The organism is Aquimarina rhabdastrellae (assembly GCA_947387485.1).
Taxonomy (GTDB): Bacteria; Bacteroidota; Bacteroidia; order Flavobacteriales; family Flavobacteriaceae; genus Aquimarina.
In genome coordinates, this window is sequence record CANDNT010000023.1 from 1 (window position 1) to 57,671 (window position 57,671).

57 protein-coding genes and 1 other RNA gene (1 of these 58 running past the window's edge) are annotated in these 57,671 nt (G+C 30.7%); 25 read left to right on the plus strand and 33 right to left on the minus strand.

The features are described from left to right. On the plus strand, positions 1-204 hold a 204-nt coding region (locus tag ACYEKI_RS19655; protein WP_459212919.1), incomplete at its 5' end, for a type IX secretion system membrane protein PorP/SprF. 109 nt (positions 205-313) lie between these two features. Next, a complete protein-coding gene (locus ACYEKI_RS19660) occupies positions 314-1,291 on the plus strand; it encodes an SAM-dependent methyltransferase (RefSeq protein ID WP_459212920.1) in 978 nt (325 codons plus the stop codon). A gap of 92 nt (positions 1,292-1,383) precedes the next feature. On the opposite strand, the gene ACYEKI_RS19665 is transcribed toward ACYEKI_RS19660, so the two are convergent. From ACYEKI_RS19665 to ACYEKI_RS19695, 7 genes are all read right to left on the minus strand, one after another. After that, positions 1,384-1,905, minus strand: a complete 522-nt coding sequence (locus tag ACYEKI_RS19665; protein WP_459212921.1) for a hypothetical protein — start codon at positions 1,903-1,905, stop codon at positions 1,384-1,386. Positions 1,906-1,909: 4 nt separating this feature from the next. Next, positions 1,910-3,073: a sigma-54-dependent transcriptional regulator gene (locus ACYEKI_RS19670; RefSeq protein WP_459212922.1), complete on the minus strand. Its 1,164-nt coding sequence runs from the start codon at positions 3,071-3,073 to the stop codon at positions 1,910-1,912. After that, the gene (locus ACYEKI_RS19675) at positions 3,073-3,906 is read right to left on the minus strand and encodes a DUF6268 family outer membrane beta-barrel protein (protein WP_459212923.1); all 834 of its coding nucleotides are present in this window, start codon (positions 3,904-3,906) and stop codon (positions 3,073-3,075) included. The genes ACYEKI_RS19670 and ACYEKI_RS19675 overlap by 1 nt, the downstream gene beginning before the upstream one ends. Positions 3,907-3,996: 90 nt before the next feature. Next, positions 3,997-4,878 (minus strand): mechanosensitive ion channel family protein, encoded by an 882-nt coding sequence (locus ACYEKI_RS19680; RefSeq protein ID WP_459212924.1) that lies wholly within the window; start codon positions 4,876-4,878, stop codon positions 3,997-3,999. A 9-nt stretch (positions 4,879-4,887) separates the two neighbouring features. Beyond that, a complete protein-coding gene (locus tag ACYEKI_RS19685) occupies positions 4,888-6,186 on the minus strand; it encodes an ABC transporter permease (RefSeq protein ID WP_459212925.1) in 1,299 nt (432 codons plus the stop codon). After that, complete coding sequence (locus ACYEKI_RS19690) at positions 6,179-7,108, minus strand: ABC transporter ATP-binding protein (protein WP_459212926.1); 930 nt, start codon at positions 7,106-7,108, stop codon at positions 6,179-6,181. The genes ACYEKI_RS19685 and ACYEKI_RS19690 overlap by 8 nt, the downstream gene beginning before the upstream one ends. An 82-nt stretch (positions 7,109-7,190) precedes the next feature. Then, a complete protein-coding gene (locus tag ACYEKI_RS19695; protein ID WP_459212927.1) occupies positions 7,191-7,577 on the minus strand; it encodes a pyrophosphohydrolase domain-containing protein in 387 nt (128 codons plus the stop codon). Positions 7,578-7,751: 174 nt separating this feature from the next. Between ACYEKI_RS19695 and ACYEKI_RS19700 the strand changes: the two genes are divergently transcribed. The 6 genes from ACYEKI_RS19700 (at position 7,752) to ACYEKI_RS19725 (ending at position 13,558) form a co-directional block, all read left to right on the plus strand. Beyond that, positions 7,752-7,940 (plus strand): hypothetical protein, encoded by a 189-nt coding sequence (locus tag ACYEKI_RS19700; protein ID WP_459212928.1) that lies wholly within the window; start codon positions 7,752-7,754, stop codon positions 7,938-7,940. Positions 7,941-8,055: 115 nt separating this feature from the next. Continuing rightward, positions 8,056-9,186, plus strand: a complete 1,131-nt coding sequence (locus ACYEKI_RS19705; RefSeq protein WP_459212929.1) for a hypothetical protein — start codon at positions 8,056-8,058, stop codon at positions 9,184-9,186. A gap of 17 nt (positions 9,187-9,203) precedes the next feature. Beyond that, positions 9,204-9,644: a hypothetical protein gene (locus ACYEKI_RS19710; protein ID WP_459212930.1), complete on the plus strand. Its 441-nt coding sequence runs from the start codon at positions 9,204-9,206 to the stop codon at positions 9,642-9,644. After that, positions 9,644-11,446 carry a tetratricopeptide repeat-containing sensor histidine kinase gene (locus ACYEKI_RS19715; protein WP_459212931.1) on the plus strand — a complete coding sequence of 601 codons (1,803 nt, stop codon included), beginning with the start codon at positions 9,644-9,646 and terminating at the stop codon, positions 11,444-11,446. Before ACYEKI_RS19710 ends, ACYEKI_RS19715 begins: the two co-directional genes overlap by 1 nt. Continuing rightward, on the plus strand, positions 11,443-12,069 hold the full coding sequence (locus tag ACYEKI_RS19720; protein WP_459212932.1) for a response regulator: 627 nt from the start codon (positions 11,443-11,445) through the stop codon (positions 12,067-12,069). The genes ACYEKI_RS19715 and ACYEKI_RS19720 overlap by 4 nt, the downstream gene beginning before the upstream one ends. Positions 12,070-12,160: 91 nt before the next feature. After that, a complete protein-coding gene (locus ACYEKI_RS19725; RefSeq protein WP_459212933.1) occupies positions 12,161-13,558 on the plus strand; it encodes a hypothetical protein in 1,398 nt (465 codons plus the stop codon). A 62-nt stretch (positions 13,559-13,620) separates the two neighbouring features. On the opposite strand, the gene ACYEKI_RS19730 is transcribed toward ACYEKI_RS19725, so the two are convergent. Beyond that, positions 13,621-15,675 (minus strand): dipeptidyl-peptidase 3 family protein, encoded by a 2,055-nt coding sequence (locus tag ACYEKI_RS19730; RefSeq protein ID WP_459212934.1) that lies wholly within the window; start codon positions 15,673-15,675, stop codon positions 13,621-13,623. Between the two features lie 91 nt (positions 15,676-15,766). Here ACYEKI_RS19730 and ACYEKI_RS19735 point away from each other — a divergent pair, with 91 nt between their 5' ends. Next, a complete protein-coding gene (locus ACYEKI_RS19735) occupies positions 15,767-16,798 on the plus strand; it encodes an SRPBCC family protein (protein ID WP_459212935.1) in 1,032 nt (343 codons plus the stop codon). A 49-nt stretch (positions 16,799-16,847) separates the two neighbouring features. Here the strand turns inward: ACYEKI_RS19735 and ACYEKI_RS19740 are convergent, their stop codons facing one another. After that, positions 16,848-17,456 carry a DUF1684 domain-containing protein gene (locus ACYEKI_RS19740; RefSeq protein WP_459212936.1) on the minus strand — a complete coding sequence of 203 codons (609 nt, stop codon included), beginning with the start codon at positions 17,454-17,456 and terminating at the stop codon, positions 16,848-16,850. Between the two features lie 129 nt (positions 17,457-17,585). On the opposite strand from ACYEKI_RS19740, the gene ACYEKI_RS19745 reads away from it, so the two are divergent. Both ACYEKI_RS19745 and ACYEKI_RS19750 read left to right on the plus strand, forming a co-directional pair. Continuing rightward, positions 17,586-18,794 carry an MDR family MFS transporter gene (locus ACYEKI_RS19745; protein WP_459212937.1) on the plus strand — a complete coding sequence of 403 codons (1,209 nt, stop codon included), beginning with the start codon at positions 17,586-17,588 and terminating at the stop codon, positions 18,792-18,794. 11 nt (positions 18,795-18,805) lie between these two features. Further along, entirely contained in the window at positions 18,806-19,573 is a 768-nt protein-coding gene (locus ACYEKI_RS19750) for a DJ-1/PfpI family protein (RefSeq protein WP_459212938.1), read from the plus strand. Positions 19,574-21,007: 1,434 nt separating this feature from the next. Here the strand turns inward: ACYEKI_RS19750 and ACYEKI_RS19755 are convergent. From ACYEKI_RS19755 to ACYEKI_RS19765, 3 genes are all read right to left on the minus strand, one after another. Further along, positions 21,008-21,826, minus strand: coding sequence for a mechanosensitive ion channel family protein (locus ACYEKI_RS19755; protein ID WP_459212939.1), 819 nt, complete (start codon positions 21,824-21,826; stop codon positions 21,008-21,010). A 50-nt stretch (positions 21,827-21,876) separates the two neighbouring features. Next, a complete protein-coding gene (locus ACYEKI_RS19760) occupies positions 21,877-22,431 on the minus strand; it encodes a sigma-70 family RNA polymerase sigma factor (protein ID WP_459212940.1) in 555 nt (184 codons plus the stop codon). Between the two features lie 341 nt (positions 22,432-22,772). Continuing rightward, positions 22,773-23,213, minus strand: a complete 441-nt coding sequence (locus tag ACYEKI_RS19765; protein ID WP_459212941.1) for an Lrp/AsnC family transcriptional regulator — start codon at positions 23,211-23,213, stop codon at positions 22,773-22,775. Between the two features lie 148 nt (positions 23,214-23,361). On the opposite strand from ACYEKI_RS19765, the gene ACYEKI_RS19770 reads away from it, so the two are divergent. Next, complete coding sequence (locus ACYEKI_RS19770) at positions 23,362-23,787, plus strand: hypothetical protein (protein WP_459212942.1); 426 nt, start codon at positions 23,362-23,364, stop codon at positions 23,785-23,787. A gap of 9 nt (positions 23,788-23,796) precedes the next feature. On the opposite strand, the gene ACYEKI_RS19775 is transcribed toward ACYEKI_RS19770, so the two are convergent. The 8 genes from ACYEKI_RS19775 to ACYEKI_RS19810 form a co-directional block, all read right to left on the minus strand. After that, positions 23,797-24,021 (minus strand): DUF3820 family protein, encoded by a 225-nt coding sequence (locus ACYEKI_RS19775; protein ID WP_459212943.1) that lies wholly within the window; start codon positions 24,019-24,021, stop codon positions 23,797-23,799. Between the two features lie 22 nt (positions 24,022-24,043). Continuing rightward, positions 24,044-24,601: a DUF922 domain-containing protein gene (locus tag ACYEKI_RS19780; RefSeq protein WP_459212944.1), complete on the minus strand. Its 558-nt coding sequence runs from the start codon at positions 24,599-24,601 to the stop codon at positions 24,044-24,046. 333 nt (positions 24,602-24,934) lie between these two features. Then, a complete protein-coding gene (locus ACYEKI_RS19785; protein WP_459212945.1) occupies positions 24,935-27,055 on the minus strand; it encodes a LysM peptidoglycan-binding domain-containing protein in 2,121 nt (706 codons plus the stop codon). Between the two features lie 51 nt (positions 27,056-27,106). After that, the gene (guaA, locus tag ACYEKI_RS19790; protein WP_459212946.1) at positions 27,107-28,636 is read right to left on the minus strand and encodes a glutamine-hydrolyzing GMP synthase; all 1,530 of its coding nucleotides are present in this window, start codon (positions 28,634-28,636) and stop codon (positions 27,107-27,109) included. A gap of 152 nt (positions 28,637-28,788) precedes the next feature. Continuing rightward, positions 28,789-30,354 (minus strand): ribonuclease Y, encoded by a 1,566-nt coding sequence (rny, locus tag ACYEKI_RS19795; RefSeq protein WP_459212947.1) that lies wholly within the window; start codon positions 30,352-30,354, stop codon positions 28,789-28,791. Positions 30,355-30,403: 49 nt separating this feature from the next. Continuing rightward, positions 30,404-30,512: non-coding RNA, 6S RNA (ssrS, locus tag ACYEKI_RS19800), on the minus strand. 54 nt (positions 30,513-30,566) lie between these two features. Then, positions 30,567-30,857, minus strand: coding sequence for a cell division protein ZapA (locus ACYEKI_RS19805; protein WP_459212948.1), 291 nt, complete (start codon positions 30,855-30,857; stop codon positions 30,567-30,569). 7 nt (positions 30,858-30,864) lie between these two features. Continuing rightward, on the minus strand, positions 30,865-31,155 hold the full coding sequence (locus tag ACYEKI_RS19810) for a hypothetical protein (RefSeq protein ID WP_459212949.1): 291 nt from the start codon (positions 31,153-31,155) through the stop codon (positions 30,865-30,867). 170 nt (positions 31,156-31,325) lie between these two features. Here ACYEKI_RS19810 and ACYEKI_RS19815 point away from each other — a divergent pair, with 170 nt between their 5' ends. The 3 genes from ACYEKI_RS19815 to ACYEKI_RS19825 all read left to right on the plus strand — a co-directional run bounded on the left by ACYEKI_RS19815 (position 31,326) and on the right by ACYEKI_RS19825 (position 36,757). After that, a complete protein-coding gene (locus ACYEKI_RS19815; protein WP_459212950.1) occupies positions 31,326-33,017 on the plus strand; it encodes a M23 family metallopeptidase in 1,692 nt (563 codons plus the stop codon). A gap of 12 nt (positions 33,018-33,029) precedes the next feature. Beyond that, a complete protein-coding gene (locus ACYEKI_RS19820) occupies positions 33,030-35,498 on the plus strand; it encodes a TonB-dependent receptor (protein WP_459212951.1) in 2,469 nt (822 codons plus the stop codon). A gap of 83 nt (positions 35,499-35,581) precedes the next feature. Then, positions 35,582-36,757 carry an ATP-grasp domain-containing protein gene (locus ACYEKI_RS19825; RefSeq protein WP_459212952.1) on the plus strand — a complete coding sequence of 392 codons (1,176 nt, stop codon included), beginning with the start codon at positions 35,582-35,584 and terminating at the stop codon, positions 36,755-36,757. On the opposite strand, the gene ACYEKI_RS19830 is transcribed toward ACYEKI_RS19825, so the two are convergent. Further along, complete coding sequence (locus tag ACYEKI_RS19830; RefSeq protein ID WP_459212953.1) at positions 36,750-37,898, minus strand: cysteine desulfurase family protein; 1,149 nt, start codon at positions 37,896-37,898, stop codon at positions 36,750-36,752. The two genes, ACYEKI_RS19825 and ACYEKI_RS19830, sit on opposite strands and share 8 nt — an antisense overlap. A gap of 166 nt (positions 37,899-38,064) precedes the next feature. On the opposite strand from ACYEKI_RS19830, the gene ACYEKI_RS19835 reads away from it, so the two are divergent. Together ACYEKI_RS19835 and ACYEKI_RS19840 are read left to right on the plus strand one after the other, a co-directional pair. Continuing rightward, entirely contained in the window at positions 38,065-38,985 is a 921-nt protein-coding gene (locus ACYEKI_RS19835; RefSeq protein WP_459212954.1) for a hypothetical protein, read from the plus strand. Between the two features lie 17 nt (positions 38,986-39,002). After that, positions 39,003-39,530 carry a hypothetical protein gene (locus tag ACYEKI_RS19840; protein ID WP_459212955.1) on the plus strand — a complete coding sequence of 176 codons (528 nt, stop codon included), beginning with the start codon at positions 39,003-39,005 and terminating at the stop codon, positions 39,528-39,530. A 10-nt stretch (positions 39,531-39,540) separates the two neighbouring features. Here the strand turns inward: ACYEKI_RS19840 and ACYEKI_RS19845 are convergent, their stop codons facing one another. Together ACYEKI_RS19845 and ACYEKI_RS19850 are read right to left on the minus strand one after the other, a co-directional pair. Further along, positions 39,541-40,095 carry a Smr/MutS family protein gene (locus ACYEKI_RS19845; protein WP_459212956.1) on the minus strand — a complete coding sequence of 185 codons (555 nt, stop codon included), beginning with the start codon at positions 40,093-40,095 and terminating at the stop codon, positions 39,541-39,543. Between the two features lies 1 nt (position 40,096). Further along, positions 40,097-40,291 (minus strand): hypothetical protein, encoded by a 195-nt coding sequence (locus ACYEKI_RS19850; RefSeq protein ID WP_459212957.1) that lies wholly within the window; start codon positions 40,289-40,291, stop codon positions 40,097-40,099. A 155-nt stretch (positions 40,292-40,446) separates the two neighbouring features. Here ACYEKI_RS19850 and ACYEKI_RS19855 point away from each other — a divergent pair, with 155 nt between their 5' ends. The 5 genes from ACYEKI_RS19855 to ACYEKI_RS19875 all read left to right on the plus strand — a co-directional run bounded on the left by ACYEKI_RS19855 (position 40,447) and on the right by ACYEKI_RS19875 (position 42,091). Further along, positions 40,447-40,707: a DUF2752 domain-containing protein gene (locus ACYEKI_RS19855; RefSeq protein ID WP_459212976.1), complete on the plus strand. Its 261-nt coding sequence runs from the start codon at positions 40,447-40,449 to the stop codon at positions 40,705-40,707. A gap of 83 nt (positions 40,708-40,790) precedes the next feature. Then, positions 40,791-41,144, plus strand: a complete 354-nt coding sequence (locus ACYEKI_RS19860) for a DUF2085 domain-containing protein (protein WP_459212958.1) — start codon at positions 40,791-40,793, stop codon at positions 41,142-41,144. Between the two features lie 14 nt (positions 41,145-41,158). Further along, a complete protein-coding gene (locus ACYEKI_RS19865; RefSeq protein WP_459212959.1) occupies positions 41,159-41,407 on the plus strand; it encodes a hypothetical protein in 249 nt (82 codons plus the stop codon). A gap of 72 nt (positions 41,408-41,479) precedes the next feature. After that, on the plus strand, positions 41,480-41,770 hold the full coding sequence (locus tag ACYEKI_RS19870; protein WP_459212960.1) for a DUF2752 domain-containing protein: 291 nt from the start codon (positions 41,480-41,482) through the stop codon (positions 41,768-41,770). 12 nt (positions 41,771-41,782) lie between these two features. Further along, positions 41,783-42,091 (plus strand): CCC motif membrane protein, encoded by a 309-nt coding sequence (locus ACYEKI_RS19875; protein ID WP_459212961.1) that lies wholly within the window; start codon positions 41,783-41,785, stop codon positions 42,089-42,091. Between the two features lie 43 nt (positions 42,092-42,134). Here ACYEKI_RS19875 and ACYEKI_RS19880 read toward each other — a convergent pair whose 3' ends face one another. Genes ACYEKI_RS19880 through ACYEKI_RS19890 form a run of 3 tightly spaced genes read right to left on the minus strand, consistent with a single transcriptional unit; the run spans position 42,135 to position 46,205 of the window. Then, complete coding sequence (locus tag ACYEKI_RS19880; protein ID WP_459212962.1) at positions 42,135-44,687, minus strand: TonB-dependent receptor plug domain-containing protein; 2,553 nt, start codon at positions 44,685-44,687, stop codon at positions 42,135-42,137. Positions 44,688-44,701: 14 nt separating this feature from the next. Then, on the minus strand, positions 44,702-45,619 hold the full coding sequence (locus ACYEKI_RS19885; RefSeq protein ID WP_459212963.1) for a FecR family protein: 918 nt from the start codon (positions 45,617-45,619) through the stop codon (positions 44,702-44,704). 58 nt (positions 45,620-45,677) lie between these two features. Then, positions 45,678-46,205 carry an RNA polymerase sigma factor gene (locus ACYEKI_RS19890; RefSeq protein ID WP_459212964.1) on the minus strand — a complete coding sequence of 176 codons (528 nt, stop codon included), beginning with the start codon at positions 46,203-46,205 and terminating at the stop codon, positions 45,678-45,680. 448 nt (positions 46,206-46,653) lie between these two features. On the opposite strand from ACYEKI_RS19890, the gene ACYEKI_RS19895 reads away from it, so the two are divergent. Further along, positions 46,654-48,123, plus strand: coding sequence for a hypothetical protein (locus tag ACYEKI_RS19895; RefSeq protein WP_459212965.1), 1,470 nt, complete (start codon positions 46,654-46,656; stop codon positions 48,121-48,123). Between the two features lie 140 nt (positions 48,124-48,263). On the opposite strand, the gene ACYEKI_RS19900 is transcribed toward ACYEKI_RS19895, so the two are convergent. The 7 genes from ACYEKI_RS19900 to tgt form a co-directional block, all read right to left on the minus strand. Further along, a complete protein-coding gene (locus ACYEKI_RS19900; protein WP_459212966.1) occupies positions 48,264-49,088 on the minus strand; it encodes a hypothetical protein in 825 nt (274 codons plus the stop codon). Positions 49,089-49,188: 100 nt separating this feature from the next. Beyond that, entirely contained in the window at positions 49,189-50,445 is a 1,257-nt protein-coding gene (locus ACYEKI_RS19905) for an asparagine synthetase B (protein ID WP_459212967.1), read from the minus strand. 28 nt (positions 50,446-50,473) lie between these two features. After that, the gene (gene dnaB / locus ACYEKI_RS19910) at positions 50,474-52,021 is read right to left on the minus strand and encodes a replicative DNA helicase (protein WP_459212968.1); all 1,548 of its coding nucleotides are present in this window, start codon (positions 52,019-52,021) and stop codon (positions 50,474-50,476) included. 167 nt (positions 52,022-52,188) lie between these two features. Beyond that, positions 52,189-53,142: an acetyl-CoA carboxylase carboxyltransferase subunit alpha gene (locus tag ACYEKI_RS19915; protein WP_459212969.1), complete on the minus strand. Its 954-nt coding sequence runs from the start codon at positions 53,140-53,142 to the stop codon at positions 52,189-52,191. A 60-nt stretch (positions 53,143-53,202) separates the two neighbouring features. Further along, on the minus strand, positions 53,203-54,126 hold the full coding sequence (locus ACYEKI_RS19920) for a DMT family transporter (RefSeq protein ID WP_459212970.1): 924 nt from the start codon (positions 54,124-54,126) through the stop codon (positions 53,203-53,205). After that, positions 54,113-55,183 (minus strand): LptF/LptG family permease, encoded by a 1,071-nt coding sequence (locus tag ACYEKI_RS19925; RefSeq protein WP_459212971.1) that lies wholly within the window; start codon positions 55,181-55,183, stop codon positions 54,113-54,115. Before ACYEKI_RS19925 ends, ACYEKI_RS19920 begins: the two co-directional genes overlap by 14 nt. Before the next feature lies 1 nt (position 55,184). Next, a complete protein-coding gene (gene tgt / locus ACYEKI_RS19930; RefSeq protein ID WP_459212972.1) occupies positions 55,185-56,315 on the minus strand; it encodes a tRNA guanosine(34) transglycosylase Tgt in 1,131 nt (376 codons plus the stop codon). Positions 56,316-56,553: 238 nt separating this feature from the next. On the opposite strand from tgt, the gene ACYEKI_RS19935 reads away from it, so the two are divergent. Next, complete coding sequence (locus ACYEKI_RS19935; RefSeq protein ID WP_459212973.1) at positions 56,554-57,399, plus strand: transketolase; 846 nt, start codon at positions 56,554-56,556, stop codon at positions 57,397-57,399. 20 nt (positions 57,400-57,419) lie between these two features. After that, a protein-coding gene (locus ACYEKI_RS19940) for a transketolase family protein (protein WP_459212974.1) crosses the window boundary here: on the plus strand, positions 57,420-57,671 show its start. It continues 702 nt past the right edge of the window; 252 of the gene's 954 nt are visible here — the first part of the coding sequence; its start codon is at positions 57,420-57,422; its stop codon lies beyond the right edge, outside the window.

Consider the following 57,671-nt stretch of genomic DNA (forward strand, 5'->3'; position numbering starts at 1 on the left):
GGTGCATCGACTATAGAGGGACAAAACTTACAATATATCACCCCATTTGTAGGAGTTAATTACAAGAAGTGGATGTTGGGATATACATATAGTTATCAAACAAATGATATTGTAATCGATAAGAGTTACCATCAATTAACATTAGGATATGATTTTGGGAAACGAAAAGAACGTTATGATTGTAATTGTCCTGCAGTAAATTAATAGGCGTTATTTTTTAAACATAAAAAAAGACCAGTATAATTCAAGTATTTATACTGGTCTTTTTATTTTGTATATTAGGTATTTTAGTGCATTATAATCAGCATAATCTATGTCTACAAAAACGACTTCTTTAGATATTCAATCATTATCTCAAAAATTAATTAATCCATCAACTTCGTTTAACGAAGCTAAAGATATTCTCAATACATTATACAATCATTTTGATACCTTAATAGCCTTATCGAGTTATCAAAATGATATTCGATATCTAGCAGCTGTACCAACTGCGAGTGGTATGGCGCTTTCGTTACAACATGCTGCTGCTTGTTTTTTAGACTATCAAAGAACAACTTTATTTTTACGCGGATTTGTTCAAGCTATAAAAGACAAACAACAAGAATATCCTAATCAACCTATTCATGTTTTTTATGCTGGATGCGGTCCTTTGGCTCCTTTTATCTCTTTAGTAGCTCCTTTATTTTCTAATAAGGATATACGTTTTACCGTTTTAGAGATCAATACACATTCTTTAGCTATTGCTAAAAAACTTCTCAATGTACTAGCACTTGATGATTATGTAGATACTTATTATGAAGCTGATGCTGTAACATTTAAAATCCCTAAACCAGAGAAATTCCATATCCTTTTTAGTGAAACACTAGATGCTTTACTTTATAGAGAATCTTATGTTCCTATTTTACAAAATATGCAACCTCAATTCTCATCTGGAATCACTGTAATCCCTGAAAACGTAACCATACATTTATCTTTACATACTCACGATCACCAAGAAGTTTATCAAGGTATAGTTATGGATACACAACAAAATATAACAACTATCACATCTAATACGACTTTACCTAAAACCTTACCACCTCATAACGTTACAATAGAAGATTCTTCTTTATACAAAGGAATGTTACTTGATACTATTGTTCATATTTATAATGATTATCATTTAACAAGAGGTATTTCTTCTTTAACTATTCCTTATGAAATGTTATTTGACTCTACATCAGTTTTTAAAACGCTACAGTTTACTTATCAACTTTCTCCTCAAGTAGAGTTAAAATGTTCTTTTAACTAATCTTTTTTAATCATTTCGGTCATTATAAAAACAAAAACACCTGATATTATTTTAAATCAGGTGCTTATATATTTTGTATAAAAGGTTATCTTCTAATATACTGCGTCAAAATCATAACTGAAGCCTATAGAAAACGTATCATATCTTCTTCCTAAACTTTTTAAATTAAGTTCTGCAAAAATATGCAATGGTATTGCTACTTGATGTAAAGCTCTAATTTTTACCTGAGCTCCGTGGTTAAAATTTCCTGTTTTAAAAGCCAAATTAGCTTCATCTTCTATAGCTTCAAATTCTTTAGAATTATTACCTACATATCCTATACCTCCAGTAATTGTTGTAGGATGCCAATTAAACAAAATTAAATTTACTCCTAATGCAAATTCATTAAAAGCTTCATCATCTTCTCCTCCAATTGCAAATTGCCTACTAAACTCTCCCATATAGGTTGTATAACAATTATATGCATACTCTATACGCCCTCCTACAGCTATTTCTTTTTCTGAACCAAATCCTTTGGTTGCTGTAATTCCAAAATTAAAAGCTCCTGGGTCATATTGAGCATAAGTTTGGCATGCTACAAAGCAGCAAATAGTGAATAAAATTTTCTTGATCATAGTATTATTTAGCTGCGAAAAGTTTCACATCGTCTTCGCTAACTTCTTTTCCTCCTAGAATGATTAAACGCTCTATTACGTTGCGCAATTCACGTATATTACCTGTCCAATCATACTCTTGAAGTTTAGCTATAGCTTGTGCAGAGAAATTCTTAATTGGAGCTCCTTGTTCTTGCGAGATTTTCTTTGCAAAATGAGCTACCAAATCAGGAATATCTTCTCTACGGTCATTTAATGCTGGAACCTTTACTAAGATTACTGCCAAACGATGATATAAATCTTCTCTAAATTTATTATCTGCAATTTCTTTCTTTAGATCTTTATTAGTCGCAGCAACTACTCTAACATTAACTTTAATGTCTTTATCACTACCTACTCGTTGAATCTTATTCTCTTGTAAGGCCCTTAATACTTTTGCTTGAGCCGATAAACTCATATCACCTATCTCATCTAAGAAAATGGTTCCGCCGTTTGCAGCTTCAAACTTTCCTGCACGATCTTTATTTGCCGATGTAAACGCTCCTTTTACGTGTCCAAATAACTCACTCTCTATCAATTCACCAGGTATTGCTGCACAATTTACTTCTATCATAGGGCCTTTGGCTCTATCACTTTTTTGATGAATCCAGTGTGCTACTAATTCTTTTCCTGTTCCGTTGGGTCCTGTAATCAAAACTCTGGCATCTGTAGGAGCTACTTTTTCGATCATATCTTTGATTCCAACAATAGCTTCAGATTTTCCAATCATTTCATAATTCTTGGATACTTTCTTTTTCAGGCGCTTGTTTTCTACCACTAATTCTTTACGATCTAACGCATTGCGCACCGTATTTAACAATCTATTTAAATCTGGTGGTTTTGATATATAATCAAATGCTCCTAGACGCATTGTATTAACTGCAGTATCTAGATCTCCATGACCAGAAATCATTACAATAGGTGTTTCTGGTTTTATTTTCTTTACAGCTTCTAGTACCTCAACACCATCCATTTTTGGCATCTTGATGTCGCATAGCACTAGATCATACTCTTCGTTTTTTATTTTTTCAATTCCTATTAATCCGTCTTCGGCTTCTTCTACTTGATAAGCCTCATTTTCTTCGGATAAAATTTTGGACAACACTCTACGTATTGCCGCTTCATCTTCTATGATTAGTATTTTGGCCATTATATCTTAAATTTAATTCCGCCTTGAGCGAAAAATGAATTTGAATTATTTATGGTATATACATCGTTACGATTTTCGTCTCTTAATCTCAAATCATTATTCAATGTATGTCCGGCATACAGGTATAACAATAAGTGTTCCGTTATTGCGTATTCATATCCCAATCCTCCTACAATTCTCAAACTTGAAATATTTGCAATTTGAGAACTTCCATCTGCTTCTCCAAGAAAGTTTCTATTTTTCTGCACATTAGTATAAAATCGATCTACCAAAGCGTAGGCTTGTATTGTATTTCTCTTATCAAAATGATATTTTAAATTCGTTTTGGGAGTTCCTATATTAAAAGACCATCGTTCATGAAATTTCTTATAATAATTGATAATCGGTAACGGAAAATTGAGTGTTCCTGGGTTTGAATATTGCATTCCCAATACTATACGCCATGGTTTGTCTATTTCTTTTTTACTTTTTACAAAAACAAAATCTCCACTATATCTAAAGTCATCACTTACAATACTTGTTTCAAAATTTGAAGAAATCCTCGCTCCTAATCTAATGGCAAATCTCCAATCATTTTTAAGCTTAAAACTATATCCCGCATTTACACCATACATTTGATAATGCTCAAGATTTGTTATGGCAAAAGGAACTTCTTCTTTTAATCCAATATTAATATTGCGATATTCAAGTCCTATGACTAAATAGGTTCCTTTTTTATCTAACTTAAATGGAATATTTGCCGCTATTTTTAATCGCTCAAAATGCGTAGCCTTTCCTCCTTCTGGCAAGTAAGTATATTCAATCTTAGCCAAGTCTTGTGCTTGCGTATGCAAGCAAAAAAACAATGTGACTATTACTAAACTCCATGTATTTTTACAATCCCAAAGAGTTTTCTTCTTTATCCTTATTTTATTTTTGATCGCTTATGAGTTTATAACTGTTACTTCTCTTTGTGGGAACGGAATCTTTATATCTCGCTCCTTAAATAAACGATCAATTTCGAATCGTATTTCACTTTTAGGTATGATAGCATTAAAACTATCATTAACTGTAAACACTAATTGAAATATTAATGCACTATCTGCAAAGTCATTAAAAAGTACTAATGGTTCAGGTTTTTTAAGCACATATTTGTTTTGTAATGCTGCCTGTAATAATAATTCTTTAACCAACTGAGTATCGCTTCCGTATGCTACTCCTATAGTAATAGATTCTCTAGTATTTTTTCCATTTTGAGTCCAATTATATAAACTCGATGTTAGGTATTTATGATTAGGAATAATCATCACCTTATTTTCTATAGTCACTGCACGAGTACTTCTTAATTTTATTTCTTCTACTCGTCCTACTTTTCCATCTAACTCGATAACATCTCCTACATACACTGTTTTATCCAATATGATAAAAATTCCGGATAATATGTCTTGAAAAAATGTTTGTAAGGCTAAACCAACACCTACTAATAAAGCTGCAGAAGTTGCAAAAATTGCAGTAATATCAAATCCTACAGTATCTAAAGCAATAAAGAATACAATGATATACACAAAGTACTTTAAAAAAGAAAAAATAGATTCAAAAGTAGCCTTATCACTATTTTCAAATTTACTCGAGATAATTCTTCTCAAAAATCTAAGTACTCTTGACGTTAAAAAGAAAACTACTATAAAAGCTATTAATAATCCTACAGTAAGAATTACAGGGTTTTTATCACTTCCAATATTTAGGATTTTATAATCCAATACATATTGGATATTCCCCCATATATCTTCTGTAATAACTTCTTTTACTTTTTCTTTTACTTGCATAAGATCAGTTTAATATTTTAACCACTTGAATAGCTCTTTGTAGGTAGGTTTTTTACCGTACATCAAAATACCGATGCGATAAATTTTTGCAGCAAACCAAATAATTCCAAAAATAGTTCCTAGCAAAATCAATATAGAAATAGCTATTTCCCACCAAGGAACTCCAAACGGAATACGCATTAACATAACTATAGGTGATGTAAGAGGTATCATTGAAAAGACAGTAGCTACTGTTCCGTGTGGATTTTCTATAACCGAAAAGAATCCTACATAAATCCCTAACATTAACGGAAGGATAATCGGTAACATAAATTGTTGAGAATCTGTCTCGCTATCAACTGCTGCTCCTATTGCTGCATAAATTGCGCTATATAAAAAATATCCGCCTATGAAATAAACCAAAAATGATATGATCAAACTCGTAAGCGGTAATGCCCAAATATCACTAAGGATCAATCGTATCTGATCCATATTGTCTGTCTCTATTTCTTGCATTGCTTCTTGAGATGCAGCAATTTGTTGTGGATCTATATCTATCATCGTCGTTAACACAGTCATCAATATCCCTCCTAAGATTACCCATATAATAAATTGGACTATTCCGGCTAAAGATGTACCTAATATTTTACCCATCATTAATTGCATAGGTTTAACAGAGGAAATGATAATTTCTATTATACGATTTGCTTTTTCTTCTATCACAGATCGCATAACCATATTACCGTAAATAATGATAAACATCATCAATAAATATCCTGCTACACCTCCAAAAAACATTTTTATATAATTGGATAATTTTGAAGTTTTCTTACCAGAAAAGTTTTCTATTTGCAGTGCAACTTTAGCTTTGGCAGCTTTGATCGTTGCTACATCTAACCCTTCTTTTTCATAATTCAACTTTGTTAGTCGTTTAGACACTATATCTTCTATAGCTTCTATTATTCCCAAATTAGGAGAATCCTCTGTATAAAACTCTATATTCTTTTCTAGTTGACTTATTGTTTTAGGAATAAACAGTAATCCTTCATATTTATTCTTTTTTACAGAATCTTTAGCTCTTTCTAATGTATACTGACTATAATTAATATATTCTAAAGTTTCACCGTCTTTAAATTCTGAAGCAAACAAATCGCTTTGATCTATAAAAGCAACTTTGTGTACTTCTTCGTTATTCATAGTCGTAAGCCAAACGATTAATGAGATCATCCCTACAAAAATCAACGGACTCAAGAACGTCATTATCACAAACGTTTTATTACGTACACGAGCTATAAACTCACGTTGCATCACTAGTTTTAAATTACTCATTTTCTGTAATGGATTTAATGAATATTTCGTTTACGCTAGGTATCACCTCTACAAATCTTTGTACTTGCGCTTTTTGAGTTAAGTATTGTAATAAATCATTAGAAGATTCTTGTGCTCCTAATGTTATATTAAGCTTTAATTGATCTTCTAAGCTTTTAAAATGTGCTGGACTTACTTTAAATCGTTGTGCTAGTTCTTCTCTTAGATTATTTTCTTGTGGAGCTAATAAGCCTACTTCGAATGTATTGGTTTTAAACTGCTTCTTAACCTCGGTTACTTTTCCTTCAAGTAATTTTTGAGATTTATTAATTAATGCGATATGATCACAAAGTTCTTCTACACTTTCCATTCTATGAGTCGAAAAAATAACAGTTGCTCCTTCGTCTCTTAATTGTAAAATTTCATCTTTTATAAGGTTTGCATTAATAGGATCAAATCCACTAAAAGGTTCATCAAATATTAGCAATTTAGGTCTATGCAATACAGTGACGATAAACTGTACTTTCTGCGCCATACCTTTGGATAGTTCTTGGATTTTCTTGTCCCACCAATTTCCTATTTCGAACTTATCAAACCAGTATTTTAATCGTTCTTTGGCCTCTTTTTTTGACAAACCTTTTAATTGAGCAAGATATAAAGCTTGCTCTCCTACTTTCATCGACTTATACAGTCCTCTTTCTTCTGGTAAATAGCCTATGTCTTTGATATGATGTTCTTGTAAAGAAGCTCCATCTAACGTTACACTACCTTGATCTGGATAGGTAATTTGATTAATAATTCTTATTAATGTTGTTTTACCTGCACCATTAGGTCCTAATAACCCAAAAATACTTCCTTTAGGAACATTAATTGATACATCATTTAATGCTGTAAAACTCCCAAAGCGTTTTACTACATTACTTACCTCAAGAAGATTATCCATACTTTTTTAGTCGTTTCTTTTGAATACCGAATAATACAAAATCTTAAAAACTTATACTAATCTTTTAAGATTTGATCAACTGCTATTTATCTATTATCGTTTTAATATTAGGTTTAAAGTAGTTAGGCCCTTTAAGTACTTTTCCATCTTCTCGATAAATTGGTTCTCCATCTTCTCCTAATTTACTCATATTACTACGATGTATCTCCTCAAAAACTTCTTCGATCTTATGTTGCATTCCATGTTCGATAATAGTTCCACATAAAATATATAGCATATCTCCTAGCGCATCTGCAATCTCAACCATATCTCCATTTTGAGCGGCCTCAAGATATTCTTCATTTTCTTCTTTCATTAAATTAAAGCGTAACAGGTTTTTATCTTTACCCAAATCTGCTGTAAGTTCTTCTTTATACCCTAGTTTATACGCTGTATGAAATGCCTGAACTGCTTTAATTTTATTCTTCATCAATCTATTTATTTATGATTTCTATTCTGGATCAACTATAGGCAATAATACTTATTATTTTAGTTTCTGTTTTCAATTTTCTTTTTTTCTTAACGTATTCTTACCTATAGAACTCTTTGTTAATTATTAGGATTATATGTTCTCGCATTTTATCTTTGCCTAAAAATTATTTTTATGTTTAGCCAAGGTCAATTATTGTTTGCAGGTGGTTTTGTGATAGCGTTTATTATTATTATGATTTTCAGCTATCGTAAAGATCTTAGATTACACCGCAAATACTATAAAGGAAGTCTTTTTATTTTGGCTGGTTTTATTGTTTTTGTAGGGTTACTTTTTGTCTTGAAAAAGTATTTACATCCGTAATTTATTCTTTTTTTATTTCTCTTCTATTTAAATAAATAGCTATATTCCCATTACTGGGTATGTTTTCTATATACATAATTATAGAGTTTTGGTGTATATCAAAACACTTTTAATTATGATTGATTTTACATTTAAAACCGAAGAAAAGGCTATTGAAGCTTTAGAAAGTTCTATCTGTTATGATTTTATAAAAAATCATAACAGTATTAGGTATTTAGCTGTTGTTAAAGAAGATTCAAATAGCTTTAAAATAGAAATAGGGAAAAAAGAAAATACTCAGGAAGATTTATATAAAAAATTAATTAATTTATTAATTCAGCGCTCGGATAGTCTTCCTTCCTCTGATTTTAAAAATTTTTGCCTTAATTGTCGAGATCATTCTTTAGAAGATATAAAGCTTCTTTTTAAATTAAAAAATGTCGAGAGATTTACTTCAGAATACTCTACCCAGAACGATCGCCCCTTTTCGTTTAGTAAAGAATTAAAAGGAGGTATTTCTATTAGTCATGAAAACAGTGGCTCAGTAGGTACTTTAGGAGGCCTATTTAAATTAAATGATTACCCTAATACTCTTTTTGGTATTACAAATTGGCACGTAGCTAGTGGAGCAGGAATTGATTTAGGAAAAAAAATTATTCATCCTGCATTTAGTACTTTCAATAGTTCAAAATCTGTCCCTAACTATATCTGCGGTCAATTATCATGGCATTGTTTAGATGACTATCGAGAAGCTGCTATTATTCAGTTTTATGATTTAAAGGAAACTCAATTCGAAAAAACATCTTCTACAAATACTTGTGGATATGCTATCAAATCTATTGAAAAGCCTAGTTTTGATTCTAAAGTAAAAATCTGTGGATATAAATCTGGATGTAATAAAAATGACAATGAGTGCACTCCTTACTCCATACATTCTACAAATGCAACAATTAAAGTACATAATTCAAATTATGGAAATGCTTCAAATGGTTATAATGATACTATCCTATTTAAAAAGCAAATCTTAGTCAAGGATATTTCTACTGATGGTGATTCTGGTTCTTTATTAGTCAATGAACAAAATAACGCCATAGGTCTCATTTTTGCAAAGACAACTACAGTAAAAAATATAGCCAATATATGTGTCGCTAATAATATTAATACCATCTTTAATTCTACTATTATTTTTCCTGATACTTATTCACAAATCAAGATTCATCAAAATACAGGATATACAAAAAAACTATTATTAGAAAAATTCATTTAATATTAATTCATTACATTATGAGAAAACAAAACCTAAACATCGCCTTTTTAAATTGTACTAATAGACCTACTAACGAGTTCATATTCTTTGAAGATGACGATCTATTAATAACAACTTCTATTTCATGGTCTGGATCTGCCATAAAAGAAGCTACTTTTAAACTTGATGCAAAAAGAGTTTTTAAATATAAAATATTAGATATTCAATATTGCAATAAAAGTAGTACTTATAGTGATGCCTTTATCATTCACTTATATAAAAGTGAAGATCTTCAAGATAACTTAGTTTTTAAATCAAATCTAAATAATATAAAACTCAATTCAAGAAATGATCATATCTTATTTCTTTTCAAAGTTCATGATACTAAACTACTTAATCTATTAGAAAAAGACTTAAATTGTAATTTAAACGAAGGTACTCCTGAATCCAAAGATGGTAGTATTATTATTGGAATATAATGATTAGTCAACACAACAAAATAGTATCTCTACTGTTACCAGTTTGCTTTTTGCTTACTGGTTTCGGTTTTTCTCAACAATCTCAATTAAATAAAGCAGAATCATTCCTCAAAGAAAAAAAATTAGATTCTGCTACTATTATTTTAAAAGCAATAGATACTCTAAGTTTAGAACCTTATCAAAATGCTTATTATCATTTTCATATCGCAGAACTTCATTTCTTAAATGATAATCATCATAAAGCTTTTCATAATTTTTTAATGGCAAAAAGAATATTTACAGCTTCTGACAGTATAGAACAAGCTATTAATGTAAACCTAAAAATTATTGCTACTTTAAATCATTTTAAACATCACCAAATAGACGATTCTTCATATCTAGCAGAATACATTGCTTATGCTAAAAATAAAAACGATGCTAAGATTCTTCAAAAAGCTTATACTCGAATTGCTGTGACGTATCTCAATAATGATAATGGAAAACAGGCTATTAATAATTTTGATAAGGCTATACAGTTAGCCCAACAAAACCTCGATACATTAGGTATAGCAAAACTTAATTTTAATAAAGGAACCACATATCGCACAGAATTTCATAAACCTAAAATAGCATTAGAAATATATCGAAAAACTATACCTACATTTCAAAAATATAATCAAAACACCTTAGTTTCTTATGCTTATAACAATATAGCTCGTTGTTATGCTAATTTAAAAGAATATCAATTAGCATTAATGTATTATGGAAAAGCTATGGATATTAATTTATCCAAACATGTCCCTAAAACAAAAATCATCTATTATGATAACTTAAGACTCTTATATGATTCTTTACGTGACTATAAAAATGCTTATATCTATAGCCAAAAAATAAAAAAACTAGAAGATAGTATTAACGAGGTTTCTCAAATCAATGCTATTGCAAAATATAATACACAATACGAAACTGAAAAAAAAGAAAAAGAAAACATACTCCTTCAATATGAAATAGATACGCGTAGAAGACAACAACGTAATTTATGGATAGGAGCTCTATTAACATTACTTGGTACTATTTCTATTTCACTCTTACTTTATAAAAATACTAAACGTAAACAACGTATAGCTGAACAAGAAAAGCAGCTCGAAACAAATAAAGTAGAAAAAATATTAAAAGAGCAAGAATTGACTACTATTGATGCTATGTTATCTGGACAAGAGAAAGAGCGACAACGTTTGGCTAATGATCTACACGATAGCCTAGGCAGTACCTTAACGACTATTAAACTCTATTTTGATCATTTAAAACGTAATCGATCCAAGCCTGAATTCATTAATGATGATGCTTTTTATGTCAAGACAACTACACTTATCGATGAAGCGTATCAAAAGGTTCGTGCTATTGCTCATGAAAAAAATAGTGGTGTCATGGCACAGCAAGGGTTATTGCCCGCTATTAAAAACCTAGCTAAAAAAATATCTTCATCAAATCAATTAAAGATTACCGTCCAGGATTATGGTTTTAATCAACGTCTTGATAACACTTTAGAAATCTCATTATTTAGAATCATACAAGAACTCATCACTAATATTGTGAAACATGCTCAGGCTACAGAAGCTACTATTTCTTTAACACATCACGACACCTCCTTAAATATCATTATCGAAGACAATGGAATAGGTTTTAATGCTGTGAAACTACCTCAAAAAGAAGGAATGGGATTACATTCTATAGAAAAACGTATAGAACACCTAGAAGGTGATTTTGAAATCGACTCTACCCCAGAAAAAGGAACAAACATTTTAATTGATATACCATTATGATTACTGTTGCTATTGCTGAAGATCATCAATCTTTAATTGATGGTATTCATTTACTCTTAAAATATGAAGAAGAAATCTCTATTATAGGAATGGTCAATGATGGCGAAGCCTTATTAGAATTAGTAAGAAAAAAACAACCTAAAGTTATTCTTACTGATATACGCATGCCCAAAATTGACGGTATAGCTGTCACCAAAATAATCAAACAGGAATTCTCTCATATCAAAATCATTGCTTTTTCTATGTATGATCAAGACAATGCTATTAAACAAATGATTGATGCAGGTGCTTCTGGGTATTTATTAAAAAATTCTCCACTAGAAGAAGTATTACAGGCAATTCAAGAAGTAGCTAAAGGAAATACTTACTTTGATGCTGCTATCGATATAGCTGCTATTATAGACTCTCCTTCTTCTACTACTAAAAAATCTTTATTAACTAAAAGCGAAAGAGAAATTTTAAACCTTATCGGACAAGGAAAAACTTCTTCTGAAATTGCTGCTTTTCGTTTTACATCAGTTTCAACCGTAGAGAAACATCGAAAAAATATGATTCGTAAATTGGGGTTACATGGTAAAGGTGAATTATTGCGCTATGCTATAGAGAAAAAATATGACTTCTAATTTTCCTTAGTTCTTAAATCTCCCCTTTATTGGGTATATCTTCCCTTTATTTCATAAAGTAGTTTTATACTATAAATCAAAACTACTTATCATGAGAACGCTACTCTCCATTTTCGCATTTCTATTAATACATGGACCTACTTTTAGTCAAAAGAAAAAAAACGACTCCACATCCACTAAAACGCAATTAATAATCTTAGAAAACAATCAAAAAAAACTACAAAATTCTATTGATTCTTTATTTAAGAAATTAAAAACTGAAATAAACACAAAAAATGACTTAAGCACAAGTCAACAAGATAAACTTATCAAAACTGCTTCTCAAAAAGCTATTGATTCTTTTACAAAAAAACTAAGTGCTAATTTTGATGTTGATAAAAAAGAGCTAGTTGGTACATTTAGATTAATAAAGGATAGTCTTAATAATATTAAAGTATATAAACAAAAGGGCATTAGAATCGATAGATCAGAACAAAATGATTCTCTTATTAAAAGAAACGTAAATATCACTAAAGTATTAATCGAAATACGAGATGGTGTTCTCTTTAACATTAAAGCTTTTACTGATAATCCCAAAGAAGTTTTCACCAATTCTTCTTCTACAAATATTTTTAGTTTTGATAGAAACAGTAAAGCCACTTTAAGAAGTAATTTAACTCCTCGCCACTACATTCGTTTAGTTGATTTTTTAACCTATGATTATGAAGTTGATAAGTATTATATTATTGAGAAGGAATATATCAAACTTTCAACACATCAAGATTCTCTCAATCATAAAATTTTTATTCAAAATAATTTAAGATCTTTTATTGATTTTAGAGCATATTCTGATTTCTTAGGCTTAATTGATGAATCTGCAAATGGCATCATTAGTTTTGAAGGAAACAGTACGTTCTATTTAAATCCTTTTAACATAGCTAGATTCCATTATTTATTTAAAAAATTCAAGGCAGGAGTAAGTTATTCCAGATTTGATAATGATGATCGAACCATCCCCATAACTGCTATAGAAAATAATCCTTTGGACATGATCCAAAAATCTTTTTTAACGGCAGGAACACAATTAGATATTTATGAAACACGTATTGGTAAAAAATTCCCCTATAAGATTTTATTAAAATCTAAAGGGAACCTTTTTTTTACCGAAGTTCAAGGAAATAGTAGCGATACAAAAGAGAATACAACCACTTTAGGACTAGGAATTGGTGCTGGAATTGAAGTAGAACGTTTTTCAAATTTTGGTATCAATGCTAGCCTTTATTTAAATCGTTATCAAAACAATAATATTATAGAAAACCAAATTTTAAACTTCAATACATTTTCTATTCATTCTGAAGCCTATTTCTATACTAACAATGATAAAGATGATGCTTTTTTCTTACGTCTTAAATATGAAGAGGGAAGATTCAATCTTCATCCTAGTCGTAATTTTTTCAATATCCAATTCGGTTATAAAGCTGTTCTTAATTTTAACAGCAAAAAAGAATAATCAAAAAGGCACTATCAAGTATTTGATAGTGCCTTTTATATATTTTCAATTCAAGTATAAGATTAGTTTACCTGTGGTAAGAAACCATAGTTCTTTGCATAGAACAACATTTGCTCTTCAAATGTTTTAGGTTGGTATACTTCAAATCCTGTAATTTCTCCTGCTTCATCCTTTTTAGGTTGTAATACAGGGTTAACAAATCCGCTATATGGTGCAGATTTAAATTTAGAATTACGGTCTAAGATCTCTTTGTGTAATGTTTGATCTACTTTCACTCCATATCCTTCTACTAATGCTTCTGCTGCTGCAAAATCACCTTCTGATTTGATACGTTGCGTTTCTCTTAATAAACGTCCAAAAATCTCACGTAATTTCTTATAATCTTTAATATCATAATACGTTTTTCCTTCACGAGTAACTTTTTCGATCACTCCATCTTTCTTTCCTTGTTCAAAAGACCAAGCACTTACCCACTGACGGTTACGCATATGTGCTTCTTCTACATCATCTCCTACATTTAAACGAATTAACTGTGTCATTAATCCATTACGGATATATCCATCATAAGCAGCTTTACCTACTTTTTCCCAATCAGGAACTAATCCTAATTCTTGTAGTTTTGGATCCATTAAATAGTATAATCCTACAAGATCAGCTCTACCTTCTTCCATAGTAGATGCATAATTCTTAAGCGTCTCTTTTGTTTCTCCTACTCCTGGGTTTAATTGTCCCGATGCATGCCCTATTACTTCGTGAAGTGCAGTATGTAATTTATCTCCTAATTGTCCGTATTCTTTTTCTAACTTATACTCTTCTTCATCATGTACAAACTCTTTTAAACGCCCAGAACTTCCAGCATTATTATACGAATTAATAATATTTCCTAAAGATACAGATTTAGATCCTACAGCAGCTCTAATCCAGTTTGCATTAGGTAAGTTTACTCCAATTGGCGTACTAGGAGATGCATCTCCAGCTTCACCAGCAACAGCAACAACTTTATAAGTAACTCCTACTACACTATCTTTTTTATGCTCATCCATTAATGGTGAATTATCTTCAAACCACTGTGCATTTTCAGATAAAACCGCCATTTTTTTAGACATATCAAAATCCTTGATTTGTACAATAGTTTCATAAGATCCTCTGTAACCTAATGGGTCATTATACACTTCAATAAAACTATTGATATAATCGATATTTCCTTCTGTAGCTGCAGTCCATGCTACATTATAATCATCCCAAGTTTGTAAATCTCCTGTTTGGTAATACTTGATTAATAAACCTAAAGCATCACCTTGCGCTTTATTTTCTGCTACACTTTGTGCTTTTTCTAACCATTTGATGATTTCGTCAATAGCAGCTCCGTATAAACCTCCAGATTTATATACACGTTCTTTTAACGCTCCATTTTCTTTTACTAATTGAGAGTTTAATCCATATGATAATGGTTTTTCTGGATTAGGCGACTTTTTAGTCTTATAGAATTCTTCTACATCTTTATTTGTCACTCCTTCTCCGTAGAAGTTTACTGCAGAAGCAGCTACATTATCAATTCCTTTGGCTAAGTTTACTTTTTTAGCATCTTTATCATTAAAAATCACTTCATAAACTTCTTTTGGTAATTCTGTAGCTGTAGCAGCTAATAAACTACTTAAATAATCCTGACTAAATTCAGGTTTAATTTTATCATTACTATAATGATGGTGTATCCCGTTTGAAAACCAAACTCTTTTTAAATAAGTTTCAAAAGCTTTCCAATCATCACTTGTTTTATCACCAGTATACGTTGTATATACTTTTTCTAAAGCATGTCTAATAACTAAGTTATGACGATAGTTTTGATCCCACATGATATCTCTACCGCTCAATCCTGCTTGTGTCAAATAATATACTAACTTTTGCTCTTTTAAACTTAAGTTTTCCCATCCTGGAATTTGATAACGTAAAATCTTTAAATCGGCAAATTGCCCTACTACATAATCAAACTCTTCTGTAGGTTTTACTACAGTTTCTTTTTCTTCTGTAGCAACAGGTGTTTCTACTTTTGGCTCATTTTTACACGCCATAAATAGTGTACCAGCTGCTATACAAGCTAATACTGTTTTAAGCTTCATAATTTGGTGTTAATTGTTTCTACAAATGTAACAAATTAAAGAATGTTAAATTTGATTATATTAGCACAACTAATAACCTAAACTAACTTAAATGAAAATCGTCAAATACTTATTCTTATTACTATTGATTGTTATTATAGGAGGCGCTACTTATATCGCTACTATCAATGGTAAATATGATATAGCTGAGAGTAAAGTTATCACTGCTCCAGATGAATTACTTTTTACCACTGTAAACGAATATAAAACATGGGAAACATGGGGTCCTTGGATGGATTTATCTAATGATTTTGTAATGAGTTATCCTACTCAAACCAGTGGTGAAGGTGCTAGTTATAGCTGGACTAGCGCATCTCAAGGTGACGGTCATATGAAAACAGTAGCAACAGCTCCTTTTTCTAGTATAGATCAAAAACTCACTTTTATCACACCTATGGGCGAAAGTATAAGTGATGTTTATTGGACTCTTGAAGCTACTGCAGAAGGAACTAAGATTACTTGGGGAATGAAAGGTGATCAATCCTTTTTCGATAAAGCGTATTGGGCTACTCAAGATATTTCTATGGAAGAAAGTTTAAGACCTATGTTAAAAAATGGATTAGAAAAACTAGCTACATATACTCAAACGCAAATGCAAAAATACGCTATTAATGTCGATGGTATTACAGAACATGGTGGTGGTTTTTATGTATATAGCTCAGCTGCTTCTACTATCGCTACTTTACCTCAAAAAATGGAACAAATGATACCTGCTTTAAAAGCATATGTACATACTAATAAATTACCTCAAACAGGAATGCCCTTTACTTTATTTAATGAATTTAACGCTGAAGCTGGTACTACTATATTTTCTATTGGTATACCTGTTCGTGAAAAAATAGAAGTTCCTGAAGAGAGTTCAATTTTATGTAACTTTCTTCCTAAGCAAAAAGTAGTAAAAACAACACTTACTGGAGATTATAAAAACCTAAAAGAAGCTTGGGCTGTTGCGCAACAATACATTACTGATAATGGATTAGAATTAAATCCTGAATCTCCTCCATTTGAAGTGTATAGAACTCAACCAGATATTCAACAAAATCCTGCCAATTGGATTACCGAAATTTATATTCCGATTCTATAACTCATAAAAAAAGGACTTTAAAAAGTCCTTTTTTTATATCTTAATTTTATTATAGCTTATGTCTTTTAAAGCTTTTTACTCCTACTGGTATTTCTATTTCTAAATGATTCTCTTCTGGAGGAATTGGGCACGAATATTTATTATTATAAGCACAATAAGGATTATATGCTTTATTAAAATCTATTATAATAGTTTGTTTCTCTGGGATTTCAAGATCAATAAATCTACCTCCTCCATAAGTAGTTTTTCCATTAGTTAAATCGGTAAATGGTAAAAACAAATAATTTTTATATTCTTCTTGCTCAATCAATGCTTGATTTTGATAGACATTTAAGATATACTTCTTTTTATTTAATCTAAAATGTACTTCTCCATATTTTACATATATAGGCTCTCTATTTGTAGTAGTTTGCATAATAAAAGGAGTTTCATAAGGTGTTCTTATAAAATCAGCTTTTATTCTATAATGCATATTAATAGCAAAGAACTCATGTGTTGTAAAAACTTCTAAATCTTCTGAAGTTAACGGAGTGGTTTCTGCTATTACAAATTTCTTATTTAATGCTTCTTGAAAGTCCCTGATTTCTTTAATAGCTGTTGTTTTTTGGGCTATTAAATTTACGCAAGACAATAGGAGTACGATTAAACAATGTTTCACTTTGATTTTTTTTGCAAAAATACAAACCTTGAATAATTATTAATGCTAAACTTAATAAAAAAACAAGGTAAATCTGCTTTAAAAAGCTAATTTTGGTGTAAAATCTTATAACATCAAACAAAAAACAACTTGAAAAGCCTATTTTTTAATTATTTCAATTCCTTTTCTGGTTTATCAAAAGAGGTCTGGTGGCTCTCCTTAATTACGTTAATTAATCGAGCTGGAACAATGGTTATTCCGTTTTTATCTTTATACCTTACTAAAGATTTACAATTATCGTTAATAGAAATCGGATGGATTATGACTTGTTTTGGAACTGGTTCTTTATTAGGGTCATGGTTAGGAGGAAAACTTACCGACAAAATTGGGTATTATAAAGTCATGTATTCTAGTTTAATCGCTACTGGATTTGGCTTTATTATTTTACAATTTCTAGATACTTTTTTATCTTTTAGTATTGGTATCTTCATTATTATGATTCTTGCAGATACTTTTAGACCTGCTACATTTGTTGCTTTAAATAGTTATAGCAAACCTGAAAACAAAACTAGATCTGTCACTTTAATTAGATTAGCCATTAATCTGGGGTTTTCTGCAGGTCCTGCTGTAGGTGGTATAATCATTACAACAATAGGATATCAAGGTTTATTTTGGATAGATGGTATTACTTGCTTATTAGCTAGTGTATTATTATTGTATACACTAAATCCAAAAACCACAAAAACTATAGATAATCATATTGTAAAAAACCCTGTTTCTGTATATAGAGATAAAACTTTTTGGATTTTCTTTTTTGCTATGGTTTTATTTGGCATTTCATTTTTACAATTCTTTTCTACGGTACCTTTATTCTATAAAGAAATACATGCTTTATCCGAATTTGATATTGGGTTAATTTTGGGATTGAATGGATTAGTTATTTTTATTTTTGAAATGCCTCTAGTTAAATATTTAGAGGATTCATCTTTCTCTATGGTAAAACTCATATTGATCGGTGCTATATTAACTGCATTAAGCTTTGCGGTTTTTAACTTTACTTCTTGGACAGGTATTGTTATTATTAGTATGCTGTTAATGACTATAGGAGAAATGATTTCTTTTCCTTTTTCAAATGCTTTTGCTTTACAAAGATCTCAAAAAGGAAATCCTGGCGAATACATGGCTTTATATAGCATTTCATTTTCTGTTTCTCATATCATAGGACATAATTCTGGTATGCAACTGGTATCTTATATAGGCTATACTTATACTTGGTATATCATTATAGCTTTATTAACTATTTGCATTTTTTTATTATATATCTTACAACTGCGACTTACAAAAGAAGCTACAGTTTAAATTTATTTATTATGATTTCATTTTTTTCTACTACTCGATTTAAATATATATTACTATGCACAGTTCTATTTGTAGCTAGTTGCTCTCAAAAACAACCTCAAGCTGAAATAAAAGTTACTCCTTCTACTCAAGAAAAACATTTTCCTATTCTAGCACCTAATCGCTATAATGTTGCATTCTTAATTATGGATGGAACTTACAATACTGAGTTTACAGCTCCTTTTGATATTTTTCAGCATACTCAATATCGTAAAAATATTAAAGCGATGAACGTTTTTACAGTTGCTAATACAGATAATTACATTACAACATTTGAAGGGGTTAAAATCATTCCCGATTATAACTATTTAAAAGATAAACTTCCTCAAATCGATATTTTAGTAATTCCTAGTGCAGAACATCATTTGGATTCAGATTTAAATGATCTAGATATGCTAAATTTTGTAAAAAAGGTTGATGAAAATGCTTTATATATGACTTCGCACTGCGACGGGGCTTTTGTATTAGCCAAAACTGGTCTATTAGATAAAAAAGTATCTACTACATTCCCTGGGGATATCGAACTTATGCAAAAAACATTTCCTGATTTAGACATTCGTAAGGATTTACTTTTTGTTCATGACGGAAAATATATTACTTCTGCTGGTGGTGCCAAAAGTTTTGAAGCTGCACTATATTTATGTGAAGTATTATACGGTAAAGAAATCACCCACTCTCTTGCAAAAGGATTGGTTATAGATTGGAATTTAGACAATGTCAAACACCTTGTCATTGAATAACAATTAACATAAAAAAAGCGCCCCAAATCGCAAAAAGGGCGCTTTCTCACTACTTAGGGGAATTGAGTATTTTTATTTCTTCTTCATTTCTTATTTTCCTCATCCAATCTCGAAACTCAATCTTTCCCATTCAAAAAAACCAAAACCAAATTGTAAAAAAACTAATGTGTTACTATTATAACTCTTGTTCATTACAAATGTAAGGTTAATACATAATTTTCCTACTTAATTTATGTTAACATACTTATTTATACCGTTGAAAAGCAACATACTATAGACGAATTAACAAAAATATTATATATCCAACAGCAATTTTGTAAGAAAAAAATATAATTCCTATAGATTTCACAAAAATGTATTGTTTTTAATGTAAAAAAGTATCAATTATTACCATAATTATCATAAACACGAGCTATTTCATTCTTCTTTTTGATTTTTATAGGTCAAGATTAACGTATTTTCACTTTGATACATTATTAAAGTTATTTATGTATGCATTACACGTAATTCATTATTAAGTGTCGTTATTTCAAACTATAATAAAATGACTTTTTAACGGTCTAGTTTAAGAAAAGATTATTTTCAAAATACTATTAATAGTAAAAGTGGCGAAGAAGTATATACAGTGTTTACTATTTTTAAATACAAATAACTGGATCAGTCTCAAAAGTTGTGGGTGAATTAAAATATAATAATGAATGTCGAATACAGAGTTAAGATTAACGATAGTTGATTTTAGATTAATTCATCGTGGAGTCGAAGTAACGAATTCCACTCAAAACTAACCAATTTATTATTATTCATTTATCACTCAAAAAAACATTTTAGATTTATACTTATCACAGAGCTTGTCTGGTCATCGAGCTTGTCTGGTCATCGAGCTTGTCTGGTCATCGAGCTTGTCTGGTCATCGAGCTTGTCGAGATGACAGTACTCAAAAACTACCTAACGAACCAACTCCATATCAAAAAACTTTTAAATTTTAGATTCAATCTCACTCATCTCTCATCGGCTAATCACTCGTCACTTATACAAAACCACAACAATTAGTCTTGATCCAAATAACTTATTATCTTAGTTAAATTATAAATTATTCATGACAATATTATTATAAACAGCAAAAGCGCTCCATTGCTGGAGCGCTCTCAGTTTTTTGGTAAAAAAATCATATAAATCACTTTCTGGGTAATCAGTCCAAAAAGCTTAATGATTTATACTCTCAAATTACCCTAATCATAAAAAATCAAAACTTTTGTGCTTACATTATTACGGTTTAAAAGTAATAAAATTTATGGTTATACCGTAAATAATTTTCAAAAAAAATAACATTAAAGTAACAATCCTTTGTATACAAAGGGATTGCATGTTATATTTTTTTCATTATGAAGCATTGTCTTTTATGATAAAATATTTTTAAACTTGTACAAAACAGTATTATCTTCCTATTTTTCCTAGTTCGATACCCTCAGAATATGCTACCTGAATCTCATTTTGATTAAAAGCTTCTTTAATGTTTTTATGAGCAAGAAAAGTAACTTCCCAAAAATCATCTGGTCTCACATAAGGTCTCACTGCTATAATTATACTATGAGAATCAAAACTCTCAATCCCAATAGTTGTACTTGGGTTTTCTAAGATTTTGTTTATTGGATTTAAGGCTTCAGTAATAATTTCTTTTACTTTAGGAAAATCTTCGGCATAAGGCATTGTTACATTCAGTTCTAATCGCACTACTCCTTTTTTTGAGTAATTTGTAACTACATCGTCTGTAATTTTGGAATTAGGAATTATAAGTACTTTATTTCCTGGTGTGATTACTGTAGTATTAAAAATTCCTATTTCTTCTACTTTTCCAAATTTATCTCCTACTTCTATCCAATCATCTACTTGATACGGTTTGAGAAACAAAATAAGAATTCCTGATGCAAAATTTCCTAGACTTCCTTGAAGCGACAGTCCTATTGCAAAACTAACTGCTGCCAAAATAGCTACTAACCCTGATAAATCTGCTCCTAGAATTGAAACTACTGTAAATAAAATAGCTACTTTTAATACTATAGAAATTATTGATAATAAAAATGGACGGACAGTTTCTGATGTTTGAACTCTCTTGAGTGTTTTATCCAATAGTTTTTCAATCTTCTTTATAAGTTTGAATCCTATCCAGATAATTAAAATTCCGATAAGTATACGAGGTGCAAAAAAGATGATTTTCTCAATCATCAATTCGTAATATTTTTCAAAGTTTTCCATAATCTAATATAAAAAACTTCTGCTGAAAAATTCTTAATCAAATTCTCTTATTAAAATCGACAGCAGATCTTACATAATGCCTTCTCTTTTATTTCCCCTACTAACTTTCCTTCTTTATTTAATTTATAATCACAACAATCCATATATCCTTTAATAATTAATTTCCTTCCTCGTTGTATTTGTGATTTAACTGTTGCTAATGGTAGGTTTAATTGTTCTGCAATCGTACTTTGTTTCAGTCCTTCTATATCTGACAAATACAATGGAATCCTATATTTTTCTGGTAAATTTTTAATAAGTCCTGGTAAGCAATCTTTTTCTGTATGTGTTTCTTCTTCCTCTATTGTCGTATCGGTTTCTAGATATTGTTCGTCTAGAGCTATTGCTTTTTTAGATTTTTTCAGAAAATCATACGTAATATTTCTTGCTATACTAAATAACCATGATTTTAACTTAGCTTCATCTTGAAGTTGTTCTTTATGTAAATGTACTTTAGTAAATACTTCTTGTACAATATCTTTGGTGATATCTGAATCTTTGATTTTACTATAAATAAAACGTTCTATATCTTCTTTATATATATTCCAAATATCATCTGTATTCATATACCTATATTATTACAAAATCGAGACATATTCATATCTCGATTTTTAATTATGCTATGAGTTACAACTCATTAATTCTTTACATTCTTTATGCACAATTGCACCCAGAAGATTCACAACTGATATTTGAACAGTTTGCACAGTTTCCTTCTAAACAACTTGGACAGGTACAATTACACCCTTTATTTAAAATCATAATATCATTTTTTTACGTTAATACATCTATAAGACTTTCAATTGCCAAAAAAGATGCATAATTTCTTTATAAATTTACGAAAAAAACATCCTTGTTATACTGTTTTAACTACCAAATAATAACAATGAGTTTAAATGATATCCTTTTAAATTTCTCTTATCGGAGCTTCTTCTATTACATTAGATAATACTATATGGGTTTTGGTTTCACCATAGGCTATTAATTTGTCTATAAGATGTTCTAAATGTAATTGATCTCTTAATACCACTTCTAAAACGATATTTTCGTGACCCGTAATTCTATAACAATTAATTACTTCTTTTAAGGATGTAACCATAGTTAAAAAAGGTTTCAATTTTCCCATAAAAGCTCTTAAAGTAATAATTGCTTTAAGCTGGTATCCTACTGGAGTATACGCAATTTGGGCTTTGTATCCATTAATAATTCCGTAATCTTCCATTTTTTTTATACGCTCAGCTACAGCAGGTGAACTTAATCCTATTTTTCTTCCAATCTCTGCATTAGATTGTCTTGCATTTTTTTGTAAAAGATTTAATATTTTCCAACCCAGTTCATCAACCTTCATTATTAATGTTTTTATAGTATATACCTTATTATTTATCCTAAAATAATCTTTTCACTTTAAATAATAAAGTTAATAAAGATGAAATGTTGTTAATTTTGAAACATAACTCAACACTCAATATACTCTATCGATATGATAGGTTATTATCATGAATAACTATAATTTATATAAAGAAGAATCTTCTCAAGATGTCACAAAACTTCCTTTATACATGAAAGCTTTGGATATCTTTAAACTAAATAGAAGTTTGGTTGCTGCTACTTCAGAAGTTCGCTCTCTTGATGAATTAGATCATACTGCGTCTAGAATGAATAGAAGATTAAGTAATTTAATCACTACAGGTTTATTATTAATTAAACATATAGCTCTAGCCGAAACTTCTAGAAATACTCATACTAAAGCGCAATATATAGCTAGCGTTGAATTTTATATATCAAGTATTGAGGCTGATTATTATGCTTTAAAACAAGCTCTAATTCACAGAGAACCTAAAATAACAAAACTTCTAACCTCAGAGATTAAAAGTTTAAAAGAGTTGCATTGGACATGGTCCAAACGCTATAAAAAAATCTAATTTTAATTATTACATTTTTCTCAGGTTTCTAATTAAATGTTCCAATCCATTGCATTTAATTTCATAAATCGTTTGCAATTGTTGGCCTAAAACACCTTTAGGAAATCCTTTTTGCTGGTACCAAACTATATAATGTTCTGGTAAGTCAATCAAATCATAATCTTTATACTTACCGTAAGGCATTTTGGCTTTAGCCAATTTTAACAAAAAATCCTTTTGAGGTTTTACATCCATAGTATCTCACTACACTTCAATATTATCGTCTTCTTCTTACTCTTTTTTCAAATTTCTGGTAGTATACTAAAAGGTTTTTCACTTTTTTCTCCCACTTTTTCTGGGCTTCTTCATTTTTAGAATGATCTGTTTCTTCATCGTATTGTTCTTGCATTTCACTACGTAAACGCTCTACGATTTTATACATTCTTTTAAGATCTTTCTTTATATCTTTTTCTTTTTCTACTTGATATTCACTTAACCGTTTTCTCATGATTCTTGCATGAAGCTCAGAAATATCAAAATGCAATTGCTCATGTGCCAAAAGGTATTCATTCTTTTCATTTTCTTTTACCCATGATAATAATGGATAGCAAAAGCTATCTACATCATATGTAAAATCAGGAACACCACCTTCTTTATTATAAGACCAATGATATGTAACTCCAGTATTTACGCTAGCAGCAAAAGAACTATTTCTTTTGGGTTTACCTCTAAAGTCACTCCACTCTAAAGTACTTTTTTCACTATACGAGAATTTTTCATAAGATTCTTTATTTGTAAACAATATTACGCTAAGTAAAATAATAAGTTTATTCATAATTATCTCAATTATGGCCAATTTACGGTTAAGTTCTTCTTTTTATAAGAATAATTAAAAACTGGGTATTGTTTCAATTATCCTTTTTTGATTTACTGGAAGATTGCATTAATGCCTTAATTGATTTAAATACTCTTAACGAGAACTTACTTTCTCGATAGCCTTTAAAACTTTGATTTCTCCCAAATCTTTTTTTATTATTAAGAATAAAAATCCATAGTCAGTTTTACTTTTTTTTAAAAGTAATCTTACCATTTCATTAAAATTCCTAATATGTTCTTCTTATTTTATTCTTGCCCCCTATGATGAAATATACAACATTTATACGATTTATTATTCTACAACTGTAAGTTTTAGATTTTCATCATATTTTACAATATACATTGCTTTGTTATAATATCCTCCTAATAATTTTTTTGAGTAACAAAACTTATTTTCTACATATTCTGTAGTTCCCCCATAAGCACTTGCTTCAAATAAATTATTAGCTGTTCCTAATCTCATTAATATATCATACATGATATCAAATCCTCTTACAGCAAACTGATTAGGAATATTACCATTATTTTCTTTTTTATAGCGCTCTATAAAATTCTTCATCAATGTACCATCATATTCTCTATCTATTGATGGATAATGAAAACGTAATCTCAATAAATCTTGATTACTTATATTATCATTTTCAAAAGCTCTATTCTTATTTGTTGTAAATAATGTTACTTTATGCGTTTCTGCTTTAGCATTAAGGTATGTTATTACATTACTTACATAAGCTACATCATTTGATTCTAAAAATACCCAATTAGGTCTATTCTTATCCAAAACTTTAACAACATCTGTTGCATACAAGAAGCCTCCTTTACGCATTTCTATAACTTTAGCTTCTGGAAACTTAGCTTTAAGTTTATTTTTTATTTCTTCATGCTTCTTATCTGCAATAATAATCATATTTTTTGACAATGAATCTTTTGCTGCATATGATATTATTTTATCTTGAAGCATTACATCTGTCGGACGAGTTTGGAAAAAATTACTATAAAGTTTTGATTCTTTTTTAGATATAGGCGAAACAACAGGTATATCGTACTTTTTTAATTCTCCTGCAACAAATTCTACATTCTTCTGATATAATGGTCCTATTACAACATCTATCTCACTAAAATCATTGGTATTGATAATTCTTCTTAAATTATCTTCATCATTATTTTTATGTGTATCAAAGATTTGTATTTCTGTACTAATTCCTTTCTGCTTAGCTGAATCTAACGCTATCAATACTCCGCTATAAAAATCTAACGCAATACGTAAATTTCTTTTACTTTTAAGAGTAGCTTCTGCTTCTTCTGTTATTGAAGCATCAAAAGCATTTAGTCCAAAAGGAAGCATTAGAGCAACCTTTTTTGTTCTAAAATTATATAGTTTTTCTTCTAAGTTTACTTTTTGACCTTCTTCAAAAACAAAGGCTAATGAATCTGCACTCTTAGGTATCGTTAATACCATCCCCTCTTTTAATCCTTCTTTAAGATGTGGGTTTATTTGTAATAGAGAATCCGAAGAAATATTTAATCTCTTTAATAAACTATACATCGTATCTTTAGGCGGTACTTGATACAACTCAAATCCTTCTGGTATTACATCTGGTGTAACTTCTGGAACTGTTATTTCCATTCCTATAGGTAAAGTTTCCCCCATTTCTGGATTCAACTTTTCTAATTCTTGAGTTGTAATTCTATGCTGCCTAGCAATACTAAATTTAGTTTCGCCTGGTTGTATTGTATATTTCTTAAATGTAGGTGTGCTTTGTCCTTCACCCGCTGCTACATTTTTATAAATCGGAATTTTAATTTCTTCTCTTTTGCGTATTTTTCTAGAATACAACTCTCTATTGTATTTCTTAATATCATCAATACTCACATTATACAATTGTGAGATACTGAATAATGTCTCTTTACGTCTTACTTTATGAATCTTAAATTCTGGTTCAACTTGTGCAGTTGAAATATTTTCTGCAAAATCAAAGCTATTTATGATAGTATCTACCTCATCTTGAACTTTTTCTTCTTTAGTCATTTTAGCTACGCGTAGTACCTGTCCTAACTGTATTCCGTTTTTAGTTTCAGGATTCAGTTCATAAATAGCTTCGACAGTAGTATTGTAGCGTTTAGCAATATTATAGACCGTATCACCAGCTGCAACTACATGGGTCTTATAACTAATTTCTGGCGTTTTATCTAATTCTACTATAAGAGGTATTGTTAATACTTCTCCTAATTGAATACTTTCTTTAGCATTTGGATTTAACGCATAGATTGCACCTTTGGTTACATTATACTTCTCTGCTAATGTAAATACTGTTTCGCCTTCGGCTACTGTATGTTTTACAAATTTTTGCTGTGCATTAGCAATTGATATTATGTTTAAAAAAAATAAAAAAGATACAAAAATACGTTTCATGCTGTCTAGTTTAATTATTGATGCTACCAAAAACAAGCTTTTATTTATTATTTATTCCCACTCTATAGTTGCTGGTGGTTTAGAGCTGATATCGTATACTACTCTATTAACGCCTTTTACTTTATTTATTATATCATTTGATACTTTTTGTAAAAACTCGTAAGGTAAGTTTACCCAATCAGCTGTCATTCCGTCTGTACTTTCTACAGCTCTTAACGCCACACATTTTTCATAAGTACGTTCATCTCCCATTACTCCTACACTATTAACTGGTAATAGTATTGCTCCTGCTTGCCATACCTTATTATACAATCCGTTTTCTTTAAGAGCATTAATAAAAACTGCATCTACTTCTTGCAAAATACCTACTTTTTCTGGAGTAATATCTCCTAAGATACGAATTGCTAATCCTGGACCAGGAAATGGATGTCGTCCTAACAATTCTGGATCTATTCCCATAGAAGCACCTACTCGTCTTACTTCATCTTTAAATAACATACGCAAAGGCTCTACCACTTTTAATTTCATATAATCTGGCAATCCTCCTACATTATGATGTGATTTTATAGTTACCGATGGTCCATTTACAGAAACTGATTCTATCACATCTGGATAGATTGTTCCTTGAGCTAACCATTTTGCATCTTCAATCTGACTTGATTCATCATCAAAAACATCTATAAAAACACGTCCTATTGCTTTACGCTTTTTTTCAGGATCACTTTCTCCTGCTAGAGCTTCCAAAAAGCGTGCCGAAGCATCAACTCCTTTAACGTTAAGCCCCATGCCTTCATATTGTGTTAAAACACTTTCAAATTCATTTTTGCGTAATAATCCATTATTTACAAAAATACAGTGTAAATTCTTTCCTATAGCTTTATGCAGTAAGATTGCTGCTACAGTAGAGTCAACTCCTCCGCTCAAGCCTAAAACAACCTTATCTTTACCTATTTTCTCTTTTAATTCTTGCACTGTAGCTTCAACAAAAGAATTTGGAGTCCAATTAGGTGTTATAGCTGCTATTTTTATTAAAAAGTTTTCTAATAATAATTTTCCATCTGTTGAGTGATATACCTCTGGGTGAAATTGAATAGCATAGGTAGTTTCTCCTTCTATTCTATACGCTGCATTTGCCACGTCATGTGTACTTGCTAATTGCACACCTCCTGTAGGTAATGTTTTAATTGTATCACTATGGCTCATCCATACTTGAGAACCTTGATTAATGCCTTCAAAAAACACTTCTCCTTCTTTTACAAAAGAAAGATTTGCTCTACCGTATTCTCTTGTATTAGATGGTGCTACTTCTCCACCACTAAAATGTGCTAGATATTGAGCTCCATAACATACAGCTAAAAGAGGTTTCTTTCCCCTTATTTCTGATAGATCAGGATGAGGCGCATCTTCACTTCTTACAGAAAATGGTGATCCTGATAGAATTACGGCTTTAAAGGTTGATAAATTGTCTGGTATCTTGTGATACGGATGTATTTCACAATAGATATTAAGCTCTCGAACACGTCTTGCTATGAGTTGTGTGTATTGAGATCCGAAGTCGAGAATTAGTACATTGTTTTGCATAAGCAAAAATAGTATTTAATTGAAAACTCAAAAATCCAAAGGTGATATTTTTTAGGGATTTTTTAAACACTATTCTTAACAAGAAAAGGAATAAAAAAAGGTTCGATAAAAATGATTTTACCGAACCTCTTCACTCGTTTATATTTTACAGCTTATTTGGCAATATTTACTGCTCTTGTTTCTCGTATTACAGTAATTTTAACTTGCCCAGGATAAGTCATATCAGTTTGAATTTTCTGAGAAATCTCAAATGATAGTGTTGCAGCCTTTTCATCGCTTACTTTTTCGCTTTCAACAATTACACGCAGTTCTCTACCAGCCTGAATTGCATATGCTTTTTTCACTCCGCTAAAACCAAATGCAATTTCTTCAAGATCTTTTAAACGTTGGATATACGAATCTAACACTTGTCTTCTTGCTCCAGGTCTTGCTCCACTAATCGCATCACAAACTTGTACAATAGGAGATAATAATGATGTCATCTCTATCTCATCATGGTGTGCTCCAATAGCGTTACAAACTTCTGCTTTTTCACCATATTTTTCTGCCCATTGCATACCTAAGATAGCGTGAGGAACCTCAGTTTCTGTTTCAGGAACTTTTCCTATATCGTGTAATAATCCAGCTCTCTTGGCTAATTTAGGATTCAATCCAAGTTCTGCTGCCATTACACCACATAATTTAGCAACCTCTCTAGAGTGTTGTAGTAGGTTTTGTCCATAAGAAGAACGATATTTCATTCTACCTATTGTTTTAATTAATTCTGGATGTACTCCATGAATTCCTAAATCAATAACAGTACGCTTACCTACTTCTATAATTTCTTCTTCAATCTGTTTACGAGTTTTACGAACCACCTCTTCAATTCTTGCAGGGTGAATACGACCATCTGTCACTAATTTGTGTAAAGATAATCTAGCAATCTCTCTACGTACAGCATCAAAACAAGAAAGGATAATTGCTTCTGGAGTATCGTCTACGATAATTTCTACTCCTGTCGCAGCTTCAATTGCTCTAATGTTTCTACCTTCACGACCAATAATACGCCCTTTTACATCATCACTCTCTATATTGAATACAGATACACAATTCTCTATAGCTTCTTCTGTACCTATACGTTGAATCGTATTGATAATTACTTTTTTTGCTTCTTGCTGTGCTGTAAGCTTAGCTTCTTCAATAGTACTTTGGATATGCCCCATTGCATCCGCTTTTGCCTGCTCTTTTAGCGATTCTACTAATTGCTCTCTAGCTTCTTCTGCAGATAATCCTGAAATCACTTCGAGTTGCTCTACTTTACTACGGTGAAGTTTTTTTATTTCAGCCTGCTTTTTTTCTAGAAATTCGTTTCTATGTTCGTAATCTTTTATTTTATCATCTAAAGCAGCATTTAATTTTTTATTCTTAGATAATTCGCTAGAAACTTGAGACTCTTTATCACGAGTTCTCTTCTCGGCATCTGCCATCTTTTTATCTCTACCTAAGATTACTTTTTCATGCTCAGCTTTAAGCTCTATAAATTTTTCTTTGGCTTGTAAGATTTTATCTTTTTTGATACTCTCTCCTTCATTTTTAGCATCTCTAATAATAGTCGACGCCGTTTTTTGAGCATCTTTAATCATCTCTGAAGCTTTATTTTTCTCCAAAATTTTGGCTATCGTAAATCCAATCGCTAATCCAGCTATCAATGCTATAACCAAAAACACAATGTTCTCCATAATTGTTAGTTTGTCTATAAAAAAAGCCTGTACTAGTTGTGGTTTGTATAAACTCTGTAAAAACAGGTTTAGGGCTAACCAGCTGCTTGAAAATCCGTAACGGAGACGGCACGCTCTTACAACTAAAACTCACCCTTTTTAAATAATTCTTGTTGAGTTTATCAAAAAAATAACCAGTACAGGCAGTAACCTTTGTTTATATTAATGAACGTTTATGACAAATTCTTGTCTAACAAATCATTCAAATAATTGAGTTTTTTTGTTAGATCAATTTCATCACTATTTTTATCTATCACTCTTTGTTCTGCTTGAGAGGCAAACTGTAAAGCGCACATCGCTAATACATCTTGTTTATCTCTTACAGCATAACTTTGCTCATATTGCTTAATCATATTATCAATCTTCTTTGCTGCTTTACGCAATCCTTCTTCTTGTTCTGGTTGTATCGTTAATGGATACACTCTATCTGCTATTGATAATTTAATCCTAAGCTTTTCTGCCATATATATGTTACTCTGAGAGTTGTGCTATACACAAATCTATTTCTTTTATTAAGGCGTTTATCTTGAGCTTTGTTTCTCTTTTATATTCGTCACTGCCAAGCATTGCGTTTGCATTTTTAAGTGCACTAAACTTTTCTTCCCAGTGTCTTATTTGCTCTGTTTTAAGATCAGAATGTGATTTTACAGTTTTCAATTCTTTTACCAATAGCATATTCTGTTGTTCAAGTTTTTTTTGCTTGTACAACAGTTTTTTTATCCTATCTTCAAGAGCGTCAACTATTTTTATCAAATCACTCATCACTTTATTTCACAATACTTCCGCTCACAAAGTTAACATACCTATTGTAAAAACCCAATAGTTTTTACACTAATTTTATTTTACTTTACAACTCTTTAATTTATAAGGTTTTATTTTTTTAGGGATTTGTAGGTCTCTTTTTAATTCTAAAATATTTACATTTACAGCCTATGCGTACACTTATTTTTTTATTAGTTTTTATACCTTATTGGAGCGTATTTTCGCAAAGTAAAATCCCAGTAAATGACTTTAAAAATCCATTGGATATTTCGTTAGTACTTTCTGGAACATTTGGAGAGTTACGATCTAATCATTTCCACTCTGGATTGGATATTAAAACACAACAACGCCAGGGGTTAAAAGTTTATGCTTCTGCTACAGGATATGTAAGTCGTATCAAAATATCTCATTTTGGTTATGGCAAAGCGCTTTATGTAAAACATCCTAATGGCTATACTACTGTATATGCTCATTTAAAAAAGTTCTCTCCCGAGATCGAAGCTTATGTAAAGAAAAGACAGTATGCTAAAGAATCTTATGAGATCGAACTCTTCCCTAAAAGTAGTGACCTAAAAGTTACTCAAGGAACTGTAATTGCTTATAGTGGTAATAGTGGTGGTAGTGGCGGACCTCACCTTCATTTTGAAATTAGAGATGGTGCTTCTAGACCTATGAATCCTATGCAGTTTGGTATAGATATTAAAGATACAAAAAAGCCTATCATCGGAGCTATTTGGGGATATTCCTTAAGTGATAGTGCTCATATCAACCAAAATCAAAAACCACAAAAACTTAGGCTTATTCCACAAAAAGATGGTACGTATAAAACAGCTCCTATCAAAGCTTGCGGAAGAATAGGTTTTGGAATTGTAACTTCTGACCAGCAAGATTTAGCTTATAATAAAAATGGTATTTATACCATTACTACCGATATTAATGGAGAAAAGAATTTTGAGCTCAATATGAAGCGTTTTTCTTTTTCTGAGACTAGATATATCAATCGTATGATTGATTACTCTTTTTTTAAACGGTATAAAAGCAGAATAACTAAACTTTTTGTACAAGAGAATAATCCTCTTAGCATTTATTCTAATACTGTCGATGATGGTATTATTACTGTTGCCGACTCTTTATCCTATACTATATGTGTTACTGTTAAAGATTATAAAGGAAATACAACTCTTGTTAAGATTCCTATTCAGGGAGAATCTCCTAAAAATCTTATCAAGGAAAAAGTTGAAAAAACTAACTACTGGGCAAGAGCTGATCAGAACTTTGTTTATAATGAAGGTATCGTTGACGTGTTTATCCCTAAAGGAAGTTTATATGACAATGAGTACTTAAATATTAGTACCACTGGCGAAACTTTAAAATTACATAATAATCGTACTCCTTTACATAAAAACATAACCATAGCTTTTGATGTTTCTAAATATAGTGCTAAACATAAAAAGCAATTATACATAGCTAGATTAGGGTTTAAAAAAGAGCCTTTATATAGTAAAACTAAAAAAAGAGCTAACCGCTTTACTACGCATACCAGAAATTTTGGTACTTACTCTCTATTTGTAGATAGCATACCGCCTATAATCAAACCTATTAATGTGACTCCAAAAAAATGGATGTCAAAATCCAAAACACTCAAAGTGAAGATAGATGATAGTGATTCTGGTATTAAAAGTTATCGTGCTACTATTAATGGTAAGTTTATTTTAATGGAGTATGATTACAAAACTGGACTATTAGTTTATGATTTTAATGATAAGATTATAGCCGAGTCAGAAAATAATTTTAAACTTATCGTGTTAGATAATGTAGGAAATAATAGTACATTTGAGACTACTTTTTTTAGAAAACAATAAAACTCGACTTACTTGAAAAAATCATATACCCTTCTGTTTCTTAGTTTTTTATTTTCATGTTACGTTGCCATAGGCCAAACTGCCATTGTAAAAGGTGTCGTTCTTGATGAAAACAAAGTACCTGTTCCTGCTGTAAATGTTTCTACTACGACATTGGGAACTCAAACTAACGAAAACGGAGTGTATATATTAGAAATTCCTTCTGATACTGATGTAATTATAAAAATTTCTCACTTAGGATTTAAGGATTTTGTTTTTACTATTAATTTAAAAAATCAACAGCAATACGAGCTTAATCCTATTTTAAAAACTGATATTCAACAAATAAGCGAAGTTGTTATTACTGGTAGAGAACGTAAAACTATAGAAGGAATTACTACGCTTGACCCAGAAACAATACGTCTTACTCCTTCTGCTAATCCTGGTGTAGAAGGTTTATTAAAAACATTACCTGGTGTAAGTTCTAATAACGAATTGAGTACACAGTATACTGTACGTGGAGGGAATTATGATGAAAACTTAGTATATGTAAATGAAATCGAAGTTTATCGTCCTTTTTTAATTCGTTCTGGTCAACAAGAAGGTTTAAGTTTTGTCAATACAGATCTAGTTCGTAATGTAAATTTCTCTGCTGGTGGATTTCAAGCAAAATATGGAGATAAGCTTTCTTCTGTTCTTGACATCACCTATAGAAGACCTACTCGATTAGAAGCAGGTGCTAATCTAAGTTTATTAGGCGGAAGTGTTTATGCTGGAGGAATTACAAAAGATAAAAAATTAACGGCTGTAGTTGGAGCCCGTTATAGAGATAATAGCTTACTAGTTGATGCAAGGCAAACTGAATCTAATTTCCAGCCTGTTTTTGCAGATATTCAAACTTATTTATCTTATAATTTCTCAAAAAAATTCGAATTAGGATTCTTAGGTAATTTGGCTATTAATCGTTATGATTATGAACCTCTCACTAGACAAACAAATTTTGGTACTTTACAAAACCCTATCGCTTTAATCGTTTTTTATGAAGGTCAAGAAAAAGATCGTTATGACACTTATTTTGGAGCCTTAAAAGGCACATATCAAGTTAATGAAAATCTTACCTTAAAATTAATTGCTTCTGGATACCAAACTCAAGAACAGGAATACTTTGACATCTTAGCACAATATCGTTTAGGAACTGTCAATACCAATATCGGAGATGAAAACCTTGGAGAAGTAGAATTTAGTGAAGGGATAGGATCTCAATTAACACATGCAAGAAATGACCTTGATGCTTTAATTTTTAATGCTGAGCATAAAGGAACTTATACTGCTGGTGATCATCAAATAGATTGGGGTGTTAAATACACAGTTGAAGACATTAGAGATCGTATTCAAGAATTTGAAGTTATTGACTCTGCAGGTTTTTCTATTCGTCCACCATTTCCTGATTTAATAAATGACCAACCGTATAACCCTAATATTAGTCCTATTGTTCCTTTTACTAGTGTAAGAGCTATTAATAAAGTTAAAATTGATCGTGTTTCGGGTTATGGACAATACAGTTATAAAACCGAATTTAACGATAATAAACTATGGGTTAATGCAGGTGCACGTGTGCATAATTGGTCTGTAAGTGGTGACAATATAGCTCCTAGTTCTAGTCAAACTACTATAAGTCCTAGAGCTCAAATTGCTTATAAACCTAATTGGGAAAAAGATATGATTTTCCGTTTGGCTGGAGGATTCTATCACCAACCTCCTTTTTATAGAGAATTACGAGACTCTTTAGGAATAGTAAGACCTAATGTCAAAGCGCAACAATCTACTCACATAGTTCTAGGTAATGATTATAGCTTCAAATTATGGAATCGTCCATTTAAATTAGTGTCTGAAGCGTATTATAAAAAACTAACGGATGTAAATCCTTATACTATAGAAAATGTACGTATACGCTACCGTGCACGTAATAATGCCGAAGCTTATGCCTATGGTTTAGACATGCGTTTAAATGGTGAATTTGTACCTGGTACAGAAAGTTGGGTAAGTTTTGGTTACCTTAAAACTGAAGAAAACATTGATGATCGTGGGTATATTTCTAGACCTACTGATCAACGATTAAAATTTGGAGTTCTTTTTCAAGATTATGTACCTACTATTCCTAATTTAAAAATGTATTTAAATCTTGTTTATAATACAGGTGTTCCTGGTGGTTCTCCTAGTTATGCAGACCCTTATAATTATCAAACGCGTTTGCCTGATTATCGTAGAGCCGATCTAGGAATCTCTTATGTGATTGTAGATCAAAATAATCGTAAAAAAGAAGGTAGTTTCTTTAACAATTTTAGAGAATTAAATTTAGGATTCGAAATTTTCAATCTATTTGATAATCAAAATTCGATCACCAATACCTTTGTTAGAGATGCTTCTAGTAAAGTACAATATGCAATTCCTAACTTTTTAACTTCTCGTGTATTTAATGTACGATTAGGAATGAAGTTTTAACCATAATTTTAACACGGCTTAAACACAAGATTTGCTGCTTTTTTTAGAATATTGAAAACTCTAGTGACTTAATAGATTTTTTGATGATTCTTTTAGACAAACCTTTTGTTTCAGATTTTTTTAAACAAACTATACTAACTCATAAGCTGCCTGTTGTTCAAACAGCTATTGCAGAAGATATATTGGCCGAGTACTCAGATATTAATTTTATTTCTGAAACAAATGCTATTGAGTTGATAAAGAAGTATCCTGAGACACGTGTCTATACAAACTCTGAGAATGCTATTGGTTGGGTAGAAAATCACCTCCCTTTTTCTGTATTACCTCATCGCTTAAAACTCTTTAAAGATAAGGTTGCTTTTAGGGATTTAATAGCTCCGCTATTCCCTAATTATTTCTATAAAAAAATTGCTATTAATCTCTTAGATTCTTTAAATCCTAGTAGTATATCATATCCATTTATTATTAAACCTACAGTGGGTTTTGCTAGTATAGGTGTTTATAAGATAAATTCTCTCGAAGATTGGCAAAACACTTTACCTTATCTATATAAAGATCTAGAAACCAACAAAAACTTATATCCAAAAGAAGTTATAGATCATACTGATTTTATCATAGAAGAATGCATAGATGGAAAAGAATATGCGATAGATTGTTATTTTGATGCTCAAGGAGATGTAGTTATTCTTAATATCATGCATCATTTATTTGGGTCTGAAAAAGATGTAAGCGATCGTATTTATATTACTTCAAAAGCTATTATTGAAGAATTACTTACTCCTATGGAAACTTTCTTAAAAAAAATGGGAGTCCTAGCCTCTCTTAAGAATTTTGTATTACATATAGAGGTTAGAGTTACACCTAATGGAGAAATTATCCCTATCGAAGTTAATCCTATGCGTTTTGGAGGATGGTGTACAACAGCCGATACTGCTTATCATGCTTACGGTATTAATTTATATGAATATTATTTACACAATAAACGTCCAGATTGGGATGCTTTATTAGCTAATAAAGAGGATTTAATTTATAGCTTAATTGTATTGGATAATAATTCTGGAATTTCAGGTAATAAGATTGCTAGTTTTGATTACAAGGCCTTGGCTTCAGATTTTCATAAACCATTAGAAATAAGAAAGGTTAATTATTCCAAATTCCCTTTATTTGGTTTTCTTTTTACAGAAACACCTCAAGATAACATGGAAGAATTAACCTCTATTTTAACTTCCGATTTACGGAAATATATTCAAATTAATTAGCCATAAAGTCTTTTAAAACTTTTACAACATAATCAACTTCTTCTTTGGTATTATACTTACTAAAAGAAAAACGGATTGAAGGTTTCTTTAAATCTTCTTCTGATAGGATTTGATTTAATACATGAGACCCTGTAGTACTTCCACTTTGACAAGCACTACCTTTTGAACATGCTATTCCGTTTATGTCTAAATGAAACAATGCTATAGCTGCCTTTTCTGGTGGAATCGGTAATGCTACATTTATCAAGGTATAAGTACTATGCTCTTCGTCACAACAATTTGCATTAAACTTAACTCTTGGAATTTCGTTTTTTAACTGTGTAACAAAATAGCTCTTTATTTCTTTTACATAAGTTTTATCTTCTTCTAGATGCTCATATGCAAGACGCAATGCTTCTTCCATTCCTACTATGTTATGAACGCCTTCTGTTCCTCCTCTATATCCTCTTTCTTGTTCACCACCATAAATAAGTGGTTTTATTCCAGAATTCTTTTTAATGTAAGCAAACCCTACGCCTTTAGGTCCGTGAAATTTATGTGCACTTACAGCTGTAAAATCTACATTTAATGTTGATAAATCAACTTCTAGATGTCCTATAGACTGTACCATGTCACTATGGAATAACATCTCATATTTTTTACACAAATTACCTACACGCTCAATATCAAGAATAACTCCTACTTCATTATTAACATGCATTAAACTTACTAAAGTTTTCTCTTGAGCTTCGCTCATTAATTGCTCTAGATGTTCATAATCCACACCTCCACAATCTTTGATACGAACATAGCTTACTTTTATATTAAAGGCTGTTTCTAATTCATGTATTGTATGCAATACTGCATGGTGTTCAACTTGAGAAGATATGATATGTTTAACTCCTAAGTCTCTTACCGCACTATTTAATGCTAAATTGTCTGCTTCTGTTCCTCCAGAAGTAAATACTATTTCTGACGCCTTAACACCTAAACTTTTGGCAATGTTTTTACGTGATTGCTCTATCAGATTTTTTGCTGATCTACCAAAACCATGACTCGATGAAGGGTTACCGTAATGCTCTTGCAACACCTGAGTCATCTTCTCGATTACTTCTGGTCGTAATTGCGTTGTAGCGGCACTATCAAAATATACTTTGTTCATAAAATTTGTAGTCTGTACTTATTAATTAGGGGTATATTATTTTTTAGGTTTTCCTTAACATTAAGAGGAGTTTACCTCGACAAATCTAATTCAAATAAAATTATTTTCCATATCTTATGTTATAATCTTGCTTTTCTTTTAATTTTGTCCAAAAGCACCTATTTTGATGTACAGATTTTTATTTATTTTTTCTCTTCTTATAGGATTATATTCTTGTGATGATGGAGATATTATTGTTACAGAGTTTGATTTTGATGATATTGATCTAGAACGCTGTAATGGAGCTGGAGTAGATGAACATGTTTTTTATAAAATCAATACTTCCCTTAATGAAGCTATTGCTCTAAATTTTACTAGTCCATTTTCTGAAACACCTGTCCTTACCTTAAATGAGGTAATTACTATCACACTTTCATTATCTGAGACTACAAATCAATTGTTGTACAGAAAGTTTACAGATGCTGTGAGTGATTCTTATTTCTGCGGAAGTGTTCCTCCTAGTGATGTAACTGTTACTCAAGAACTACTTAGTACACAAGGAGAAGCTACAATAGAAACTCGTATTGCTATTATTGATGATAATGACGGAATCCCTAGTGAAGAAGAAGATCTAAATGGTAATGGAAATCTTGAAGATGACGATACAGATGGTGATGGATTACCTAATTATAGAGATCCTGACGATGATAATGACAATATCTTAACGAGTAATGAAATTCCTAACGGTATCCCTAATAATGACAATCCACGAGATACTGACGAAGATGGAATTCCAGATTACTTAGAAGCTGATGATGACAATGATGGCGTTTTAACAATTAACGAAGATATCTCTGGATCAAATAATCCTAGAGATCCATCTAATGATGAAGATGGAGATAATATTCTTAATTATCTAGATAACGATTCCAGTCCAGCTACTCCTGTATCAAACTCACCTGCACTATCAAATGCAGTAAGAATTACATATAGAACTACAGTAACTATTATTAATCTAGAATTTAATAGTACCAATAATAATTTTAATCAGAACTCATTTATTCTAGGTACAAAAGATGCTTCGGCTACAAGAACGATCACAAATTAATATTTAAACCATTTATAATGAAAATTCAATTTTCAAAAATCATATTTCCACTTTTATTCCTTAATTTATTTATATTCTTTTCTTGTAGTGAAGGAGACGTTATAGAAACTGATATTAATTTTGAAGAGCAAACCTTAATGTATTGCAATATAGAAAATAAACATGTCTTTTATAAATTACAGAATAACAATACTGAGGTATTATTCATAGAATTTAGTAGTTCCAATTTTGATCCAAGCCCTACTACTCTCCCTTCACCTCGTAATATCACCTTTAATTCAACAACAAACAGAGTTGTATATAGATCTTTTTCTGAAGCTATAGATCCAGATACTTATTTTTGTTCTAACATTCCTCCTAGTCAAGTTAATGTGCAAAATGAATTAATTAGTACTACAGGAACTGCTACTATAGCTATTACTCAAGAAACTGTAAATGGTGTAATGATTCATAGAAATACGGTAACCTTAAATGATATTACCCTAGAAAATGAGGGATCATCTTTTAGACAAGATATTCTTCTTTTAGGCACCTATGATGAATAGTTGTTTTTTACTATTTGGGATTTTGTACAATATATACTTCTGTTGCTCCCATTCCATATTTTCTGTAATTCCCTTCAGAAATACTTAGGTTGTCATATTGTCTAAAAAGATATTTCAATTCTTCTTTTAGTACTCCTTGTCCAACCCCATGTATAAAAACCACTCTAGGAATTTTCTTTTGTATTGCAAAATCAAGTTGTCGTTTTGCTACATCTGTTTGCAATAATACAATATCATACTTTGCCATTCCTTTGGTTGATTTCACTAATTTCTCAATATGCAAATCAACCTCCATTGGCGGGATTTCTTTTTGTCTTGGTTTCTTTATTGATGATCGCTTGGGATTTTTCTTAAAAATCTCTTTCTCTTGCAGATTCTTTTGTACTTCGGTATACGAAGGGTTCATTAATGTTGTCGATTCTATTTTTACGATCTCATTTATTCCAAAAGACATATCAAACCCGTCTTCACTCTCTATAGTAACTTTATCGTTTTGAATACTAATCACCTTACCTGTAATAGGTTCGTCTATTACAGCTATTATATCTCCCTCATTTATTTTCATTTTATGCTTCCTCTTTATGATCCTCTATTTCTGTTATCTCTGTTCTCTTTTTCGTTTTAAGACTTAACATATATACTCCTAGCATCAAAAGCACTATACCTATACTTTGTATATAATAATTTTTTACAGTAACTGCCATTTGAGCAATTAACATTCCTGCTCCTATAATTATTAATAGTATAGTTATTATTCTCATTACTTTTGATTATATATTTCTTTAATTAGAATCTACAAGCTTATACTTGCTTTTATATTTTTTTATGAGGTAAAGGTAATAAATTATGATTTTTATTTATTAAACTTAAGAACCGTATATCATATCTAACAGTTATGGACATCCTTGAAAATTTTATGATTCCTTGTCTAAACAAAAAGTTTTTTGGTATTGATTGCTTAGGTTGTGGCGCTCAAAGAGCATTGTTTTTATTGTTAAAAGGGGAATTTTCTAAAGCTTTCTATATGTATCCAGCGATCTATCCTATACTAATTACTTTAGTTTATCTGGGGTTTAGTAGTTTCTTTAATATAAATTTTGACAAGTATATAAAAATAACATTAATCACTTTAAGTATTTTCACTGCTATAATTAGTTATATAATAAAATGGAAATAATTACTTAATACTCGTATAAAGAAACTAAAAACCAATATTTTATATTACATTAGCATTATACAATTCATTTTTCAATATATATTTTGTTAAAAATAAACAACATTAAACTCAATCCTGTTTCTTGCCATCGAATGCCTTCTCGATCTTTTTTCTGGAAAGGCAAACAGTTTCCTGTGTGTGCAAGATGTACTGGAATTCACTTAGGATATTTATCATTTCCTTTATTTACTTTTGATATCATTACTCTAGATTTATTCTGGACAATACTATTCATCATACCTACTTATCTCGATGGTTTAATTCAAGCTTTTTTTGAAATCGAAAGCAATAATGCTCGTAGATTCATTACAGGTCTTATGGCAGGTATAGGATCTATGTCTTTAGTCGCTATCATCGGAAAATTTATAGGTAATCAAATATTAACATTATTAACTTAAATTTCTATATTATAATGAGTGATCAAAATCTATCTAACCAACATCATGATTCTCAAGAAGAATTACACACTGGATTAAAAATAGTTTCGTTTTGTTTTCCTATAGTTGGAGCTATTTTATATTTTGTTAATAAAGACAAATATCCTAAAAAAGCTAAGTCTGCTTGTACTTTAGCTTTATGGGGATTCGGTATCGGTATATTAATCAATATTATTTTTACAATATTAGGAGGTGCAGCTGCTTTTCTAGGTGGTGGTTACTAAAATAATATTATATAATATCATTAAAAAGAGCTGCTAGAATATGGCAGTTCTTTTTCATTTTTAATTATACTAGTGGAACAGTTTATACATTTTTTAAAAGAACATTTACTACAATGCCCTATAAAAAGTACTATTGGTATGAATTGCTTAGGATGTGGTTTACAACGTAGTTTTCTCCTTCTTCTAGAAGGAAATCTATCAGCTTCTTTTGTTATGTATCCAGCTTTAATCCCTATGATATTGATGTTAGGTTTTTTATTATTGCATATTATATACAATTTTAAAAAAGGAGCGAAAATATTGAAGTTTTTCTACATCCTAAATAGCATTATTATCGTTATCAATTATATCATTAAATTCTAATTCATCTTTTATATGGAAGAATTCAAACAACAACTTCCTAATGCTACAACTGTTTTAGTGTTAGGTATATTATCTATTGTAACTTGTATCTGTTATGGTGTTATAGGTATCATATTAGGAATCATAGCTTTAGTTCTAGCTAAAAAGGATTCGCAATTATATCGCCATAATCCAGAAATGTATACAGGGTATGAAAATTTAAAAGCTGGTAAAATTTGTGCTATAGTAGGACTTTCTTTAGGTTCTTTATATGTTTTATTACTCATCATCTATTTCATTTTTATAGGGATGATGATGCCTTTATCCGAATTAAATTTATAATTATATATAAAGGTTGTTTTTCATGCAAAAGCAACCTTTTTTACTACCAAAACATCCTAAAACTAAAATTAGGTGTAATCCCTAGTGATTGAACTTCTCTACTAATAAAACGTTGTTCTAATGAAGCTGTTGTTCTAAATTCTTTATTAAGAATATTTTTTTCATTGTATAGGTTCAAAACCGAAACACCTACTTGATATTTAATATTATTGTTTTGGTTTAACTTAAAATCATATAATGCAGAAAAATCCATACGATGGTACACAGGAAGATTATAGGCATTAATTTGATCAAACTTTAATACAGGAATACCATCTTCTATATCTACGGCTTCTACTTCTGTAAAAGGTTTTCCAGTATGCCATAACCATCCTAATGATAATTTAAGGTTCTTATAGGTATAGGATTGTGTCCATTTTAAAGTATGTCTTATATTCCAATTTCCTGGAAAGAAAGTATCACTATTTATCGTTTCAAATTTATTTCTTGCATTTATAAAAGAATAGCTTAACCACGTTTTATATGCATTAATCTCTTTTTTAACAAAAAAATCTAATCCATATATTTTACTTTCTCCTATATGAAATTCATTATCAACTGGGTTAATAAAACCAGATGTTAAGGTAGTAATTCCATGTATATGCTTATAATATCCATCTATATCAAAATACCATGTTTTCTTTTTATAGCTTGCGCCTAAAGTCACTTGCGCACTATTTACCACAGGGAAACTATCGCCATTAGTCAATCTCCAAACTTCATTTTCTAATGTAAGATCGCTAATAACAGACTCTCTAATTTGATTAATAGCCTGACTTTTAAATTCTGCTGAAGCTTTGACCAAAAAGTTCTTTGTGAAATTTTTAGTCATATATAAACGCGGCTCAACATATGTTTTATTTATTTCTTCATATCGATTTACACGCATCCCAAATGAGACATACATCTGCTGCGGATTTGTATATTGATACTCTGCATATAAAGCATGGCTATTAAGTTTTCTAGAATCTTCATCCAAGATTAATGTCAAATTAGGAGTCTTTGATCGAAAACCATATTCGACAAAATTATTTGATAAGTGGTATCCTGCGATAAGTTTTCTATAATTATTAAAATTATATTCCCAATCAACTTCTACACCGTAATCCCTAATTCTATTTAATTTACTATTCTCTTCTGTATCATCAAAAACAGGAACTGTAATAAACTTATAGCTTAATAAATACTTTGAGTAATACCCCTTAACACTATGACTCATTTTATCATTCCAGACTCTACTCCACTCTACACTCAATCCTTCATTTTCAGTTTTTAATTGATCTCTTAATAAAAGTTCATCATTTACAACATTGAAATCTAGATCATTCATTGCATAAATGGAATTAAATCTAATCTTATCTTTCTTTCCTAACTTTCCTATCATATTGATATTATAATCTGAAAAGAAAAAATCATTTTCACTTTGTTCTAGAGCATCACTTTCTTCAATTTTGGTATTTTGAAAAACGTTTTTTGATAATTGATCATAGGTTATCGTTTGAAAAAAATCGGTATATGATCTTCTTCCAGAGACTTGTAATGACAATTTATCTTTAATAAGTGGTATTCCTAAAGAAATATCACCATTAAGCATATTAATTCCTACTCCTCCAGTAAATTTAGAAATTACTTCATCATCTGTTTTTATGTCAATTATACTAGCTATACGATCTCCATAACGTGCACTAGAACCACTTTTAATAAAATTAGCTTCTTTTGCCACATATGGATTAAATGCAGATAATACTCCAAAAAAATGCCCTTGACTATATGTTTTTATTCCATTCCATAATACTAAGTTTTGATGGGGCACACTTCCTCTCACATAAATACCTGAAGCTGTTTCAAAAGGAGTGTTAATTCCTGGTGATAACTGAACACTACGTAATATATCTGGTTCTGTAAGCCCTGGTAAAATCCCTAATTCTCTTAATTTGATACGAATGGATCTATTGGTAAGTATAATTCCTTTGGCTATGTATTCTTTTATAAAGATTTCGTCAAGTGTTTCAATATTTTCTATTAGATATATTGGTTTACACGTTTCCTTTTTAAATAAAGATTTAGCTTCAACTTCATATGTTTTTGTTCCTAAACCTTTAAAATATAATATAGCTTTAAAAGAGATTTTTTTTAGTTCAAAAAAACCATTTTCATCAAGTTTAACAGTAATATTATCACCTTCTGATAATAGTGATACTTCTTTAAATGGTTGTTCATAAGCATCTAATATATAACCACAAATAGTTATTTTATCTTCAGCATTATAATCTCTTATAACAACAAACTGTCCTTCCACAATTTCAAAACGAAGTTGTGTATCTCTTTCTAATTTCTTTAAAAGTGTAGGTAATGGTAATGCAGTATCATATTTTGTGTTAACTTCTTTATGTTTTATTATTTCATCTACATAAGAAAATTTAACGCCATAATGATCTTCTAACGTTTTTAAAACGTTTCGTAATGATTTTTGAGTATACACATCCTTATGAGCCTTTTCTTGAGAAAAGACACATATATTCCATAAGAATATAGCCACCCAAAATATTCTATTCATTAATTATAACTAGATCACTTTAATACCAACGTTTTTTTGTCTTCTGACAATGTGTATGTTACATCTAAGGTACTAAAAACTGTTTTTAATGCAACATCAAGATTATCATTAGGAAACGTTCCTGTATATATAATAGTATTATCTAGGGGTTTATTCTTTATTTTAAGGTTGTATTGTTCTTCTATTTCTTGTAGTACATAACTAATAGGGACACTATGAAACGAACTCGTATTATTAATCCATGAAGGAGCTTCTACATTTTCATTCCATTGTTCTTGCTCTGCTTCTATACGTCTAAAAGCCTCTCCTCTAGTTAAAATCTCTGTATGTTTTCTAGAAGAAACACTTACTTTTCCTTCATAACAAACTACTTGAAATAGTTCATCTTGAGATGTTACATTAAATTGTGTTCCTAAAACGGTAACATCTCCATTAGCTGTTTTTACAGAAAATTTGCTTCCTTTTTTTACTTTAAAGTATGCTTCTCCATCTAGATTCACCAAACGATTATCTGACCAATCTTTATCATACTTTGCAGAAGATTTAGCATTAAGTATCATTTCTGACCCATCTGGTAATGTCACAACTTTTTGTTCTCCAAAACCTGTATCATGAGATATTTTTGAAGTATTAAAAATAAAAAGTCCCACAAGTATTGCTATAGATGCTGCTACAGAAAGTGTTGCTAATAAAGGAATCACTTTTCTCTCTTTTTGTTTTAGTGTTCCTTCATTATTATTTTTAACTGTTTGCAGCGCTTTATCCACATCATATGCTTTTATTCTTAAAGCATCTGTTTCTGCAATAATCTTCTTATATTCTTTATATTCGGGATGAGCTTCAAATTCTGCTAATTCTTCAGGGGTTAATTCATTATTAAGCCACCTTGATAGAAAAGCTCCTTCTGCATCATCTCTTAATTTTTCTAACATAACATTTTATCCTCTATAATTGTATAACGCATATTTTATAAAGTACCCTACCTAATTTTTAAGCAGTACCTATTTCTTTTCTCATTTTAACCAATGCTTTATGCATTAGTTTTTCTATTGCTTTAATTGAAACACCAGATAATTCTGCTATTTCTCTATAAGTTTTCTTTTCTATTCTACTTAATAAATAAACTTCTCGTTGTCGTTCTGGTAAACTTGCTATAGCTCGTTTTAGTTTTTCATGATACTCTTTTTCAAGCATTAGAAACTCTGGTGATTCTTGCGTAGCTTCACTTTTACTTCCTAAAATATAATTTTTATATTTAAATTTCACTTGGTTATGTCGCATCATACTAATACCCTTATTCACTGCTACCGTATATAAATAACTTTTAGCTTTCTCTAAAACCACTTTACTACAGTTGTTCCATAATTTAATAAAAGCCTCCTGCACAATATCTTCTGCTTGATCAAGATCACCGAACTTAAAATATAAATAATTTCTTAACGGAGTCGCTTGTTCTTTAAAAAAGGTATCAAAAACCTCTTCTTTGCAAATATTATTTTTATCCAAATCCAAACTCATAGAAAGTCAAAGCTATTGCATTTTTATCGTTAATCAAAAAAAACATTTTTTTTTATCATTATAAAAAATACAGGGTAGGGTAATCTAAAATGCATACGTTTTAAAGATGTAATTGGAGTTCATACATTTTAATTTGATTATCGAATGACACCATTACATCAACAAATGATTTTCTTATCTCCGTCTTGGAATAATTTATTTATTCTACTGGGGTAATTAGATAGAGATTATTAAGATTATTATTTGTTCATTATTTTAGAAGAGCAATTAAAAAAATTGGTTAGTTTTAATTACATCAATTATTATCACTCATCATAATTGATCGTTATTGCCTAAAAATAGTAGCCGGATTTTTAGGCAATGCTCTCTAATATTTTTTGAATATTAACTTTTTTAATTATTTTGAAACCATATATTTAACTTTTTTACCCTTAGAAAGATTTTTATCGTGAAGCAGAAGCGTATACATAAAATATTTGTTTTGTTAATTCTTGTATGTTTAGGAATGACATACTCATGTGTAAGTGATGAAACAATTGTTAGTAATCAAAACCTTGTAGCCACAAATACCCAGAGTGCATCCCTTATGGCTATTCTTAATAGAGTTTCTAATAGTTCCTCTAGTTCAGATTCAGATCCTCTACCATGCTTTGATTTTGTTTATCCTATAACATTAGGATTTAATACATCTGCTACTGTTATTATACAAAATGACGAAGCTTTATTAGATGTCATTGAATCTCAAACATCTAACCTATATATTGATAGTGTTCAATTTCCTATTCAAGTCACTTTTGAAAACACTAACACTACAATGACTTTGAATAACGAAACTGATCTTATTGATTTATTATTAGAATGTGAATACGATACCATACGTACAATTTTTGATAGTACCTATGGTGTATGCTTTGACTTTATATATCCAGTATCAATGTTAGATAATGCTGGCAATCATACAACCATTAATTCTTCTAGTGAGTTATCTCAATTCATAGACTCTCAAGGGCAAAATTATCAACCTAATTTTGTATTTCCGATACGAGTACTTGATAGTACACTACAACAATCTTATATTTTACATTCTTATTTTGATTTCTTTTATATCATTAATGATTGTAATCGGTGCCCATCAACTAGTGATTTTATAGTCGAAGTCACCAATCCACATAGTTTAGTTTTTAGAATTAAACCTATCAACATCCCACCAGATGTTGATCGCATTTTTTTCACATACCCAGATGGATCAATCATGCCTTATGAACGAACAAATGGAGAATGGCTACCTTTTACGATTTCATCATCTGGTCCAGTTCAATTTCAACTTTGCCAAAGCTATACTCATCCAAATTGTCCCAATGAAACTCATCAGAATTGTAATACTATTGTTGCTGAAGAATTATGTGCCGATTTAGATTTTTCTGTAGAACAATTATCTGGCACTACAGACTATGTATTTACAGCAAATTTTGAAGATCGAGATTTAATTGATTATAATTGGGTCATTAATGATAGTGTTGTAGGAAATAGTGATAATTTTCCTAACCATACCTTTCCTGTAACTTTATCTCCAGGTACTGTAGTTGAAGCTTGTATTAAATATACATCTGAAGCTTGTCTAGAAGGAGTATCTGTATGTAAAACTATTGAAGTACCTTATATATGTCCAGAGGTTGATTTTTCTTATATGAATAATGGAGATAATTCTTATACCTTCTCTGCTAATTTTGATGCTATGAATTCTATTGTTTATGGATGGTATGTAGATGGAAATCTTATAGAAACAGATGGAGCTGGTGGTGATAATCAATTGACTTTTCAATTTAGTCAAGGCGGAATTCACAATGTTTGCATTATCACTAGTGAATCTCATTCTTGCCCAAATGGAACATCATTCTGTAAAACAATAACGATATAAAAAATTAATTGATATTTCGTGGGTATTATATCAGTTAAAAGTTAGACTCTTTATGCTAACAAATTGCTATGAAAAAAGAAGAGAGTTATGTATTACACATAACTCTCTTCTATATTTATATAGATATATCATTACACTCTCTAGTGTGCCGCTTCTTTTTGATCTTTAGTAGTTTCTTCTGGTTTGCTAAAAGTTTTTTCGTCAAGTTTCTCTTGACTTGCAGAGGCACTTCCAAAATTAACTTCACTTCTTACATCTCCTACTTTCCCTTCTTCAAACACTCTCCATTTTAATGTTTTAGGTAATTTTAATCCATCAACATCTTCCCAAGCAACATATTCAATTAAACTTACTTTATCACTAACTTCTTTACTAAAATAAGTTACTGTATACCCTAAGTACTTCATTTCATGAGTAGCTTTGTCATAGTATAAAAAGTAATTATCTTTTGAAGAATCTCCTACTCCATCTGCGTAGCTAATTTTAATACCAGCATAACTATCTTCACCTACTTTTAAATCATCTACTTTTTCATATGTAATTCCATCATCTCCTAATACAAAAGGCATTGCATAGAAATAGAACATTAAGTTATGGTAAAAACGTGGATTTCCTTTAAAATATGTAGAATCTTGAACGATCCATGCTTCTTTACCATCATATCCTAATGCAAATTTATCTGTCTCGATTTTTGCATGACGGCTCTTTAGATCTGTAGTATGCTTTTCATTACCTTCTGGCTTTATAATCTCAAAAACCAAAGTATTTTTTTCATCAAAAGCTTTAATTCCTCCATGTGCTTTAAATACCTGAGCTACGTCTGTAGGAAAATTTGAAGAACGATCAGGAGTTTCCTGTACTTGTTCAACAACAGGAGTTTCCTGAACCTCTTCTGTTGTTTTCACTTCTTTTTTACAAGCTACAAAGGTTGCCATTGCAGCTGTAATTAACATTACTTTTTTCATGGTTATTATAGGGTTGATTTTTACTATTAACTAGTTTAGTCTAATTTTAAAAATCACCTTACATTTATAACTGCTTGAAAAAGTTAAATCTATCTTAATATTATGTTTTTTGCTTTTTCTTCTTAGCAGCAGGAAATAATACATTGTTAAGAATCAAACGATACCCTGGCGAATTAGGATGTAGCTCTAATTCAGTTTTTGGATCTCCTACTCTATGCTGATAATCTTCTGGATCATGCCCTCCATAAAATGTAAAAAAACCTTTTCCTTTAATTCCATGAATATATCTAGCTTCTTGATTTGTTTTATTACTCCCCATGATAAGTACATTAGATTTTATTAATCTATGATTATAAGAAGTTGTTTGCCCCATAAAACCTTTAACCAAACGTGTATGATTTTGATTTAACATTGTAGGAATAGGATCCCATTTTGCAGAATAATCCATCAATGTAAAATAATCTGTTTCTTTTCTTATTCGTCTTTTTGAAGTCATATCTATAGAAGAAAACTCATAAACAGAAGGATTTCTTTCTAATTTAAAATCTTTAAATGCAAAAGTTTTAGCATAATCAATTTTTGATTGATAACCTGACTCACTTGGATCGCCATCAAACATCGCTTCGCATATATCAACTCCTTCTGCAGCCAATGCTATTTCAAAACTATCTGTTGCACTACACATAGCAAACATAAATCCACCTCCTACTACATAATCTCTAATTTTTAGAGCTACAGCCAACTTTTCTTCAGATACCTTATTGTATCCTAATTCTTGGGCAAATTTTTCTGCTTGAGCTTTATTTTTTATATACCAAGATGCAGCCCTATATGCTCCATAAAATTTTCCGTACTGTCCTGTAAAGTCTTCATGATGCAAATGCAACCAATCATACAAAATCAAATTATCTTCTAGAACTTCTTTATCATATATTGTCTTATATGGAATTTCTGCATAAGTAAGTACCATAGTCACTGCATCGTCCCAAGGTTGATTTCCATCTGGAGAATATACTGCTATTTTAGGTGCTTTTTCTAGCACTATAGCTTCCATATTTTGCGAAGGACTACTAATTTCTTCTAGAATAGTTGTTGTTTTGGCATTGCTTAAAATTTCATAAGAAACACCTCTTATCTTACATTCTTTTTGAATTTCTGCAGTATCTGGTAATAAAAAAGAACCTCCTCTATAATTAAGTAACCATTTTACTTTTTGATTATTATCCAAAGTCCAATACGTAATTCCGTATGCCTTTAAATGGTCTTTTTGAGATTCTGCATCCATAGGAATCAATATATAGGATGCATAAGAAGGTAATGTGAGTATAAAGAAAATAAAAGCTATCACACTCTTCATATTTTTTAGTGTGATAGCTTTTTGTATTTTAAAAAGGAACGTCGTTATCATCATTTGAGTCATTAAAGCTACTCCCAAAAGCTTCATTCGCACTAGGTAAATGACCAGGATTAAACGGATCTTCGTCTTCATCTCCATTCATTTTTGAGTGAAACTCTGTAGGAATACCAAAATCATCATCTAAGTTATCAAATTTACCTAAGTGTCCTATAAATTTTAACCTAATATTTTCTAATCCACCATTACGGTGCTTAGCTACAATAAATTCTCCTTGTCCTTGAGTAGGAGATCTTTCTTCATCATCCCATTCTTCAATTTTATAATATTCTGGACGATAAATAAACGATACAATATCTGCATCCTGCTCAATTGCTCCAGATTCACGAAGGTCACTCAATAATGGTCGTTTACTTCCTCCACGCGATTCTACAGCACGAGATAACTGAGATAAGGCAATTACAGGTATGTATAATTCTTTTGCCAATGCCTTAAGGTTACGTGAAATAGTCGAAATCTCTTGTTCACGGTTACCATTCTTTCCTGTTCCTCCAGCTGTCATTAACTGCAAATAATCAATAATGATCATTTTAATCCCGTGTTGAGAAGCTAAACGTCTTGCTTTTGCACGTAAATCAAAAATTGATAGCGATGGAGTATCATCAATAAATAATGGTGCTTTTTCTAAATCCTTAACTTTAACATTTAACTGTTCCCATTCGTGTTTTTCGAGCTTACCTGTACGTAATTTCTCTGAAGACAATCCAGTTTCAGAAGAAATCAAACGCGTAATCAGCTGTACAGATGCCATCTCCAGAGAGAAAAACGCTACTGGAATTCCCTGACCTACGGCTATATTTCTTGCCATCGATAAGGTTAGGGCCGTTTTACCCATACCAGGACGGGCTGCTACAATAATTAAATCACTGGGCTGCCATCCTGAAGTTAATTTATCTAATTTATCAAATCCAGAAGGAACTCCACTCATCCCTTCCTGATTTGAAATCTCTTGAATTTTCTTTTTTGCTTGAATTACTAAACTCTGTGCACTTTCAGAAGATCTTTTTATATTTCCCTGAGTTACTTCATATAATTTTGATTCTGCCGAGTCTAATAAATCAAAAACATCTGTAGTTTCATCATATGCTTCTTCTATAATTTCATTTGATAACTTGATCAAACTACGTTGAATAAATTTCTGCTGTATAATACGAGCATGAAATTCTATGTGAGCAGACGATGCTACTTTTTGTGTTAATTGTATAAGATAATAATCTCCACCTGCAATTTCTAGTCTTCCATCTTTTTTTAATTGGGTAGATACCGTTAACAGGTCAATTGGTTCTGAGTTTTCAAAAAGCTTAAATATAGCTTCAAAAATATATTGATGAGCCTCTCTATAAAATACTTCAGGACTCAATATATCAATAACTTCATCAACTCCTTTTTTATCGATCATCATTGCCCCTAACACCACTTCTTCTAAGTCTACTGCCTGTGGTGGTAACTTTCCCTTTTCTAAAGAAATTACATTCCCCTTCTTGAAATTTCTCTTTTGATTTTGTTGTGCGTTTTCCATACAACTAATGTAAGCAAATTGTTATGAGTTCTTCTTCCCTATTCCTAATGGAATGTTAACTATTCATAAACAAATATACTGTTGATAAATTCTTTTTATTGTTAATAAGCAAAAAAAATCTGAAGTTCGAAAACTTCAGATTTTCTCAACAAGTGATTTTATCTATCTTATCCTTTAAAGACTCCCATATTAGCATATTTGTCCATACGCTTTTGGATCATTTCTTCTTTTGATAAGTTTTTAAGTTCTTCATAAGAACTCAAAATAGTATCTCTTACAGTTTCAAAAGTTTTTTCACGATTTCTATGTGCTCCTCCTAGAGGCTCTTTTATAATAGAATCAACAACTTTTATTTCTAAGCTATCTTCTGCCGTTAATTTTAATGCATCTGCAGCAATTTCTTTTTGCTCCCAGCTTCTCCATAAAATAGAAGAACAGTTTTCTGGAGAGATTACAGAGTACCATGCATTTTCTAGCATCAATACTTTATCTCCTACTCCTATTCCTAATGCACCTCCACTAGCACCTTCTCCTATAATAATAACAATTACAGGTACTTTAAGGCGTGTCATTTCAAGAATATTACGAGCAATAGCTTCTCCTTGTCCTCTTTCTTCGGCTTCTAATCCAGGATATGCACCAGGAGTATCAACAAAAGTTACTACAGGAAGGTTAAACTTCTCTGCACTTTTCATTAATCTAAGCGCTTTACGATATCCTTCTGGATTAGCCATTCCAAAATTACGATACTGTCTTGTTTTAGTATTGTAACCTTTTTGTTGACCGATAAACATAAAACTTTGATCTCCAATTTTACCTAAACCACCGATCATAGCCTTATCATCTTTTACATTTCTATCTCCGTGTAATTCTAAAAACGAATCTCCACAGATCGCATTGATGTAATCCAATGTATACGGTCTAGACGGATGTCTTGATAATTGCACTCTTTGCCAAGAAGTTAAATTTTTATAAATCTTCTTTTTAGTGTCTTCCAGCTTTTTTTCAATTTGCTTGCAGGTATCAGATACATCTACTTCACTCTCCTGTCCAATTTCACAAGCTTTTTGATATTGCTCTTCGAGCTCCTTAATAGGTAATTCAAATTCTAAATATTCCATATTCTAGAATTACAGTTATACTTTGCGATAGTTAGCAGACAAATATATAAACTTTAGCGATTAAGTGTTATTAATCTTCTTTCTTTTTATTGTTTTCCTATTTTTAAGAACTCCATTTAATACCACGGTTGCAAGTATAACAAGGGCTCCGTAGTAAAATTGCGTATTCATTTTTTCTTGTTCTCCAAAGATTAAAAACGCCAAAATAATACCATATACAGGCTCCATATTAATAGTAAGCATTACAGTATAAGGGCTCAAATACTTCATAACTTTTACAGATGCTATAAATGCATATGCAGTACAAATAGAAGCCAAAATGGCTAAATATATCCAATCTGTAGTTTGTAGTTTAAAGAATTCTGAGTTAAACCCACCTTCACCTTCTCCCCAAAAAGTTAATCCAATTAAGTATAATGTTAACACTCCTACTCCACTCATTAACTCATAAAACGAGATTAAAGTTGGATTGTATTGCTGAGCTATTTTTCCGTTTAATAACGAAAATACAGCCGATAAAAATGCAGAAATTAGAGCATAAAAAATCCCTGTAGTATATCTTGACTCTACATCAAAAATTAAGTACAGTCCTCCTATAACGATAAGTCCAAATAAGATTTCATACCCAATAACTTTTCTTTTATAAAAAATAGGTTCTAATATGGAAGTAAAAAATGCTCCTGTAGACATTAATGCTAGAGTAATAGAAACATTTGAAACTTTTACTGCTGTAAAAAAAGTTATCCAGTGTAACGCTATTACTATACCTGAAATACATAAAATATAAAACAGTTTTTTAGAAACTTTAAGCGAAACTTTTCTCCATAATATAAATAGGTAAATAAACCCCGAAGCCAATAGCATGCGGTACCATACTAGAGGTAAAGCCTCTATAGTAATTAAATCACCTAAAATGGCTGTGAAGCCAAAAATAAAAACAATAAAATGTAGGTGAATTAAATTCTTTGTTCTAGCGCTTTGCATTGTATAATAAATAGATCGCCAAAATACCAAAACTTACATTAGGAAACCATACCGCAACAACAGGTGGAAAACTTGATTGGTTTGCCATTGTACCTAAAACTTTATCAAAAAATATAAAAATAAAGGCTAATGATATTCCCACAGCTAAGTTTATTCCCATACCTCCTCTACGTTTCATAGAGGATACTGCTACCCCTATTAAAGTCAAAATAAATGCTGAGATAGGAATACTCCATCTTTTATAAGCAACTACTTTATATCTATTTACATCAGAAGATCCTCTTTTGCTTTCTTTCTCTATAAAATCATTCAACTCCATATAGTTTAAGGTCTCTGCCACATATGTTACTGGAGTGAATTCATCTATATTAAAAGGTAATAAGGTATCTTTTTTTGATGCCTTCTCTATAATATCATTATCTTCAAGAATAGTACGCTTTACATAATCTCTTAACTCATAAATACTATCCTTGTAAGTTACCTTTCTAGCTGAAATCTTATATTTTAAAACATTTCCTTCAAAATGCTCTAAAGTAAATTTTGATACAGTTCTTTGTTTAGGATTATAATTACTCGCATAGATATAATCATTCTCGTTTAATTGACGATAAATATTCGTTGTTTGCTGAACTTTACGTCCTTTTTTTAAATACGCATATTTAAACTCATTAAACCCTTTACTTGCTCTAGGCGCTAAAAACATTCCCATCATCAAAGCTGCAACACAAATAATTACAGCACCTATCATATAAGGTCTTAAAAAACGCCAAAAAGAAACTCCAGAACTTAAAAAAGCAATGATTTCTGTTTTATTAGCAAGTTTTGAGGTAAACCATATAACAGATAAGAATACAAATAGCGGGAATAGTAGATTGGCAAAATAAATCGTAAAATCCAGATAATATTGTAATACCACATTAAATGGCACCTCATTCTCGAGTATATCATCTACTTTTTCTGAAAGATCTACTATTATTCCTATCGGAATAAACATCAATATCATGGCAGAAAAAGTACCTAGATATCGCTTTAATATATACCAATCTAAAATTTTCAAACTATAATCTTTTATCCATTTGTTTAACCATCATATTCTTCCACTCATAAAAATCTCCTGCTAATATATGCTTTCTTGCTTCACGAACCAACCACATATAAAATCCTAGATTGTGAATAGTAGCTATTTGTTTTCCTAGTAATTCGTTTACAGAGAATAAGTGTCTTAAATATGCTTTAGAATATTCGGTATCAACAAAAGTTATGCCCATCTCGTCTATAGGAGAAAAATCTTCTGCCCATTTTCTATTCTTAATATTGATTGTACCATGAGCTGTAAATAACATTCCGTTTCTTGCATTACGCGTAGGCATAACACAATCAAACATATCTACTCCTAATGCAATATTTTCTAAGATGTTAATAGGTGTACCTACTCCCATTAAATAACGAGGTTTATCTTCTGGTAAAACACTATTTACCACCTCTGTCATTGCATACATCTCTTCGGCTGGCTCTCCTACAGAAAGTCCTCCTATTGCATTTCCTAAAGCACCTCTACTGGCTATATACTCTGCAGATTGTAATCTCAAATCTTTATATGTACTTCCTTGTACAATAGGAAATAATGTTTGGTTATAACCATATTTTGGAGGTACTTTTCCTAAGTGAGCTATACATCTATCTAGCCATCTATGTGTCATATGCATACTACGTTTTGCATATTGATAGTCACAAGGATATGGTGTACACTCATCAAACGCCATAATAATATCTGCTCCTATACTTCTCTGTATCTCCATTACATTTTCTGGAGTAAAGAAATGATAAGATCCATCAATATGAGATTTAAATTTTACCCCCTCTTCTTTTATTTTTCGGTTTGCTGATAATGAATATACTTGATATCCACCACTATCCGTTAAGATATTGCGATCCCAATTCATAAATTTGTGCAACCCTCCAGCTTTTTCAAGTATATCGGTTTGCGGACGTAAATATAAATGGTATGTATTACCTAGTATGATATCTGGATTAATATCATTTTTTAATTCTCTCTGGTGCACTCCTTTTACAGAAGCTACTGTACCTACGGGCATAAAAATCGGAGTCTCTATCACTCCGTGATCAGTAGTTACTTTCCCTGCTCTAGCCTTACTGGCTTCATCTGTTTTTAATAGATCAAATGTCATCTTGTAGACAAATTACAATTTTACACAAAATACTGTGGATTTCTTTTTTAGAAAAATCTTCTTAAAAAGAAACCGAGCGCAAAGATAGTCAACTAAAACGATCTATTACAAAGCTCTATTTCTAAAATTGTTACTATTTGTGTTATTTAATCAATAAAAGGGTGTTTGATATTTTGCAGGCGGTTACAAATCTTTTATTTTTGGAGACTTAAAAACAATACGTTAATACAGCATCACAATGCCAAACACAAAACATTTAGAAGATTTTGTTACTCAAGTACGTAGAGATATTTTACGTCAAGTACATAAAGTAAGTTCTGGACACCCAGGTGGTTCTCTGGGATGTGCAGAATTTTTTGTAGCACTCTATCAAGAAATCATGGATCGCAAAGAAGGATTTGACATGGATGGTATAGGAGAAGATCTTTTCTTCTTATCAAATGGTCACATCTCTCCTGTGTATTACAGTGTTCTTGCTCGTAGTGGTTATTTTCCTGTAGAAGAATTAAACACGTTTAGGTTAATCAACACACGTTTACAGGGACATCCTACTACTCACGAAGGGCTACCAGGTATACGTATTGCATCTGGTTCTTTAGGTCAAGGAATGTCTGTCGCTATTGGTGCAGCAGAAACAAAAAAATTAAACAACGATAATCACCTTGTATTTAGTTTACATGGAGATGGTGAGTTACAAGAAGGTCAAATCTGGGAAGCTGCAATGTATGCTGCTGGTAAAAAAGTAGACAACCTTATCGCTACTGTAGATTATAATGGACAACAAATAGATGGTGCTACAGATGATGTATTACCACTTGGTGATCTTAAAGCTAAATTTGAGGCTTTTGGTTGGGATGTTTTAGAAATCAAAGAAGGAAATAACATTAGTGCTGTAGTCGATGGATTAAATGAAGCCAAAAACAGAACAGGAAAAGGAAAACCTGTTTGTGTGTTACTACATACTGTTATGGGTAATGGTGTTGATTTTATGATGCATACTCACGCTTGGCACGGTAAAGCTCCTAATGATGAGCAATTAGCAAATGGTTTAGCTCAAAACCCTGAAACCTTAGGAGACTATTAATCACTTTTTTGAAGCATATTATGAAAAAATATATAGACACAGGTAAAAAAGATACACGTTCTGGTTTTGGTGCTGGACTTGAAGAATTAGGGAAAACAAATGAGAATGTAGTTGCTTTATGTGCAGATCTTATAGGCTCATTAAAAATGGATGCTTTTAAAGCCAATCATCCAGAAAGATTTTTCCAAATAGGTATTGCAGAAGCTAATATGATTGGAATTGCTGCTGGTATGACTATCGGAGGTAAAATTCCTTTTACTGGTACTTTTGCT

Coding starts and splice junctions, on each gene's coding strand:
- ACYEKI_RS19830 (WP_459212953.1), bottom strand. CDS start 37,898: ATGAACAAAGTATATTTTGATAGTGCCGCTACAACGCAATTACGACCA.
- ACYEKI_RS19715 (WP_459212931.1), top strand. CDS start 9,644: ATGATTAGTCAACACAACAAAATAGTATCTCTACTGTTACCAGTTTGC.
- ACYEKI_RS19880 (WP_459212962.1), bottom strand. CDS start 44,687: ATGAATAGAATATTTTGGGTGGCTATATTCTTATGGAATATATGTGTC.
- ACYEKI_RS19855 (WP_459212976.1), top strand. CDS start 40,447: ATGATTCCTTGTCTAAACAAAAAGTTTTTTGGTATTGATTGCTTAGGT.
- ACYEKI_RS19885 (WP_459212963.1), bottom strand. CDS start 45,619: ATGTTAGAAAAATTAAGAGATGATGCAGAAGGAGCTTTTCTATCAAGG.
- ACYEKI_RS19815 (WP_459212950.1), top strand. CDS start 31,326: ATGCGTACACTTATTTTTTTATTAGTTTTTATACCTTATTGGAGCGTA.
- ACYEKI_RS19750 (WP_459212938.1), top strand. CDS start 18,806: ATGATTTCATTTTTTTCTACTACTCGATTTAAATATATATTACTATGC.
- ACYEKI_RS19785 (WP_459212945.1), bottom strand. CDS start 27,055: ATGAAACGTATTTTTGTATCTTTTTTATTTTTTTTAAACATAATATCA.
- ACYEKI_RS19665 (WP_459212921.1), bottom strand. CDS start 1,905: ATGATCAAGAAAATTTTATTCACTATTTGCTGCTTTGTAGCATGCCAA.
- ACYEKI_RS19850 (WP_459212957.1), bottom strand. CDS start 40,291: ATGAGAATAATAACTATACTATTAATAATTATAGGAGCAGGAATGTTA.
- ACYEKI_RS19900 (WP_459212966.1), bottom strand. CDS start 49,088: ATGAAAAAAGTAATGTTAATTACAGCTGCAATGGCAACCTTTGTAGCT.
- ACYEKI_RS19835 (WP_459212954.1), top strand. CDS start 38,065: ATGTACAGATTTTTATTTATTTTTTCTCTTCTTATAGGATTATATTCT.
- dnaB (WP_459212968.1), bottom strand. CDS start 52,021: ATGGAAAACGCACAACAAAATCAAAAGAGAAATTTCAAGAAGGGGAAT.
- ACYEKI_RS19840 (WP_459212955.1), top strand. CDS start 39,003: ATGAAAATTCAATTTTCAAAAATCATATTTCCACTTTTATTCCTTAAT.
- ACYEKI_RS19705 (WP_459212929.1), top strand. CDS start 8,056: ATGATTGATTTTACATTTAAAACCGAAGAAAAGGCTATTGAAGCTTTA.
- ACYEKI_RS19765 (WP_459212941.1), bottom strand. CDS start 23,213: ATGAAGGTTGATGAACTGGGTTGGAAAATATTAAATCTTTTACAAAAA.
- ACYEKI_RS19935 (WP_459212973.1), top strand. CDS start 56,554: ATGCCAAACACAAAACATTTAGAAGATTTTGTTACTCAAGTACGTAGA.
- rny (WP_459212947.1), bottom strand. CDS start 30,354: ATGGAGAACATTGTGTTTTTGGTTATAGCATTGATAGCTGGATTAGCG.
- guaA (WP_459212946.1), bottom strand. CDS start 28,636: ATGCAAAACAATGTACTAATTCTCGACTTCGGATCTCAATACACACAA.
- ACYEKI_RS19915 (WP_459212969.1), bottom strand. CDS start 53,142: ATGGAATATTTAGAATTTGAATTACCTATTAAGGAGCTCGAAGAGCAA.
- ACYEKI_RS19690 (WP_459212926.1), bottom strand. CDS start 7,108: ATGGATAATCTTCTTGAGGTAAGTAATGTAGTAAAACGCTTTGGGAGT.
- ACYEKI_RS19660 (WP_459212920.1), top strand. CDS start 314: ATGTCTACAAAAACGACTTCTTTAGATATTCAATCATTATCTCAAAAA.
- ACYEKI_RS19725 (WP_459212933.1), top strand. CDS start 12,161: ATGAGAACGCTACTCTCCATTTTCGCATTTCTATTAATACATGGACCT.
- ACYEKI_RS19845 (WP_459212956.1), bottom strand. CDS start 40,095: ATGAAAATAAATGAGGGAGATATAATAGCTGTAATAGACGAACCTATT.
- ACYEKI_RS19700 (WP_459212928.1), top strand. CDS start 7,752: ATGTTTAGCCAAGGTCAATTATTGTTTGCAGGTGGTTTTGTGATAGCG.
- tgt (WP_459212972.1), bottom strand. CDS start 56,315: ATGACATTTGATCTATTAAAAACAGATGAAGCCAGTAAGGCTAGAGCA.
- ACYEKI_RS19730 (WP_459212934.1), bottom strand. CDS start 15,675: ATGAAGCTTAAAACAGTATTAGCTTGTATAGCAGCTGGTACACTATTT.
- ACYEKI_RS19770 (WP_459212942.1), top strand. CDS start 23,362: ATGAATAACTATAATTTATATAAAGAAGAATCTTCTCAAGATGTCACA.
- ACYEKI_RS19805 (WP_459212948.1), bottom strand. CDS start 30,857: ATGGCAGAAAAGCTTAGGATTAAATTATCAATAGCAGATAGAGTGTAT.
- ACYEKI_RS19670 (WP_459212922.1), bottom strand. CDS start 3,073: ATGGCCAAAATACTAATCATAGAAGATGAAGCGGCAATACGTAGAGTG.
- ACYEKI_RS19775 (WP_459212943.1), bottom strand. CDS start 24,021: ATGGATGTAAAACCTCAAAAGGATTTTTTGTTAAAATTGGCTAAAGCC.
- ACYEKI_RS19825 (WP_459212952.1), top strand. CDS start 35,582: ATGATTCTTTTAGACAAACCTTTTGTTTCAGATTTTTTTAAACAAACT.
- ACYEKI_RS19755 (WP_459212939.1), bottom strand. CDS start 21,826: ATGGAAAACTTTGAAAAATATTACGAATTGATGATTGAGAAAATCATC.
- ACYEKI_RS19865 (WP_459212959.1), top strand. CDS start 41,159: ATGAGTGATCAAAATCTATCTAACCAACATCATGATTCTCAAGAAGAA.
- ACYEKI_RS19685 (WP_459212925.1), bottom strand. CDS start 6,186: ATGAGTAATTTAAAACTAGTGATGCAACGTGAGTTTATAGCTCGTGTA.
- ACYEKI_RS19735 (WP_459212935.1), top strand. CDS start 15,767: ATGAAAATCGTCAAATACTTATTCTTATTACTATTGATTGTTATTATA.
- ACYEKI_RS19760 (WP_459212940.1), bottom strand. CDS start 22,431: ATGAATACAGATGATATTTGGAATATATATAAAGAAGATATAGAACGT.
- ACYEKI_RS19695 (WP_459212927.1), bottom strand. CDS start 7,577: ATGAAGAATAAAATTAAAGCAGTTCAGGCATTTCATACAGCGTATAAA.
- ACYEKI_RS19890 (WP_459212964.1), bottom strand. CDS start 46,205: ATGAGTTTGGATTTGGATAAAAATAATATTTGCAAAGAAGAGGTTTTT.
- ACYEKI_RS19920 (WP_459212970.1), bottom strand. CDS start 54,126: ATGCAAAGCGCTAGAACAAAGAATTTAATTCACCTACATTTTATTGTT.
- ACYEKI_RS19780 (WP_459212944.1), bottom strand. CDS start 24,601: ATGAATAAACTTATTATTTTACTTAGCGTAATATTGTTTACAAATAAA.
- ACYEKI_RS19720 (WP_459212932.1), top strand. CDS start 11,443: ATGATTACTGTTGCTATTGCTGAAGATCATCAATCTTTAATTGATGGT.
- ACYEKI_RS19905 (WP_459212967.1), bottom strand. CDS start 50,445: ATGAAGAGTGTGATAGCTTTTATTTTCTTTATACTCACATTACCTTCT.
- ACYEKI_RS19710 (WP_459212930.1), top strand. CDS start 9,204: ATGAGAAAACAAAACCTAAACATCGCCTTTTTAAATTGTACTAATAGA.
- ACYEKI_RS19680 (WP_459212924.1), bottom strand. CDS start 4,878: ATGCAAGTAAAAGAAAAAGTAAAAGAAGTTATTACAGAAGATATATGG.
- ACYEKI_RS19810 (WP_459212949.1), bottom strand. CDS start 31,155: ATGAGTGATTTGATAAAAATAGTTGACGCTCTTGAAGATAGGATAAAA.
- ACYEKI_RS19875 (WP_459212961.1), top strand. CDS start 41,783: ATGGAAGAATTCAAACAACAACTTCCTAATGCTACAACTGTTTTAGTG.